At 69.1% G+C, this 47,508-nt stretch carries 37 protein-coding genes and 1 pseudogene; 20 read left to right on the top strand and 18 right to left on the bottom strand.

Translation table 11 applies throughout. The features are described 5' to 3' along the window. The 5 genes from QZ607_RS20785 to QZ607_RS20765 form a co-directional block, all read right to left on the bottom strand. Positions 1-2,614, bottom strand: a 2,614-nt coding sequence (locus QZ607_RS20785) for a hypothetical protein (RefSeq protein WP_295886646.1), incomplete at its 3' end; no start/stop codon positions are given. Further along, on the bottom strand, positions 2,604-4,838 hold the full coding sequence (locus tag QZ607_RS20780; RefSeq protein ID WP_295886644.1) for a hypothetical protein: 2,235 nt from the start codon (positions 4,836-4,838) through the stop codon (positions 2,604-2,606). The genes QZ607_RS20780 and QZ607_RS20785, both read right to left, overlap by 11 nt. A 62-nt stretch (positions 4,839-4,900) precedes the next feature. After that, positions 4,901-5,335 (bottom strand): PIN domain-containing protein, encoded by a 435-nt coding sequence (locus QZ607_RS20775; RefSeq protein ID WP_295886640.1) that lies wholly within the window; start codon positions 5,333-5,335, stop codon positions 4,901-4,903. Continuing rightward, positions 5,325-5,564 (bottom strand): hypothetical protein, encoded by a 240-nt coding sequence (locus QZ607_RS20770; RefSeq protein WP_295886635.1) that lies wholly within the window; start codon positions 5,562-5,564, stop codon positions 5,325-5,327. The genes QZ607_RS20775 and QZ607_RS20770 overlap by 11 nt, the downstream gene beginning before the upstream one ends. Before the next feature lie 47 nt (positions 5,565-5,611). Beyond that, a complete protein-coding gene (locus QZ607_RS20765) occupies positions 5,612-9,493 on the bottom strand; it encodes an NERD domain-containing protein kinase family protein (RefSeq protein WP_295886632.1) in 3,882 nt (1,293 codons plus the stop codon). Between the two features lie 500 nt (positions 9,494-9,993). Between QZ607_RS20765 and QZ607_RS20760 the strand changes: the two genes are divergently transcribed. The 6 genes from QZ607_RS20760 (at position 9,994) to QZ607_RS20740 (ending at position 14,236) form a co-directional block, all read left to right on the top strand. Continuing rightward, the gene (locus tag QZ607_RS20760) at positions 9,994-10,977 is read left to right on the top strand and encodes an Rpn family recombination-promoting nuclease/putative transposase (RefSeq protein ID WP_295886629.1); all 984 of its coding nucleotides are present in this window, start codon (positions 9,994-9,996) and stop codon (positions 10,975-10,977) included. 102 nt (positions 10,978-11,079) lie between these two features. Then, positions 11,080-12,207, top strand: a complete 1,128-nt coding sequence (locus tag QZ607_RS20755) for an AAA family ATPase (protein ID WP_295886627.1) — start codon at positions 11,080-11,082, stop codon at positions 12,205-12,207. 207 nt (positions 12,208-12,414) lie between these two features. After that, positions 12,415-12,879, top strand: coding sequence for a DUF6883 domain-containing protein (locus QZ607_RS25980; protein WP_367268233.1), 465 nt, complete (start codon positions 12,415-12,417; stop codon positions 12,877-12,879). After that, complete coding sequence (locus tag QZ607_RS25975; protein WP_367268232.1) at positions 12,762-13,049, top strand: DUF6883 domain-containing protein; 288 nt, start codon at positions 12,762-12,764, stop codon at positions 13,047-13,049. Before QZ607_RS25980 ends, QZ607_RS25975 begins: the two co-directional genes overlap by 118 nt. 24 nt (positions 13,050-13,073) lie before the next feature. Further along, positions 13,074-13,295, top strand: a complete 222-nt coding sequence (locus tag QZ607_RS20745) for a DUF4926 domain-containing protein (RefSeq protein WP_295886621.1) — start codon at positions 13,074-13,076, stop codon at positions 13,293-13,295. Positions 13,296-13,789: 494 nt separating this feature from the next. Then, positions 13,790-14,236 carry a hypothetical protein gene (locus QZ607_RS20740; RefSeq protein WP_295886617.1) on the top strand — a complete coding sequence of 149 codons (447 nt, stop codon included), beginning with the start codon at positions 13,790-13,792 and terminating at the stop codon, positions 14,234-14,236. Between the two features lie 523 nt (positions 14,237-14,759). Here the strand turns inward: QZ607_RS20740 and QZ607_RS20735 are convergent. The 6 genes from QZ607_RS20735 to QZ607_RS20710 form a co-directional block, all read right to left on the bottom strand. Further along, the gene (locus QZ607_RS20735) at positions 14,760-15,116 is read right to left on the bottom strand and encodes a hypothetical protein (RefSeq protein ID WP_295886615.1); all 357 of its coding nucleotides are present in this window, start codon (positions 15,114-15,116) and stop codon (positions 14,760-14,762) included. Between the two features lie 132 nt (positions 15,117-15,248). Continuing rightward, positions 15,249-15,899 carry a CDGSH iron-sulfur domain-containing protein gene (locus tag QZ607_RS20730; protein WP_295886612.1) on the bottom strand — a complete coding sequence of 217 codons (651 nt, stop codon included), beginning with the start codon at positions 15,897-15,899 and terminating at the stop codon, positions 15,249-15,251. A 227-nt stretch (positions 15,900-16,126) separates the two neighbouring features. Next, positions 16,127-18,058, bottom strand: coding sequence for an exodeoxyribonuclease V subunit alpha (gene recD / locus QZ607_RS20725; RefSeq protein ID WP_295886609.1), 1,932 nt, complete (start codon positions 18,056-18,058; stop codon positions 16,127-16,129). Continuing rightward, positions 18,055-21,831 (bottom strand): exodeoxyribonuclease V subunit beta, encoded by a 3,777-nt coding sequence (recB, locus tag QZ607_RS20720; protein WP_295886604.1) that lies wholly within the window; start codon positions 21,829-21,831, stop codon positions 18,055-18,057. Before recB ends, recD begins: the two co-directional genes overlap by 4 nt. Then, the gene (gene recC, locus QZ607_RS20715; protein ID WP_295886601.1) at positions 21,828-25,154 is read right to left on the bottom strand and encodes an exodeoxyribonuclease V subunit gamma; all 3,327 of its coding nucleotides are present in this window, start codon (positions 25,152-25,154) and stop codon (positions 21,828-21,830) included. The genes recB and recC overlap by 4 nt, the downstream gene beginning before the upstream one ends. 50 nt (positions 25,155-25,204) lie before the next feature. Then, a complete protein-coding gene (locus tag QZ607_RS20710) occupies positions 25,205-26,245 on the bottom strand; it encodes a M20/M25/M40 family metallo-hydrolase (protein ID WP_295886598.1) in 1,041 nt (346 codons plus the stop codon). A gap of 331 nt (positions 26,246-26,576) precedes the next feature. On the opposite strand from QZ607_RS20710, the gene QZ607_RS20705 reads away from it, so the two are divergent. The 7 genes from QZ607_RS20705 (at position 26,577) to QZ607_RS20675 (ending at position 33,071) form a co-directional block, all read left to right on the top strand. Continuing rightward, positions 26,577-27,059: a Uma2 family endonuclease gene (locus QZ607_RS20705; RefSeq protein WP_295886595.1), complete on the top strand. Its 483-nt coding sequence runs from the start codon at positions 26,577-26,579 to the stop codon at positions 27,057-27,059. Positions 27,060-27,121: 62 nt separating this feature from the next. Beyond that, positions 27,122-27,976, top strand: a complete 855-nt coding sequence (purU, locus tag QZ607_RS20700) for a formyltetrahydrofolate deformylase (RefSeq protein ID WP_295886593.1) — start codon at positions 27,122-27,124, stop codon at positions 27,974-27,976. Further along, positions 27,973-28,479: a gluconokinase gene (locus QZ607_RS20695; RefSeq protein WP_295886591.1), complete on the top strand. Its 507-nt coding sequence runs from the start codon at positions 27,973-27,975 to the stop codon at positions 28,477-28,479. Before purU ends, QZ607_RS20695 begins: the two co-directional genes overlap by 4 nt. A gap of 74 nt (positions 28,480-28,553) precedes the next feature. Continuing rightward, positions 28,554-29,402 (top strand): SMP-30/gluconolactonase/LRE family protein, encoded by an 849-nt coding sequence (locus QZ607_RS20690; RefSeq protein WP_295886588.1) that lies wholly within the window; start codon positions 28,554-28,556, stop codon positions 29,400-29,402. A 108-nt stretch (positions 29,403-29,510) separates the two neighbouring features. Continuing rightward, positions 29,511-30,326 (top strand): SDR family oxidoreductase, encoded by an 816-nt coding sequence (locus tag QZ607_RS20685; RefSeq protein ID WP_295886585.1) that lies wholly within the window; start codon positions 29,511-29,513, stop codon positions 30,324-30,326. A gap of 616 nt (positions 30,327-30,942) precedes the next feature. Then, entirely contained in the window at positions 30,943-31,455 is a 513-nt protein-coding gene (locus QZ607_RS20680; protein ID WP_295886583.1) for an SCP2 sterol-binding domain-containing protein, read from the top strand. A gap of 266 nt (positions 31,456-31,721) precedes the next feature. Then, positions 31,722-33,071: a hemolysin family protein gene (locus tag QZ607_RS20675; RefSeq protein ID WP_295886580.1), complete on the top strand. Its 1,350-nt coding sequence runs from the start codon at positions 31,722-31,724 to the stop codon at positions 33,069-33,071. A gap of 236 nt (positions 33,072-33,307) precedes the next feature. On the opposite strand, the gene QZ607_RS20670 is transcribed toward QZ607_RS20675, so the two are convergent. The 4 genes from QZ607_RS20670 to QZ607_RS20655 all read right to left on the bottom strand — a co-directional run bounded on the left by QZ607_RS20670 (position 33,308) and on the right by QZ607_RS20655 (position 37,539). Continuing rightward, positions 33,308-33,748, bottom strand: a complete 441-nt coding sequence (locus tag QZ607_RS20670; RefSeq protein ID WP_295886577.1) for a DUF29 domain-containing protein — start codon at positions 33,746-33,748, stop codon at positions 33,308-33,310. A gap of 127 nt (positions 33,749-33,875) precedes the next feature. Beyond that, on the bottom strand, positions 33,876-34,892 hold the full coding sequence (gene ilvC, locus QZ607_RS20665; RefSeq protein WP_295886649.1) for a ketol-acid reductoisomerase: 1,017 nt from the start codon (positions 34,890-34,892) through the stop codon (positions 33,876-33,878). A gap of 138 nt (positions 34,893-35,030) precedes the next feature. Beyond that, on the bottom strand, positions 35,031-35,522 hold the full coding sequence (gene ilvN / locus QZ607_RS20660) for an acetolactate synthase small subunit (RefSeq protein WP_295886574.1): 492 nt from the start codon (positions 35,520-35,522) through the stop codon (positions 35,031-35,033). Between the two features lie 211 nt (positions 35,523-35,733). Beyond that, complete coding sequence (locus tag QZ607_RS20655; protein ID WP_295886571.1) at positions 35,734-37,539, bottom strand: acetolactate synthase 3 large subunit; 1,806 nt, start codon at positions 37,537-37,539, stop codon at positions 35,734-35,736. 753 nt (positions 37,540-38,292) lie between these two features. On the opposite strand from QZ607_RS20655, the gene QZ607_RS20650 reads away from it, so the two are divergent. Both QZ607_RS20650 and QZ607_RS20645 read left to right on the top strand, forming a co-directional pair. Continuing rightward, the gene (locus tag QZ607_RS20650; RefSeq protein WP_295886569.1) at positions 38,293-38,754 is read left to right on the top strand and encodes a DUF4124 domain-containing protein; all 462 of its coding nucleotides are present in this window, start codon (positions 38,293-38,295) and stop codon (positions 38,752-38,754) included. Between the two features lie 70 nt (positions 38,755-38,824). Further along, positions 38,825-39,172, top strand: coding sequence for a phenylpyruvate tautomerase MIF-related protein (locus QZ607_RS20645; protein WP_295886567.1), 348 nt, complete (start codon positions 38,825-38,827; stop codon positions 39,170-39,172). A 132-nt stretch (positions 39,173-39,304) separates the two neighbouring features. On the opposite strand, the gene QZ607_RS20640 is transcribed toward QZ607_RS20645, so the two are convergent. Further along, entirely contained in the window at positions 39,305-39,529 is a 225-nt protein-coding gene (locus QZ607_RS20640) for a hypothetical protein (protein WP_295886565.1), read from the bottom strand. 204 nt (positions 39,530-39,733) lie between these two features. Continuing rightward, positions 39,734-40,378, bottom strand: a complete 645-nt coding sequence (locus tag QZ607_RS20635; RefSeq protein WP_295886562.1) for a hypothetical protein — start codon at positions 40,376-40,378, stop codon at positions 39,734-39,736. A 233-nt stretch (positions 40,379-40,611) separates the two neighbouring features. Between QZ607_RS20635 and QZ607_RS20630 the strand changes: the two genes are divergently transcribed. The 3 genes from QZ607_RS20630 (at position 40,612) to QZ607_RS20620 (ending at position 44,545) form a co-directional block, all read left to right on the top strand. Continuing rightward, positions 40,612-42,339: a proline--tRNA ligase gene (locus tag QZ607_RS20630; RefSeq protein WP_295886558.1), complete on the top strand. Its 1,728-nt coding sequence runs from the start codon at positions 40,612-40,614 to the stop codon at positions 42,337-42,339. Positions 42,340-42,421: 82 nt separating this feature from the next. After that, positions 42,422-42,937, top strand: a complete 516-nt coding sequence (fabA, locus tag QZ607_RS20625) for a 3-hydroxyacyl-[acyl-carrier-protein] dehydratase FabA (RefSeq protein ID WP_295886555.1) — start codon at positions 42,422-42,424, stop codon at positions 42,935-42,937. 15 nt (positions 42,938-42,952) lie between these two features. Then, positions 42,953-44,545 (top strand): alpha/beta fold hydrolase, encoded by a 1,593-nt coding sequence (locus QZ607_RS20620; protein WP_295886552.1) that lies wholly within the window; start codon positions 42,953-42,955, stop codon positions 44,543-44,545. 125 nt (positions 44,546-44,670) lie between these two features. Here QZ607_RS20620 and QZ607_RS20615 read toward each other — a convergent pair whose 3' ends face one another. Next, on the bottom strand, positions 44,671-45,447 hold the full coding sequence (locus QZ607_RS20615; protein ID WP_295886549.1) for a tetratricopeptide repeat protein: 777 nt from the start codon (positions 45,445-45,447) through the stop codon (positions 44,671-44,673). A 293-nt stretch (positions 45,448-45,740) separates the two neighbouring features. Here QZ607_RS20615 and QZ607_RS20610 point away from each other — a divergent pair. Then, positions 45,741-45,866 (top strand): annotated as a pseudogene (locus tag QZ607_RS20610) (type II toxin-antitoxin system Phd/YefM family antitoxin); the annotation flags it as partial. Positions 45,867-46,541: 675 nt separating this feature from the next. Further along, entirely contained in the window at positions 46,542-47,453 is a 912-nt protein-coding gene (locus QZ607_RS20605) for an AAA-like domain-containing protein (RefSeq protein WP_295886546.1), read from the top strand. Positions 47,454-47,508 lie beyond the last annotated feature (55 nt).

Raw genomic sequence — 47,508 nt, 5'->3', positions numbered from 1 at the left:
CGAACGAGAGCCAATGCGGGGTACCCCCGGCGTGGAAGTCCCGCGACGGCACCAGCATCAGCCCGTGCGCCTCCAGGGTGCCGTCCGGGGGCAGCTCAGCGGCGGGGCGCGTCTCGACCCGCGACGTAAACACATCGAAGGCAATTGCCACGTGCGCCGGCGTGTCCGGCTTGTGGGCATCGCGGCGTGCCCACCGCAGCCGTGGCAGGGTGACGCCGCCGGGCCGCGTGACGCTCTGCAACAGCCAGCGATCCTCCTCCGGCACGGCGCCGGCACCGCTGCGCCGGCGCTCCGCGGTGGCGGCGAGAAAGCGCCCGCTCTGGGCGGTGGACCGTCCGCTGCCGGGGAACAGTTCCAGCTCGAAGCTGTGCAGATCTTCGCTGTCGTCGCCGTCCGCGGCGTCGGTCGCCAGGTTCTGAGCGCGGCCCAGCGCGCGGGCCACCGGCCGCGCATCACCCGCACGCAGCGCATGCACCCGGATGCGTCGATAGAGGGGATGCAGTTGCAGGTAGCGCCCCAGCTCGCCGGCCAACGCATCGGCGGCGCCTTCGCCCACCGACGGCGCCGTTGCCTCGTCACCGCCCAGCAGCCGGCCAAGCAGCGCCAGCGTCGCCTTGGGCTCAGGGTCATCGGCGGTCACCATGGCCACCGCGTGCAGGCCGAGGGTGTCGCCGAAGACGAAGGTCTGCTCCGGCGTCAGGCCGGGCAGAAAGGCCGGATAGTGGGCGCCGTTCACCGGCCGCAGCACCTCCGCGAGACGCCTGGCGTTCAGCTTGCCGGCGTTGTCTCCCCGATACCGATGGTAGGCAACCATCAAATCGAAGCCCTGCTGCCAGGCCACCCGCAACGGATGGGTGGGCAGCACGATCAGCCCGAGGCAGGCGCCGGACAGGGACTGCACCTCCAGGGTCTGGATCAGGGTCGCGGCTGGGTCTGCCTGCTCCCAGAGCTTGCCGGCAGCGCTCACATAGCGATCGACGGGCTTGACCTCGTCCACCAGATACAGCACGCCGAGCGGCCCCTGGGTCGGGCTCAGCCAGGCCGCGAAGTCAGCCGACGCCCGCGCGAGCTGCCCGGAAGCATCGACGCCGGCCAGCGGGACGAACTCCGGCGTGCCGACGGGCTTGCCGTCCTCGCGCACGCGCAGCCGCCAGCGCCCGACCGCCCCCTCGCGCTCGATCCAGTCGTTGCAGAGATTACGGAACAGGGGCGGCGAGAAGACCTTCGCCACGCGATCCTTGTGCTTGCAGAGGACGAAGCCCTTCTTGTCGGTCTCGAACAGGCTCGGGTCCTGCGGGTTCTTGCCCAGATGCTTGAAGCTCTCCCAGTCGTCCGCGACCTGCGCCGCGGCGAGCGCCAAGCTCGGCGCCGTCCTGCCCGCGCTGCTGGTGGTCGGCCCTGCGGCAGGCTCGCCGAAGCAGAGCACGAAGACCTCGCTCTCCGCCGGCTCACAGTCGTCGCCGAGGGCCGCGACGCGCACCTGGGCCTGAAACCGGGCGTCCTCGTCCAGCTCGTCGAAGTCGTCCTGGCTGAAGATCACCTTCTGTTCGCGGCGACCCTTGTGATCCAGGGTCCGCTCCGCGAGGACATCCCCGCCCGCATGGACGGTGACCTGGTAGCTCGCCGCACCAGCCGGCAGCATCTCCGGCTGCACCGTCCAGCGTACATCCAGCTTGGCCGATCCGGCCCCGTCGGCGTCGGGTAACGGCAGGCGCAGCTCCAGATCGCCCTCGGTGGTCGTTGACAGTCCGGACCAGGCGTAGGGCTTGCCGTTTCGCTGGCGCCAGGAGCGGATGTCGATGCCCTGCAGGCGGCGCTGATCGAAGATGCCCGGCCGCAATCGATTCAGCCAGAGCTCAGGCTCTGCGCCGATGGCTCCGAGCGCATCCAGGCGCGGCGCGCCCTCCATGCGGCGCAGGGTCTGCACCAACAGCTCCGCCCGTTCCTGCTGGTCATCGTCGAGACTTAAGCCCTCGACCCGTTGCTCGGGCGGTGTACGGGAACCGTGAACCGGCAGCAATCGCTCCACCAGCAGCGCGCTGTGCTCGAGGTCGGCATCATCCGGGCTGCCCTCGACGGCGACGGGCCACAACCCGATGCTCCACAAGGCGCCGCCGAGCGCGGCATCGTCGTCCCAGGCGCGGCATAGGTAGTCCAGCGCGGACCACGGCGCCAGCGGACGCCGGCGCTTCTGCCAACCGGCCTTCTGCAGCGCCTTCAGCGCAAAGCCCTTGCGTCCATGTGGCAGCCGCTGGCGGGCAAGCTCGACGGCTTGCCGAAACAGCTCTGACTCGCCGATCTCCCGCGCCGCGCTGTAGATGCCGTCCATGCCCGGTCCGGCGCCCTGAGGGTCCACGAGCAGCAGCGCCGGATCGGCCTTGTCCTCCCGCCACTCCACCGCCTGTCCGGCGGTGATGCGCCGGCCCTGCGGGTCGTGGTCGCTGGTGACCGCCGCGATCTGCCAGCCGTCCAGGTGAAATCCGGCGTCGGCGGCCAATGCGTGCACCACCCGCTCCGGCAGGCAGCGCACGAAGGCCATGGTCCCCGGCTGCGCCGGTCCCAGGAGCCCGCGAAAGGTCGCGCGCAGCACATCGCGAACACCCTCAGTCAACATGCGCGACGCCTCCTTGGTACCGGGGGCGCAACTGCTTCATGGATTCGGCGTCGTTAACGCCGATCAGCAGTCCCAGGTCCCGCAGTCGCCGTTCCAGCCAGGCCTTGTTCTGCCGCAGCAGGTCGCTCGGGATGGCCTGCCCCGGCGGCTCGCGGTCCACATACAGCCCATACTCTTCGCGCAGCAGGGCGAGAAATTGCTGAAACGACAGCGCCCGCGGCGCTGTTGCATCGGGAGACTCATAAAGGTGCCGGTGGACCAGGAAATCGAGTACTGCCGAAGACAGGACGACCGAGCGGACGTCGATCGAGCGGCGTCGGCCGTCGATGGTTCTGCTGACTCGGCGACGTACGGCGAGGCCGTTCGGCTTGTCCGTCATTAGCATGCTTTCCATGCTTCTCAAAAACTGGGTCATCTGCAGCTTTCGGCCCATCAACTCGCAAATGGACTCCGCCATGTCCCACGGCGATCCCTGCCGCAAGCGCTTAGCAATCTCTGGGTCCTCTTCGTCAATCTCTTCGGCGAGCCGGCGCGCTTCTTCGAACACCTTATCAAGAATTGCCTCGGAACGGGCGTGCTGCTCCTTGTAAACCTTGCCGAGCAGGTCTAGAAAGTCACGCGGATCAGGTACGATTGGCGGCACCTGATCGGCCAGACGCCGATCAGTCCGAACTCGGTCGTCCAGAAGTCGCAGCAGCATCATAATGATCGGAACCCGCTCGAATCGCCGTAGACATTCGCTCAGCGATGCCTCGGAGAATTCTCGCAGCGTAGGGTCTTGCCCTTGCGACGCATCGACGAAGAGCGGCCAAGCGACCTGAGTATCATTTACTGCCAAATGCCCCGTCTTTTCCCAATCAATAAGTATGCCAGCCGTGGAGAGAGTCAAGTTGAGGATACTCAAGCCAATTCCCGCTTCAAGCATTTGCAGGAAGGCTTGGCGGGGAACGACCGGTCCAAGCTTTCGGATTAACACGGCAAGATCCTCGCGGGTCTGGGCAGATGCCCGACTTGCGAGAGGGATACGATTTACAATGCCGCTGTCGCCACGCGCTTTGTCAGGGGCGTGACCACACGCTCGGGCGACGCGCACCGCCAACAACTCGTCGATACCAATGTCAATCGCCGTCGATTCGGAGAAATAGTCAGATGCGTAGTCGGCTGCGTGGGCGCCACGTATCTCGCAATGACGACTGAACAACGCAAGTAGGGGGCTTCTTGAGTGGTCATCGACACCCGCCGGAAACTCGTCGTCCGCGTTGGGCTGCAGCCACTCTTCGCCCGATTGGGCGGCAAGGATAGCAGTTAGCAATTCCGGGATTGCGCGCAAATTACCTACCTTATCCGGCAGATCGACCCAACTGGATAAGTAGTGAGTCGGCAGCACGCGCTGAACCTGCCGATCTTGGCCTTCTTCGTGCTTCTTGTTCTCCAGGCACCAGGAGAGCAGAAGATCACCCAGCATGATTTGGCCGACTTCATCATCGAAGCCTTCAAGACCAGCCTCATCGTTGGCAGCAAGCACGCGGGCGATGCTGGCAATGGTCGGCGGGCCTTTTCCCTCAATTTGGCTTTCGCCGAAGGTCTCTGCAAACCGCCCCTTGCCGCGCCGATGCCCGAACCGCGCCATGTAGAGCATTGCGGGGAGCACAGCGCCGACTTCAAAGTCCTGAGGCGTAAAAGGCAGCGCGGGATAGTAGTTCGCGGTCCAGAGCGCTCGCGTACGAGCGGGCCCCAGGACATCCTCGACGATCTTCTTGGCTGGACGCGTTGACATGGTCGCTGTGGGTAGTCTGTCGTGATCGGAAGGCGGCGGGCGGACAGAGGACTGGATGCGTGCGCCGTCGGGTGTTGAGGCTTTTGGCCGACCCCGACGCCGCTTCTGCGCCTTGCTCCCGTAAGCCGCCTCTGCCGCGGCCAGATGACCCGCGAGTGCAATGAACGGGCGGCTCGCGACGGACTCGATGACGCCCTCGCGACAGAGCCGCGCCGTCATCCAGTGCAGGCGGTTGATGTAGACCTCGCGCAGCTTGCCGCCGACGGTGCGCTCCAGCTCCGTCAGGTCCGCCGGCCAGCCGTAATCCGCCTTGAAGCTCGCGACGACCGCATCGTAGGCGGCGGCCTTGTCGACGAACCGGCCCTCCGCCGCGGCGAGCTGCTCGCAGATGTGGCGCATGCCGAAGGCTTTGAATTCGCGGACGATTGGGGGGTCTTGATTCGCCATGCGTTCCTTGTCCGACCGTGCGCTCGGTTCCCCGATGGTGCTTCCGCGGCAATCCTGAACGGTCAGCCTGTCGGCTCTGCCGGTGCGAATGGATTGACGATGCGCAGACGATCGTCGATCTGCAGGCCGTGCTGCATATCCTCGCTGTAGAACACGGAGCAACCGGCCTCGCGGGCAGCCGCCAGGACAAGGCTGTCCCAGAAGCTGAGGGCGAATCGGCTGCGCAGATCGCTGGCCCGTCGGTGGCAACCCAGGCCCGTATCCTGCACCCGATGGCTGGCGTAGAAGTCCTCGACGATCTCGATCAGGTCGGGCTCCCGCATGCCGGCCTTCTTCAGCAGGTTGACGCTGACCTCCGCGATGACCTGCGTACTGACGGTGCACCTGCCCAGGCCGGCGATGAGCTGCTTTGCACAATCGTGCTTGGCCTCTTCGCCCGGTTCGAGGACGAGCGCATAGAGCCAGACATTGGTATCGACGAAGACATCACCGCGCATGGGCCTCGTCCCGAGACAGGGGCGCGAAACCGGGTACCAGCAGCGGGTTCTGCATCAGGCGGGCGATGGGGCCGGTTTGTGCCTTTTCCGCGGCAGCGGACACCTTGGCCTGTTCGGCACGTTCGAACAGGATGACCACACGCACCTGCTGGCCGTCTGCCACCTGTGCATCCGCAGGAAGGCTGACGCTGCCGTGGCTCACGTGGGTTTCGAACTCGATGGCTTGCATGGTCTCGCCTCGTGTCAACGCGACTTGCTCATCACAGCATCCTGCGCTCACAGCGGCTCCCGCAGCAACACCTGCCGGCCGTCGCGGGCCTCCACACGCACCCGATAGAGCCGGTCCTCGTCGCTGGGATGCCAGGCATGCAGCAGACGCGCATCCTCGCTGGCCAGGCGCTGGGTGAAAATCTCCAGGTTGGCGAAGATGCCCTCCTCGCCGACGCCGGAGAGCTGCATCCCCGCCCTGAGCTCCAGCAGCAGGTGGAACAGCTCCAGACCCAGGATCAGGGTCTCTGCATCGCCCGTCGCGTAGCGGTAGGTCAGGTGCAGATGGGTGTGCAGCCGCTCCAGGCCGTCGGCGGCGGCCGGCAGCGCCGGGCTCAGGCTGAACCGGTCCCAGGGCTTCACCACCCAGAAGGCGCTTTCCGTCGGCGTGCGGGGCGTGATACGCAGCGGGACGCCATGGTCGACCTGCGCGGGCGCGAAGGCCTTGGGCGGCAGGTCTTCGAGCCGGGCGATGCCGAGGCAGAGGTCGCGCAGCAAGGCGTCCAGCTCGCCGGCTGACATGGCGGGCACGGCGCGGAAGCGTGCGATGTGCTGCCCGTGCATCAGCCGCACCCGGCCGTTGGCACCGTCGCCGAGCAGCCAGGCACGCCGGCGCGCATCGGCGAGCCGATGGCCGCCGGCGTCCGATGCGACGGTCCGCAGCAGGCCCCGGTCGATGATGGGATCGGACTCCAGCGCCGGGTCGAATCGGGCCATCTCGGCCAGCAATTCGCCCTGGCGCCGCTCGGAGGCGGCATCGAACAGGCGATGCCAGAGCGGTTCCGGGCGCGCGTCCGGCGCCGCATGCAGGTCCTCGCAGTGGTCGATGCCGAACAGGCAGTAGGACAAGGCGGCGCGCAGCTCGCGGGCGGTGATGTGAATCTCGCCGCGCTGGTGGCAGGCCTGAAGCAGGTCGGTGAGCCGCGCGCGCAGGCGTGCGCCTTGCTCGGGGTCGCGCAGCAGCCGCACCGACGCGAAGGCGGTGCAACGGTCTTGGGCCGTGCAGGCAGCACAAGGCCGCCAGGGATCAGTATCGCCGCCGAGTAGGCGGTCGATGAGTGCGTTGAGGAAATCCGCCCGCGGTTCCGGTGCATCTTTGACGAGCCCGCCGACCAGGGAGCGGCGGTTCAGGTCGATGAGCCGGAAGCGGGGCTCGGCCGGCGGCTTGTCGAACAGCAGCAGGTCCCGCAACGCCGCCGTGAGCCAGGTGTCCTGCGGCTGGGTCTCGACCCATTCCAGCAGCTTGCCGTTGTTGACGGCGACCACGTGCACCCGGTCGGTGGGGAAATCGCGCCGGTGGAAGGGCGCGAACAGGTCGTCCAGCAGCTCGTTCGCGTCCCGCCCCTGCCAGGCGGCGGCGCCGTCGAGATTCACCATGAGCCGGCGGCCATTGCCCAAATCGGTCTCCCAGACGCGTCGGGACGACTGGATGTCTTCAACGCCCAGCTTGCGCACCAGGTGCTGCAGGAACGCCGTTTTGCCGTCGCCGGCGTTGCCGAACAGGATGACCAGGTTCACCCGCCCGGCCCGGAGGTCCTCCAGCAGGATGCTGTCGAGCGGGGTCTCGACATAGGTTTGCAGCGCGAAGTCGGAGTCCAGGCCGCGGGTCTCGGCATTGCCGCGACGGGCGCCGGGGTAGGTGCTCAGCACCTCCTGCAGCCAGGGCACGACGTTGTCGCTCAGCGTGATGCGCTCGGCGTCATCGGCGGGCGCGGCGGCGTCCGGCGCCTGCGTCAGCTCGCTCAGGAACGCACGCGCCTCTGCACCGTCGCGGAAGCGTGCCGTCGGGTCCGGATGCGTCGCACGGTCCAGGAAGGGGCGCAGTTGCGCCAAGCCGTCGATGCCGTCCCAACACAGTCCAAGGTCTTTGCGCCGCTCGGCGCCGTGCAGGAAGGGCTCGCGGTCCGTCAACACGTGGAACAGCGTGGCGGCAAGGGCGTAGAGGTCGTCCGCGGGCTCAATGCGCACGCGCTCCTGCACCGCGGGGCTCGCATAGACGGCGGTGCTGCGGCTCGGCGTGTCGCCGCTGCGGAGCACGGTGTCGTAGTCGGTGAGGGTGGTGCTGCCGCCCTGCACGATGACGTTGCGCGGGCTGACATCGCCGTGCACCAGCCCAGCGCGGTGCAGTTGGCCCAGGGCGTCGCAAAGCTCCTTGAGCCAATGCAGCGCGAGGGCTTCCGCCGAGTCTTCACCGATGTCCTCGGCATGGATGGGGAGCACACCGGTCAGGTCGGACAGCGGGATGCCCTCGACCCACTTGAGTAAAGCCACGAAGCGGTCCGCCTGCCACTCCGCGGCGATCTCATGGATCACCGAGAGATTCGGATGGTCCGTCTGGGCGCGGGCGAGCCTGTAGGCCCGGATGACGGCCCTGGCGTCGTCCTCGTGGTTGATGAGCTTGGCGACATAGGTGCCGAAGCGCTCCTCGGAATCCGTGTCCAGCTCCACGACCTTGAAGGTCTGCCCGACACCACCGCCGCCGAGACGGCCGATGACCTTGAACTGGGACTGCTGGAAGGGGACCACGGTGTCTTCATCCCAGAACTCGGCGGCGGGGAGCGAGTTGGTGACCGTGGGCTCGGCGGCGTCCATGCTACCGACTGCGGCGAGGGCCTTGGCGATGTCGGCGAGCGGCACGCGCTGCTCCGGCGCGGCGGCACAGCCGGCGGCCAAGGCGGCGTCGGCCGCACGGGAGACGGCATCCTCGCCGTCGAACAGGACGCGCAGGGAGGCGCACAGGCTGAAGACATCCGAGCGAGGGTCAGCGACGGCGAGACCGCCCTGGCGGACCTCCGGCGCGTAATACTCGGCAAGCTCGCCGAAATCCGTGGCGGCCGGCGCCAAGGTGACGGCATCGCCGAGCCGGCTCAGGTTCAGCTCCGTGAACAGCGGCTGGTTGTTGTGCCGCACCCGCAGGCTGCGCGGCGTGATCTGCCGATGCAGGGTCGGGGCGGCGTCGCTGCCCGGCTCCGGCTGGTGCAGCTCGGCGAGCGCGTCGATGGCCGCCCGGGCAAAATCCAGCCTTGCGCCCGGTGTCCACTGAGGGTCATCACGGCGATCCTGCAAGGCCGGCGCGGCCGGGTCCACCAGTGAGAAGAAATGCAGCTCGCCGGGGTAGCCTTCCGCCTCCTGGAAAGAATCCAGCAGTGTCGGCATGAAGCGCGCCTTCTGCCAGCGCTGGATGGTGTCGAGCTCGCGACGGGCCAGTTCCAGGGCATTGTCCGCATCACTGGCGGAGAGGTCGTAGAGATGCAGGATGACCCTGTCACGCCGGGTCGGATGCTGACCGCGGTAGATGCGGTGGAAGGCGTCGGCGCGGTCCGACAGGCGCTCCAGGTTGATCAGCCCGGCAAAGGCGCGCAGGTCGCCGCGCAGCGCAACCTTGGTGCGCGGCTCCAGCAGCTGCGCGGCCAGCTCGATCTGGTCCGCGCTCAGGCGCACAGGACCATCCACATCCAGCAGCGTCTTCCATTCCGGGAGACCAAACACCCCCACACCACGCGGGCGCGGGCGGCGCTCGTCACCGAAACGGACGTTGCTCCTGGTCAGCAGCAGCCTGCCGGAGACGAAGCCCGGGTCGAGCCGGGGCCGCAAGGCACCGGCAACGCGCTTGGCCTTGCCGTCGATGCGGTCCGCCTCGGCGTCCACGACGGCACCGTGCCGCTTCAGGTATCCGGCATCCCAGTGCTTGACTTCGACGGCACAGACTCCGGGCGGCCCGATGGCGACGATGTCGATCTCGTCCGCGCGACGGGCGGTGTGCTGGGCGTGGCTCAGGTTCGACAGCAGCACCCAGGGCCCGCGCGCGGCCTGGAGCTTGGCCTTCAGCTGCTCGACCGCCCGGCGCTCGCTCTCGTTGACGAAGTCTCCACAGGGGATATGGCGCACCATCATGTTCGATCCCTTGGTCTGGATGGCCCCAGACAGAGCACGTTTCGGGCACGATAGCGAAACTGACGGTCGGCGTCGATCCCGGACGAGCGGTATGTTCGGGGCCGCAAGGTGCTCCCGAGGCCGTTGCAGTTGGCGCTTCGGGCGAGTGGGAGCGAGGGCTTCGCTGTTGAATGGTCGGCGCTGCGGATCGGCCGCGGCATGGTTGGACTGATGATCAAAGCTGCGCGCGCGTGAAGCGCTGATTGCCGAATTGCGTTGCCGCTGACCCGCCTGATCCAACCGACCCGCCCAATCCAGACCTGGACCGCGGTCTGCGACTCTGTCGCCAGTGTCCGCCCCGGGCGGCAGCGCCGCCGAACCGGGATGCCGAGGCAGGGCCTCGGCAAGAGAGCAGCAGCACCGCCAGGAGCCCTGCCGCCGCCGGTGCCGCTGCTGGCCGCCGCATCCGCGCGCAATCGGGTTGCCCTGTACACGTAGCGACGCTAGGCTCGCCTCCCATGGACGAGATCGCCACCCCCCACGACGCCTTCTTCCGCGAGAGCTTCGGCCGGCGCGAGGTCGCCGTGGATTTCCTGCGCTGCCAGCTCCCGCCCGGGCTGCTCGCCGAGATCGACCTGGCCAGCCTCGACATCGCCAAGGACACCTACGTCGCCGCCGATCTGCGCTCGGCCTACTCCGACCTTGTCTACCGGGTGCGCCACCGCGACGGCCCGCTGTCCATCTATCTGCTGTTCGAGCACAAGAGCAGCCCCGAGCACTGGACGCTCCTGCAGCTGCTGCGTTATGTCGTGGCCGAGGGCGACGCCTTCCGCAAGCAGCACCCCGAGGCCGACCATCTGCCGCCCGTCTACCCACTGGTCATCTACCACGGCAGGGGACCCTGGCGGGTGCCGCGCAGCTTCCACCAGCTCGTCAACCCACTGCCGGCGGCCCTGGCGCCCTTCGTCCCGCAGCTCACCTACGCCCTGATGGACCTGTCCGAGCGCACCGACGCGGAGATCAAGGGCGAGGTCCTCACCCGCCTGGTGCAACTGGCCCTGCGCTGGATCTTCAGCGACCAGCCGCTCGAGCGCCTGCGCGAGCTCCTGACGCTGATCGAGCAGGTGCAGGACCGCAACACGGCGGTGGCGATCCTGGAATCCCTGCTGCGCTACTATGTTCAGGGCACGCAACGGGTCGAGGAGCAAGAGATCCGCGCCCTGTTGCGGGAGACATTCACCGGAGAGCCGATCATGCAGACCTTCATCGACCGCTACATCGAGCAGGGCCGGCAACAGGGCCGCCAGGAGGGCCGCCAAGAGGGCCGCCAAGAGGGCCGCCAAGAGGGTGAAGCCGCGGTGCTGCTGTCCCTGATCGAGGACAAGTTCGGCCCGCCGAGCGAGTCCACGCGGCAGCGCATCGCGGCGGCGGACGCGGAGACGCTGCTGCGCTGGTCCAGGCGCATCCTGACCGCCGACGACCTGGACACCGTGCTGCATTGAGCCGCCCGCGCCTGCGCGAGCGCCCATCGCCGGACGCAGGACCCGCCCTCGCCGCGACCTGGCCACTTCCCGGCGGCGCAGACGTCACGGAGGACCCACCCAATGGACAAGACCCAGCCGCCCCCCACCACCCCCTTCGTCGGCCGCACAGAGGAGCTGGCCCTGCTGCAACAGACCTGGGACGAGGTCGCTGCCGGCGAGCCCCGATTCCTGGTCTGGACCGCCGACACCGGCCTCGGCAAGACCCGGCTGGTGCAGGCCTTCTACGAATGGCTCAGCACGGAGCGCCACGCCCGCGACCCGCACGGCTACTGGCCGGACGCCTTGAGCATCAGCGGGCGCACGCTGGCCGTGAACCCGGCGTTCCCGGCCAGCGACGGCCCGCGGCCGGACATCCCCTGGCTTTGGTGGGGCCTGCGCTTCACCGACAGCAAGTATGAGCGCGGCATCGCCGCATCCACCTGCGGCCTGTCCAACGCCCGCGAGCACCTGGAGCCGCACCTGGAGCCGGTGATCCGCGCCCGCTACGGCCGCGAGCTGGCGGCCAGCCTGGCCAAGGCCAACGCCGGCATCTGGGGCGGCCTGCTCACCGGGGGCTTGAGCGGTGCGCTCTTCGACGGCCTCGGCATCTTCGAGCTGAACCGCAAGCGCCGACGCCTGGACGCCCCACTGCCCGGCATCGCCACCCAGCAGGCCGAGCACTGGCGCGACACGGTGGAGGAGATGCTCGCCCTGTTCCGCGCCGCCCTCGGCAGCGGCATCCCGCTCGCCGGCGCCGCCGGGCAGACCGGCAAACGCCCCATCCCCTGCGCGCTGATCCTGGACGACGCCCAGTGGGCGGACGTGGACACGCTTCGCTTCATCGAGCCCCTGTTCGTCGACGCCCTGCGCCAACCGCTGGCCATGGCGAGCTACCAGGGCAGCCGCTTCCTGGACGACCTGCTGCTGGAGACCGCCCGCCGCCTGGACGAGCCCTGTAGCGAGCAGGACCTGGCCCGAGCCCGCGACCCCCACGCCATCGTCGAGCGCGTGATCCCGCCGGCCCTGCCCCCGGCAGCGAGTTCGTCCAGCGCGCCTGGTACGAGGTCGCGGCCGAAGAGCTGGCGGCGCAGCACGAGAACCTTGATGAGGCCGACGCCTTCCGCGCAGCCCTGCGTGCAATCCTCTCCGACTGGCGCACCAAGGGCCGCATGGCCACACTTGACCCCCGCGACCGCATCCTCGCGCTGACCCTGCTCGCCCGAGAGCTGAAACGCGCCCTGGACGGCGCCGGAGACACCCGCGACCCCGCCACCCTGCCCCTGCTCGGCGCGACCCTCGGCGACCTGGTGCAAGCGCACCGCGCCGCCGGCGAGCCGCGCCAGGCCGCCAACGCCGCCGGAGAGCTGGCCCGGCGCATGCCGGCCGGCGGCTGGCGAACGGAGCAGGTGGACCTCGATGCCCAATGGGATGCGGCGTTCGCGGCCGCCGAGCACAGCGCTCATGCCAACGCCCGGGCGCTCAACGACTCCGTCATCGCCGGCTTCGAGGCGGCGGGCTATGCCAACGGTACCCCGGAGCAGCGCAACCTGCTCGCAAGCGGCTACACAAACCACGGCAATGCCCATCGGGGCCGCCGCGATCTCGCTGCCGCCATCGACGACTCCGCGGTCGCCATCGAACACATGGAGGCCCTGCGCTCTGCCCTCGGCGAGCAGTGGCCGCCGCAGATGCGAAACGACGCAGGCGACGCGGTTGCCCAACGCCGATCAAGCCGCCGTGGATCTCGACAAGCTGCGCGGCTATTGCCTGAATCCAGCCCACCCACGCGGGCGCCACAAGGCACGCGTGTTCGCGGCGGCGCTTGGCAGATCGGTCCCATCAGGGCCCGGGAGGCGGCCTGGCTGTGCACCGCGTGCTTGAGGGCCGCTCGGGAGCAACCCGCGGTGGCGGGGCTGGCGGACGCGCACGGTCGGCGCTATCACGTAGGCTTGGAGGTTATCGGGCCGAGGGGTACTGCACCGGTTCGAACCACCTGGATCATTCGTACCGGCGAGACGGCGCCGCGGCTGACGAGCTGTTTCGTCCTCTGATCAACATTCTCGAACTGAGCGGCCATGCACACAGCCATCTCACCCCATGCCGTCGTCGCCCTGACCCCGGACCTGCCCGAGCACGGTCTGCTGGCTGGACAGGTGGGCACGGTGATGGACACCCTCGGCGAGGACACCTTCGAGGTGGAATTCAGCGACGATGAGGGCCGCGCTTACGCCATGGCGGCGGTCCCCGCCGAGCGGCTGCTGCAGCTGCGGTATACGCCGACGGCGGTTGCGGACTGATCCGCAGTTGCGACCGAGGGCGCATGATGCGCACGGCGCGCTCGCACGCGGCACCAAGCGGAAGACGATTCTTCGCGTCCCTTGCGCAGGGATAAGCTGAGAGGGTTCGATCCGTCTTCGAGTGATCGCCGGCAATCGAGCCGGCGTCCACTGCGGGTGCGCGCGCCGGTCCTGTAAGGCGGGTGCCGCGGGGGCCACGACGCAGAACAAGTACAGCTCGCCTCGCTGGCTTCCCCTTCCTGGAAAGAATGCCGGAGCGTCGGCATGAAGCGCGCCTTTTGCCAGCGGAAAGCCCGCCGTGCTGCCCACGGTTCGATTACGATATACGTGCCGTTCGTCGGCGTTGCCCCCCCGACGAAGGGACTCTGCGACGCGGTGCCGGAGCGCCGTGCCGCCGGCGGCCTAAGCCCGGTCGGCACAGGCAGCGAGCGGATTCCGACACGGCGGGCGAGCATCACTCCGCATCACGCGCCCCACAGGAGGACGAAAGAGCCATGAGCGACACCCTGCAACGCATCAAGGCACGCAAAGAGGCCGCCGTTGCCACCAGGCAGACGGCGGCGGAGCGGCGGGCCGAGTCGGTTCGGCGGCGGGCGCAGGCGGCGGCGCCGCTGTTCGCGGCGCTGAAGGACGTGGAAGGCGAGCTGGTGAAGGTGACGGTGCTGCGGCAGATCTGGCCGGAGGACTTCCATGCCCGCGACGATCAAGCGCGGGTGCTGGTGGAGGCCTTCACCGGCGATCCGGCGCAGCCCTGCGGCGTGCGTCTGCATGTGCCGGGCGGGCACAAACGCTTCGAGGTGGAGGAGCTGGACGACGGCACCCTGAGCTACGTCGTGGCGCGGGAGACGCTCGGCGGGCGACCACACGTGGCGTCGTACACGCATCAGGAGCAGTGGCTGGACGCCTTCTACGAGGCAATGGCCTCGCTGCTGGAGATCTGATGCCTGCTGTATCGCGAATGACGCGGCTTGGCGAGTCTCGGCGGGTGCGAAGCACTCGGCGCTTTGGCACCACGAGCCATGCGGGGGCGGGAGTGAGAGCGATTGGCGCGACGGCAGCTCCAGCGGGTAGGCTGCTTCCTGGCTGTTCAGTATACCGTCCCCGAATCTTGTCCCCGAAGCTCGGCTGTGCCGTCGCTGTATCCGGTGCGTCCACTCTTCGAAGCCCGCTGCAGCACGCGACCCTGCCAGGCTGCACCGCTCCCGTTATCCGGGCGGAAGACGGACCAGCTCGAACCACCTGCCGTGCCTCCCGCGCATTGGACGTCGCCGCTTCCAGCTCCTCGCGGGTGCGCTTCAGCTCCGGGTCGTCGAGGGCGTCACTTTTGCCCATAGCGGCGAATGCGACCGATGCGCTGCTCCGGCCGCTCGCCGCCGGGGAAGAAGGCCTGGACCTGGCCGTCGGCGAGCAAGCGGACGACCACGCCCTCGCCGAGCTGCGGATGCTCGACTCGCTGGCCGGGTGTCAGCGACAGCGAAGCCGTGTCAGCGGACCTGAGTCGAGTGCGCATCTGTCCTCCTCCCGCCGATGCATGACCAGGGTCCGCCCGCACCAGCCGTGGTTGAAGCGGGTGCGCGCCAGAAGGTCCGCCTCCGGCAGTCCCTCCTGCTGGTGGTGCTCCAGCAGCGCTTGCAGGTCCCGCACGTCGTGCAGCACCTGCCGGCGGAGCTTGGCCCAGGAGATGCGCTTGGGCACCTCGTGGTGTTTGCGGCAGACGTGGATGATGTCGTATTCGCTCTTGCGGGAGCCGAGCTCGCCCTCGCGAGAGGCAGCTCGCGGAGACCCCAACGACGCCCGCCCGATGGACGCCGCCGTGGCCATGCTGGACGCACGTCGCGAACGGGAGCGCGGTTGCACCCTGTAGGCTGGGCATCCCACTGAGCCGGAAGCCGCGGCAAGGCGGCTTTGCTATTGGCGCTTACGCTGTCCTTACCGCTGATCCGATAAGCACAGCTAGCTGTCTGTAAAACCTGCGTCTTTGTGGCTGCCGTCGCAAAAGGGCTTGTTCTTCGAGGCGCCGCAGCGACACAGGAACGCCTTCTCCCCCTGCCAGGCGACGCGACCGCTCGCGGCGCGGATGTTGAGGTTGCCCTCCACCATCAGCGGCCCGTTCGGGATGCGCTTGACCTTCACCGGGCCGCCCTGGCTGCTGACTCCCGGGCCGGTCTCGCCGACGGCGCCGAAGTCCTGGAAGCCGGCACCGAGGTGGCTGTTGTCGCAGAAGGGCTTGTTGGCGGACGCCCCGCACCGGCACAGCGCCGCCCGGAAGCGGGTGCCCGCCATGTCGTCCGCGGCGTCGTCGATCTGAAGCTCGCCGGTCAGGTACAGGGGGCCGTTGTAGACGACGCTCAGGGTGTTCTCCGCCGGCGCCTGCTCGGGCTCGCCGGACTTGTCCGTGTAGCTCAGCGCGCCGCTCGGGCAGCGCTCGCAGACCTCGCGCACCTCCTGCCGGCTCACCTCGTCCGGCACGCACCAGGGCTTGCGGTCGCCGACGAAGAGGCTGTTGGCGGCGCTGCCGCACTCGCCGATGTGGATGCACAGGCGCTCGTCCCAGTGGACGTCGATCTCGGTGCCCGGAAAGTCGTAAACCGGCTTGTCACTCATGCTGCTCTCCCAGGATGTGGCGGGTTGGCTTGAAGGGCGGGGGCCGGGATGGCGCAGGCGCAGGTCCCGGCCTGTGCCGCACCCAAGATGGGGCCGATTGTGCGGAGTCCGCCGTCCGGGACCGCCCGCGTCGCCGGCGGCGCCTGGCCGACTGTCCGTCGGCGTCGAGTGGGCCGAGGGCCGTGCAGCTTCGGCGGCCGCGTAGGCAACGCGGCTCCCGGCGGCCGTCACCGCCAGCCCAACCGCTCCGCAAGGCCGGAGCTGCGCTGCACCCGGGCGGCGCAGGCTTGGCGCAGCGCGGCCTCGCCCGCATGCACCGTCACCTGCCGGCGGGCGCGGGTCACGGCGGTGTAGAGCAGCTCGCGACTCGCCAGTGGGTGCGGCTCCGGCGGCAGCACCAGCAGCACCTCGTCGAGCTCGGAGCCCTGGCTCTTGTGCACCGTGAGTGCATAGGCGCAGACGTGCGGCGGCAGCTGGCGCACGGACAGGGTGCGCAGGCTGCCGTCCGGGCCGCGGAAGTGCGCGCGCAGGCGGCCGGCGGCATCCCGCCAGAGCAGACCGACGTCGCCGTTGTACAGGCCGACCTCGTAGTCATTGGCGGTGACCATCACCGGCATGCCATGGTGGAGGCCGTCACCCACGGCACCGGCTTGCCCGAGCGAGGGGCTCGCCGGAGGGACCGCCGGGGGCTGCGTATGCAGGCGCTGGGCGATGCGCGCGTTCAGGGTCTCGACGCCGTAGGGGCCGCGCTGCAGCGCCGCCAGCACCCGGGCACGGTCCAGGAGGTCCAGCGCGGTCTCCGGGTCGGGGGCATTCAGCACCGGTGCGAAACGTGCCGCCGCCCAGTCGATGCACACCGGATGCAGGCTGTCCGCGGGCGGCACCAGCCGGGCGATGTCCGGCTGCCCGTCATCATCCAGCAGCCGGAGGGCCGTCTCGCCGTCGCCGGCGTTGACGGCCCGGGCCAGGGCGCCGATGCCGCTGTCGGCGCCGAAGCGCCAGCTCCTGCGCAGCAGGGCCACCGCCGCCGCCGGCGCTGGTTCTTGGGGTCTGTCACCATCGGCCACAGGGTCGGCAGCTTCAGACCCCGCAGCCGCCGCCAGCAGCGGCGCGGGCGCGGCGCCCACCTGCGCCAGCAGCTCGAGCTGCTCGGGCGCATAGCGGATCGGCTGGCCGCGGCCGGTGATGTCGCCCAGCACATTGCCCGCCTCCACCGAGGCGAGCTGGTCGCGATCACCGAGCAGCACCAACCGGGCCGATGCCGGCAGTGCCGCCAGCAGCCGGGCCATGAGCGGCAGGTCGATCATGGACGCCTCGTCCACCACCAGGCAGTCCACCGGCAGGGGGTTGTCCGCATCCCGACGGAACAGGCCGTCGGCACCGTAGCCGAGGAGCCGGTGGATGGTCTGGGCCTGCTCCGGGATACGCGCCACCTGGTCCGGGGCGATGCCGCCGGTGGCGCCGATGCGCTGCTTGCCGCCGGCGATGGACTCCGTGAGCCGGGCTGCCGCCTTGCCGGTGGGCGCCGCAAGCCCAATGCGCAGGTCCGGCGCCTGCTCCAGCAGCAGCGCCAGCACCTTGACCACGGTGGTGGTCTTGCCCGTACCCGGACCACCGGAGATCACCGCGAAGCGGCGGGTGACCGCGACCGCGGCGGCGACCCGCTGCCAGTCCGGCTCGCCCGCGCCGGCCGCATCCGCCGGCGCCGGAAAGAGCCGCTCAAGCCCCTGCGCCAGCCGCTCGGGGTCCAGGTCCGCCACCGGCGCCGAGCGCGCCCGCAGCGCCGCCGCCGCGCTTGCCTCGAAGTGCCAGTACTTGCCCAGGTAGAGCCGCTCCCCATCGAGGATCAGCGGCGCCTGCGCGCCCGGGTCGCCCACCCAGGGGCAGGCAGCTAGGGCCGCGAGCCAGTCCGCCAGCGCGGGCGCGAGCGGACCCTGTGCATCTGCGGCGACGTCCGCCGGGAACAGCTCCCGCTGCGCATGCTCGGCCAGGTCCACACAGACATCGCCGTCCAGGTTGCGCGCGCTCACCAGGGCCGCGCTCAGCGCCACGATGCCGTCCGACGCAAGCCCACAGCCGCGGGCAACGAAGGCCGCGAAGTAATGGGCCAGCGGCGGCAGCCGGCCGGCCTCCATCAGGGTATGCAGAGACAGTCTCATGCGGCGCCCTCCCGGGCATCGCCCGCTGCGCGCTGCACTGCATGGCCCCAAGGCAGCACTTGCGTGTCCAGGGCATGGATGAGCCCGGGCTCGGGCTGGGTGAAGAACACACCGCGCGCAGGCCCCGTCTGCGGGCGCATGCCGCGCAGGAAGAGGTAGTAGACGCCGCCCAGGTGACGCGCCGGGTCATAGTCCGGCAGCCGGGTGGCCAGGTAGCGGTGCAGCGCCAGGGTGTAGAGCAGATACTGCAGGTCGTAGCGGCGCGCGAGGACGGCCTCGCGCAGCGCAGCCGGGGCATAGTCGTCGAAGCGCGACCCGAGCAGGTTGCTCTTGTAGTCTGCGACGTAATAGCGCCCGGCGTGCTCGAACACCAGGTCGATGACGCCGGTCACCATGCCGGCGAAGTCCGCGGCGGTGAGCGCCGGCACGGGCTGACCCGCATGCTCGGCCAGCAGCCGCTGCAGGGCGCCGAGATCCGCGCGGTCCGTGGCGAGGTCGAAGGCCAGCTCGTTGAGGCGGCGCTCTGCCGGCAGGTCCGCGAGCCGAAAGCCGTCGGCGTCGAGCGGTGTAGCCACCGCGCGCTGCGTCAGCAGACGCGTGTCCGGCCCATGGCGGCGGTGGTCGAGCCCGAAGCGCGCGGCGTGGCGGGCGCTCAGCTGCTCGGTTTGGGCGGCGATGTCGCCGGTGAAGTCGAGATGCTCCAGCAGCAGATGCAGGAAGGTGCCCACGTCGCTGCCCGCAGGGAAGCGCAGCGCCGGATCGTCGTCGGGCGGTGCCGCCGGCGCCTCGTGCACCTCTGCTGCGGGGTCTGTCGGCGCCGCCGCGGACTCGTCATCGATGCGCTCGCCGAGCCCGGGGGGCACCGCGTGCAGGTCGCGGGTCAGGGCAGAGAAGCTGGTGATGCGCCAGCGGGTGTCGATGCGGCCGCTGAAGGTGCGGGCGGCGGGCGCCTCGCTGCCCGCGGTGGCCGGCAGTCGGCCGGCCACCGGCGCCTGCGGCAGCTCGGCCAGGGTGATGGCGCCGTTCGCGGCCGCCGCCAGCGCCTGCAGGTCCGGCTCCAGCGCATCGAGACCGGCGAAGGCATCCGGCGGCTCCCCGGTGAGGGCGGCGGCGTCCTGGTGCGGATGCAGCAGCCAGCCGAGCGCCGCCCGGCTCGCATCGGCGCCGTGACTCGCGCTGCCGGCGCGACCCCAGACCACATAGACGGCCGACTCGGCCCGGGTCAGCGCCACATAGGCCAGGCGCACATCCTCGGCCAGGCGCTCGCGCTCGGCGAGGTGCAGGTGGGCATCACGGTCGTCGGAGCCGATATCCAGGCAGAGCGCAGCATCGCCCTGCCGGTGGAAGCGCAGCGGCCTGTCGGTCTTGGTGACCTTGCAGTTCCAGAGATCCGGCAGGAAGACCACCGGGTATTGCAGGCCCTTGGCGGCATGCATGGTGACGATCTGCACCAGGTCCGCATCGCTTTCCAGGCGCAGCTGCAGCTCGTCGCCGGCCTGCTCCGTCTGCTGCTCCCGGCGTTGGTTGCGAAACCAGCCGAGCAGCGCGTCCATGCCGGCCTCGGCGCGGGCCGCCTGCTGCAGCAGCTCGCCCAGGTGCAGCAGGTTGGTGAGGCGGCGCTCGGCATCGTCGCCGGCGGCAAGGCGCTCGGCGATGCCGGCGGGCGCCTCGCTGCCGGCGACGATGCCGTCGGCCGGGGCGACACCCGTGCGCCAGAGCAGCTGCTGGAACATGGCCATGAAGCCGTGGCGCTGCCAGGACTGGTGCAGGGCGAGCAGGCGGTCCACCCAGTCCGCCCAGGCGCGCTCGTCGGCGGCGATGCGCCCGATCTCCGCATAGCCGAGCCCCAACAGCGGCGAGGCCAGGGCCTGGCGGGCGAGCCGGCGCTCGCGCGGGTCCAGGGCCGCCGCCAGCAGCGGTTCCAGGGCCGCGGCCTCGTCGCTCGCATAGACGCTGTCGCGGGCCACGGAGACGGCGTTGATGCCACGCTCCAGCAAGACCTGGCGCAGCCTGGTGCCGTCGTGGCGGGTGCGAACCAGTACGGCGATATCCTTTGGTTGCAGCGCACGTGCTTCGTGCTCCTTGCCGTCGGCATCCCGTTTGACCAGGCGGACGCTCCCGGCGCGGGCACCCGCCAGCAGCCGCACGATCTCGTCGGCGACGGCGGCGTGGGCCATCGCCGTGGCGTCGTCCTTGCTCGGGGGCTTCGGCTCGCCCTTCTTGTCCGGCACCGGCGGCACGGTCCAGAGCGTGAGCGCCGAGCGGTCTGCGCCGCCGTCCACCAGCCAGCGATGCGCCTTGTCCGCCGCCTCGCTGGGCGCGAAGCCGATGGTGTCGCCGAAGACGAAGGCGTCCTGCTCGCGGCGCGAGAAGACGGCGTTCACCGCCTGCACCACCGCCGGCGTGGAGCGCCAGTTCTGGCGCAGGGTCCAGCGGGCCTCGCCATCCAGGCGCTGCTGCGCGGCCATGTAGGTGAAGATGTCGCCGCCGCGGAAGCTGTAGATGGCCTGTTTGGGGTCGCCGATAAGCAACAGACCTTCGCCCGGCCCATCCAGGTAGAGCCGCTCGAAGATGCCCCACTGCAGCGGGTCCGTATCCTGGAACTCGTCGATCATGGCCACCGGGAAGCGCTCGGTGACGGCGGCGGCGAGCGCCTGACCGCCCTCGCCTCTTAGCGCCTCGCGCAGATGCGTCAACATGTCGTCGTATGACAGGAGTCCGCCGTCCGTCTTGGCCTGCTGCACCTGCCGCCGGGCGAAGACGGCGGCGTCGGCGAGGGCCGCGGCGCGGAGGTCGCGGCGGAGATCCTGCAACGCGGCACGGACCTCGGCACAGCGGGTGAAGAAGGGGTCGTCCAGGGCCGGGTCGGTCTTGTTCTTCTTGAGCTGGGCCTGGATGACGGTGGCGTCCAGGGCCTCGAAGCACGGCGGCGGTGGTCGCACCGGGTCGCCCGCCAGGTATTCGTCGAGCTCGGCAAAGGTCGCTGCGAGCACATCCAGGTGGAAGGGTGTCTTCTGGGCGCGCTTCAGGGCCTTGCTGTCGATCAGGGCCTTAAAGAGCCGGTTGCGGTCCGCGCGCCACGTGGCTGCTATCTCCGCCAGCTCCGCCAGAAGCGCGTCGAAGCGGGCGAGCGCGCCGGCCACCTCACCCGCCGCCGGCAGCAGCTTGGGCTCCGGGTTGGCGAGCAGCGGCTTCAGTTGCCGGCGGAAAGCCTCCAGGTTCCCCACCGCGGACTCGAACAGCTCGGCCCTGGCGGCGCTCAGCGAATAGGCCGTGCGCCGCCACCAGTCCTGCACGGCGGTGCGCCAGAGGCCACTGTCGTCGGTGAGGACTTCGAGCCCGAAGCCCTGCCCGCTGTTGAAGGCAAACTCCGTCAGGGCACGCTGGCAGAAGCCGTGGATGCTGAGCACGGCGGCCTCGTCCATGGCACGCACGGCGAGCCGCAGCCGGCGGATGGCGACCGCAAGCTCCGGTCCGGCGCGCAGCTGTTCCGCCAGCCGCTGCAGGAATTCGTCCTCGCTCGTGCCGCCGTGCTCCAGCAGCGACAGGGCCTCGAAGAGCCGCGCCCGCAGGCGCCCGCGCAGCTCATCCGTGGCCGCGTTGGTGAAGGTGACCACCAGCACCTCGCCCACGTCGCGCCCGTCCAGGATCTGGCGCAGATAGAGGTTGGCGATGCTGTAGGTCTTGCCGGTGCCGGCGCTGGCCTCGATGAGGTGCGCGCCGGTGAGCGGGAAGGCGAGCATGGCCGCATTGTCCAGGGCGTTTTGGCTCATGCATCCGCTCCTGCCGCCAGTACGGGGCCGTAGAGGGCCAGCGCCAGGCGGGCAAACTCGGGGTGGGCCAGCGGGTCGCCGGTCACGTCCCGGAGCACCAGCTGGACATAGCCATCGTCGCGGTCGCCGGGGATGTCATTGAAGCTGTTGCCCTCCCAGGCGGTCATCGCCGCGCTGTGGGCGCGGTTCTGTGCGTTTTCGTCGTCATCATCCCAGCGCTCCGCAAAGGCGAAGCTGGCCTTGCGGAAGATGGGCAGCGGGCGCTGCACGCCCTGCCGGTACAGCGACACCAGCTCACAGAGCCGGGCGCGGGCCTCGGCCTGCGGCAGGGGATCGGCGACCAGGAAGCGGCCTGTCTCGCCAAACAGTAGGGAGGGCTCAGGCTCGCTCACCAGGTTCGCATCCGCCTCGGCCCAGCGCGCCAGGTGCGCAAGCCAGAGCCTGAGCCGGTCCTCGCCGCGCAGCTTGCCCGCGCGCCAGCGCATGAGACCGAGCTCCGGATACAGCCCGTCCACCTGTCCGGTGAGCCGCCAGGGGCCGGCGGGGCCGTCGGCACAGGTCAGGTCCAGGGCCAGCCGGGCGGCGGTCTGGCCGCAGTAAGGCGCCAGGTCTTCGGCAAGCCCGGCAAGGCCCTGCTGCTCCTGCTCCAGCGTCAGGGCACCCAAGGCGCCGTGGGGCAGGACGCCCTCGGCGGCCAGTCGGTCGAACGTGGCAGCCCGGCCCGCGAGCCGGTCTTCCACGAGCCGCGTCTTGAGCTGCCAGCCGGCGAGACGGTCCAGCGCAAAGGGCTCGTCGTCGGGCTCGGGCTCTGTCTCGAACAGGTGGACGCCGAGGCGGGTCTGCACGAAGTGCTTCACCGGGTGCACGAGGAAGCGCTCGAGCTGCGTCAGAGTGACTTCCCGCATGGCCTCGGGCGGCGCGGGCAGCGGCTCGGTGGGCCAGTCCACAGGGGCCGGCGCCTCGCGCACGGCGTCGCCCTGCTGCACCTGCCGGGCGACCCGACACCAGTCCGCGTCGAAGCTCCGGTGCTCGGGCGCGAACCGGGCCGGGCTGAAGGGTTGGAGCGGGTGGACGCGGGTGACGGCTTGACTCAGCGGCTGCTCGCCCTCGGCGGCGACGAAGTATTGGTCCAGGTGGTCCATGAGCTCCCGCAGCAGCACCGACGGCTGGCGCGGCTGGTTGCTGCGGATATCCTGGCCGACACAGCTCAGGTACAGCCGCCGGCGGGCGCCGAGCAGCGTCTCCAGGAACAGGTACCGGTCCTCGTCCGCCTTGCGTGGGTCACCCGGGCGCCAGGCGCGGCGCAGGGGGTCGAATTCAACCGGGCGGTCCCGGCGCGGGAAGGCATCGTCGTTCAGGCCGAGCACGCAGATGACCTCAAACGGCAGGCTGCGCAGCGGGCGCATGCCGCAGAAGGTCACGCCACCCGAGAACCAGCGGCCGCCGCGGCGCTCGGTGGCGGTGCCGCCGGCGCGCTCGGTGAGCCAGGTGCGCACCAGGGCCGGGCTCAGGCGCTCACCGACGTCGGCGGCCTGCTCGGCGAGCTCGGCGACGGCATCGCGGATGCGCTGGAGCCGGCCGTCCGGGTCGTCCCGCTCGCCGAAGAAGTCCGCGATGAGCCGACCCAGCTCGCGCTGCCAGTCCCGGGCGCTGCGGGGCTCGGCGAGACGGCGGGCGGCATCGCGCAGGCAGTCGAAGAGCCGCCAGAAGCCGCCGAGCGCCGCCGCGCCCGCTCCTTCCACGCCGGCCACCGGCGCGATGCCGGCGAAGCCCTCGCTGCCGCCCAGGGCATAGCCGGCGAACAGCCGCGCCTCGGCCTGGGCCCAGGTGTTCTGCTCGGTCTCCGGCAGCTGGAGCCCGGCCTTGTGGGCGCCGTCCAGGCCCCAGCGCAGGTTGGACGCCGCGAGCCAGTCCCGCACCCGGGCCACGGCGTCGTCATCGAGGCCGAACTGCGCCGCCAGCTCCGGCACGTCCAGGTAGGACAGCACCTCGGACTGGGTGAAGCGGCTCTCCGGCAGCGCCAGCAGGCGCAGGAACACGCGCACCAGCGGGTGCTCGTCGGCAACCGCAATGTCGGAGAGATTCCAGGGGATGCAGGGCGCGCCGGTGTCGGCCTCCGCGTCGCCGACCCCAGCATCCCCAGGGTGTTGATCGAAGACGGCAGCGATGTCCGGGGCGTAGCGGGCGATGTCCGGCACCATCACGAGGACATCTTCCGGGCGCAGGTCCGGCTTCGCCTCGAACAGGGCCAGCAGGCTGTCGTGCAGCACCTGACACTCGCGCGCCGGGCTGTGGCAGAGGTGGACCTGCACGGAGTCATCGGCCACTGCGGCTGTACGCTGGTGCGGCACCGGCACCGCCGTCAGCCCGAACAGGTCCCGTTGTATCCGGCCCAGCAGGGTGTCGGGCCACTCGCTGACATAGGCATCCCGGTCCTCCAGCGGCGCTTCGTCCTGCAACAGCAGATCCTGCAGCGCCTGGCCCTGGCGGCCCCAGGAGCCGAGCAGGGGGTTGCCCGCCTCCCACAGATCGGCCTCGTCCGGTCGCAGCAGGCGCTTGCGGGCGAGGCTCTTCTGCGACACCAGGTCGGACCAGAACTCCGCCGTCGGCGTGTGCAGGTAGACATCCACATCGCTGTGACGGGCAAGGGCCTGGAACACCTGCACCAGCACCGGCGGCAGGCTGGAGACGGCGAAGACCGCCACCCGCTCCGGCAGGCTGACTGGGGCCTGCGGCTGCGCAAGCGCCTCCAGGAGCCGGTCCAGCACCGCGACCCGCTGCTGCCGCTCGCGATCCGCCACCAGCCGCCGCCAGAGCGCCCCTTGCCAGGGCTCGGCATTGGCCGCGTCAGGCTCGTCGGCCTCGCGGCCCTGGGTCCAGGCGCGGATCAGCGCCGGGCGATAGAGCTGGCAGCGGTCGAAGACATCGGCGATGCGCGCCGCGAGCTGCCAGCGCTTGCGCCCGTCCGTGTCGCCTTGCAGATAGCGTTGCAGGGGGGCAAACGCCGGCTCCGACAGCAGCGCCGGCAGCTCGGCGAAGACCTGCCAGGCCATGGCGTCCAGCGTCAGCGGATCGGTGTCCGGCAGGTCGTTCAGCAGCCCGCGGGCCAGGCGCCAGACGAAGCTGGCCGGCAGCGGATAGTCCAGATTCGCCGCGACGCCGCACACCTCGGCGAGCCTGAGATTCACCCAGCGCGCCATGGCGGGGCTCGCGGCCACCACGGTGGCCGGTGTGAGCACGGACGCAGGCGGCGCAGCCACCAGTTGCCGGGCCAGCTCGGCGAGCAGCTGCTCGACGCGGTTGGAGCGGATGACGGTGAGCATGCGGGGGCGCGGCGGCTCGGGCAGTCGCTGTTGGTGGAGCTGCGGGGAGTCTAGCGCGGGCGGTGGCTCAAGCGCTGAGCCTGTGGATCGAGCGTCCAAGCCCAACGCCCCGCCCCAAGGCCCAACAACCCCAGCCCCACCAGTAACCAGGTGCCCGGCACCGGCACAGAGCTCGGGTCGAGCACCGCGAGCGACAGCATGGTCGCGGCGGCGGCGCGGGTGACTTCCAGTGCGAAGTCGTAGTCGAGCAGATCGGAGGTGTCGTTGACGGTGTGGTAATAGGGGTTGCTGCTCCAGATCCTGCCCGGCTCGGCGTCGATGGCGAGCATGGAGGCGGAGCCTGGGTAGCGGGAGGCGGCAAAGGGCTCGTGGTCGCTGTAGCGCGGGTCGGTGTAGTGCGCCGTGCCGGTAAGCCCAGTGAAGGCATCGACGTTGGCGAGGAAGGCGTCCACGATCCAGCGGTCGCCGAGCAGGTCCAGGTCGTTGGCCGGATCGATGTCCGGATAGCCGATCATGTCCAGGCTGATCATGCCGCGGATGCGCTCGCCCGCGGCCTTGGCGTCGGCGGCATAGGCATAGCTGCCCCGCATGCCCTGCTCTTCGGCATTGAAGCCGATGAAGCGGATGGTGGCGTCGAAGGCGTAGGGGCTCAGCACACGGGCCACCTCCAGCAGGCCTGCGGTGCCGCTGGCGTTGTCGTCCGCGCCGGGGGCATCGGTCATGGACGGGTTGCCCGCGCTGCGCGAGGCGATGGAGTCGAAGTGCGCACCGATGATGAAGATGTCATCGGGCCGGGTCAGGCCGGGCAGCGTCGCCTCGACATTGGCCAGATCGTGCCCGTTGTACCTGAAGGCGTGCTCGGCGACCTGGAGCCCGAAGCCGGCGAAGGCGTCGAACAGGTAGTCGGTGGCGACCGCGTTCTCTGGTGCCGCGTAGTAGCGGGTGCCGAGGCCCTCGAGCGCTTCCACGTGCTCCTGAAAGCGGTCGTGGGAGAGCCCGTCCAGAATCGAGGCGACCATGGGTGCGCCCTGGGACGGTGCGGCGAGCAGCGCGAGCGCCAGCGCGGCGCCCGGTAACAGCAGTCTGTGCATGAAGCTGGCGTCCTCGTGTGCGGTGTGGTTGACGGCGCCCGTGGCCGGCTGCCGGCGGCGACCGCCCGCGTGGGGCCACGGCCGGTGTGCGTACAAGGTAACCGCGACGACGGGATGCGAGCGCGCTGGCGGCGGCTTTTCTTGAGCCCGCGCAATGGCGCCGGGGAGAGTCGGCAGGCATTGCGAACCGGATCGGACCTTGTGCCCTGTCCGCCCGGCGCCTGCCCCACTGCACACCAACGGCCTCGGATCGCAGCGGGCCGACCAGGGTGCCAAGCACTCAAGCGCCCGCTATGATGGGTATCGGCTGCACGCTTGCGGAGCATGGGCAATGAACTGGCACGAGATCTGCTCACACCCGGCACTGAAGGATCTCCCCTTCAAGCTGGAGACCGACCGTTGGGGACATATCGTGATGAGTCCGGCGTCCAATCGACATTCGCTGTTGCAGGGGGAGATCCAGACGCTGCTGGGTCGCCATGCGCGCGGCGGCACCGCGTTTCCGGAATGCAGCATCGACACCAGCGCGGGCATCAAGGTCGCGGACGTCGCCTGGACAAGCCGGGACTTCCTGGCCCGCCACGGCGCCGCGAACCCTTACCCGGAGGCGCCGGAGATCGTCTTCGAGGTGCTGTCCGATTCCAACACCCGCGCCGAGATGGACGAGAAGAAGGAGCTCTACTTCGCCCGCGGCGCGCAGGAGTTCTGGCTCTGCGACACCGACGGTGCCATGACTTTCCACAACAACCACGCGGTGCTGGCGCGAAGCGCGCTGGTGCCGGACTTCCCGGACCGGGTCACCCTGCCCTTCTGACCGGTCTCCCGGCTGGAAGAGCAGGTCGTCTGACCGATCATCGGCAACCGCGAGCCGAGCCCATGGAACGCGCCTACCGCCTCATCATTTCCTGTCCGGACCGGGTGGGCATCGTCGCCGCGGTCAGCGACTTCATCGCCGTGCACGGCGGCTGGATCACCGAGGCCCATCACTACACGGACCCGGCGAGCCAATGGTTTTTCATGCGCTACGTGGTGCGGGCGTCATCCCTGCCGTTCGGGCTGGAGGGGCTCAAGGCGCACTTCGCGCCGGTGGCCGGGCGCTTCGACATGCAGTGGTGCGTGTATGACACCGGCATCAACAAGCGCGTGGTGCTGCTCGCCAGCAAGCAGGCACATTGCCTGTCGGACCTGCTGTATCGCTGGCGCAGTGGCGAGATGGCCTTCGACATCCCCTGTGTGATCTCCAACCACGATGAGCTGCGCAGCTATGTCGAGTGGCATGGCCTCGACTATCGCCACCTTCCAGTGGACGCGGCGGACAAGGCGACTCACTTTGCGGCCGTGGAGCAGGCGCTGGCCGCAGCGCGGCCGGATGTCATCGTGCTCGCCCGCTACATGCAGATCCTTCCGGAGCAGATCTGCGCCCAGTATCCGGCGCGCATCATCAACATCCACCACAGCTTCCTGCCCAGCTTCGTCGGCGCCCGGCCCTACCACCAGGCGGCAGCCCGCGGCGTGAAGCTCATCGGCGCCACCTGCCACTATGTGACCACGGAGCTGGACGCGGGGCCGATCATCGAGCAGGACGTGGTGCGCGTGGGCCACCACAACACAGTCGAAGACATGATCCGCCTCGGCAAGGATGTCGAGAAGCAGGTGCTGGCCCGGGGGCTTCGCTTCCACCTCGAAGACCGGGTGCTGGTGCACGGCAACAAGACCATCGTGTTCGGATGATTCTGGTCGTCATGGGCGTGAGCGGCGCCGGCAAGAGCACCCTGGGCCGGGCCTTGTCGGAAGCCCTCGGCTGCAGCTTCATCGACGCCGATGACCACCACCCGCCGCAGAACATCGCCAAGATGCGCCGCGGCGAGCCCCTCACCGACGCCGACCGCGGGCCCTGGCTCGACCGGCTGCACGGGCTGTTGCGGGAGCAGGACACCGCCGGCAAGGACAGGGTGCTCGCCTGCTCGGCGCTCAAGGACAGCTACCGCACCCGGCTCACGGCCGGGCTGCGGGATGTCCGGTTCGTGCTGCTGGTGGGGACTCCCGCGCAGCTGCGGCAGCGACTCGCAGCGCGCCGGGACCATTTCATGCCGCCGGCACTGCTGCAGAGCCAGATCGAGGCCCTGAGCGTGCCGGAGGACGCCATCGAGGTGCCCATCACCCTGCCGACGGCGGCCCAGGTGGCGTTGGTGCAGGACGCACTCACGGGCGACGAGCAACCGCCCGACGCTTGAGCCGTCGTGACGGTCTCTGCCACGCGCCCGCGCAGGTCTAAGCCAATCCCTTCAAAGTCTGTCAGGAGATCGCCATGGAGCTCTACCAAGCACAGGTCATCGCCGACGGTCTTGCCTTTCCGGAAGGCCCCCGCTGGCACGACGGGCGCTTTTGGTTTACCGACCAGCACGCCCATCGGGTGCTGGCGATGGCGGCCGACGGCGGCCTGACGACCATCGCCACCACCGAAGACCGACCCGGCGGGCTCGGTTGGCTGCCGAACGGGGAGCTGCTCTGTGTGCTGATGACGACGCGACAGATTGTCCGCGTCGTCGACGGCGGGCTGCGGCCCTACGCGGACCTGTCGCAGCACGCCCCCTGGCACTGCAATGACATGGTGGTGGACAGCGCGGGCCGGGTCTACGCCGGCAACTTCGGCTACGACGTGGATGGCGGTGCGCCCAAGACACCGACGGAGCTCCTGCTGGTGGAGACCGACGGCAGCATCACGCCCTTCGCCGATGGGCTCATCTTCCCCAACGGCTCCGCCATCACGCCGGACGGCCGCAACCTGTTGGTGGGCGAGACCTTCGCCAACCGCGTGAGCTGGTTTGAGCTTGGTCCGGACGGGCGCATGACGGACCGCGGCCTCTGGGCGGGGCTTGGCGAAGCCACGCCGGACGGCATCTGTCTGGACGCCGACGGCGCGCTGTGGATCGCCTCCCCCGGCACGCACGAGACCCTGCGCGTCGCCCGCGGCGGCGAGATCCTCGCCCGCTGCGAGACCACCGGAACCCCTTACGCCTGCATGCTCGGCGGCCCGGAGCGGCGCACGCTGCATGTCTGCACTGCCGAGACCTGCGACCCGGAACAGGCCGCACAGCTCAAGAGCGGGCGTATCGAGGCGGTGGAGGTCGCCGTGCCCGGCGCGGGACTGCCCTGAGCTGCGGGGGCCGCCGCCGGCGAAGACAGCGTCTCGCCCGTCGCTGCGCCGATCGGTAAGCTCCTCTGACGCATTCACCATGTGCCGCTACCACGCAGGAGCCGCTCCATGCCCCCCATCCACCCTGACACCCTCCGCGGCCAGCGCGCGCTGGTCACCGGCGCCAACTCCGGCATCGGCGCCGCCGTGGCGCGGGCGCTGGCACAGGCCGGCGCGCGCGTCGTCATCAACTACGTGGTGAATCCGGAAGCCGCCGCGGCGCTGGTTGAGGACATCCGCACGGAGGGCGGCGAGGCCATGGCGCTCGAGGCCGATGTCAGCGACGAGGGCCAGGTACAGCGGATGTTCAGGGACATGCTCGACGCCTGGGGCGGGATCGAGATCCTGGTGGCGAACGCCGGGCTGCAGCGCGATGCCCCCTTCCACGAGATGACGCTCGCGCAATGGAACAAGGTGCTGGAGGTGAACCTGACGGGGCAGTTCCTGTGTGCGCGGGAGGCGGTGCGGGCCTTCCTGCGCCAGGGCATCGACGCGAAGCTGTCCTGTGCCGCGGGCAAGATCATCTGCATGTCGTCGGTGCACGACATCGTGCCCTGGGCCGGGCACGTGAACTACGCCACCTCCAAGGGCGGCGTGCTCATGTTCCTGAAGAGCCTGGCCCAGGAGGTGGCCGAGCACCGCATCCGGGTCAACGGCATCTCACCGGGGGCCATTCGCACCCCCATCAACCGCTCCGCGTGGGAAACCGCGGAGGCGGAAGCAGACCTGCTGACGCTGATCCCTTACGGGCGCATCGGCGAGCCCAGCGACATCGGCCGCGCCGCCGTCTGGCTGGCGTCGGACGACTCGGACTATGTCACCGGCACGACGCTCTATGTGGACGGCGGGATGACGCTCTATCCCGGGTTCCGGGAGGGTGGCTGAGCGCGCCCGTCAATCCGGCCCGGTGCGCACTGGCTTCAGCAGGCGCAGGTCCGGTCGCCGCACCGGCCGCGCGCGGCTCAGCCGGCTCGCGCCGCCGTCGCCGAGCAGCGTGGCGTGATCGGTCACAGTACCTGCGGCGCAGTGCAGGTGCTCTATGTGATCGGATCGGCGCTCGCCACATAAGGGTGTGCCGCATCACACCGCGGCAGGTGCGTCCTGACCAGCTCAAGACCAATCACAGGGCGCCGCACGCCTCGTGCGCCTATCCGCTCCGCTTGCTTGAGGCTATCAGGAATACCTTCGAATTGGGCGACAGTGAATTCGCTGTGCAACACCCCGAAAAGCAGCATCAGGCATTCCCTGCTGCATGCTCGCTCCAACACGGCCGGAAGCAGCGGATTCGGCGGCAAACGCTCGCCAATACAGCGATAAGGTGCAATGATCGGCCGGCGCATCACCGCATTGCCGGCATGGGATGAGTGGCGTAGCATCCCGGCTGCGGCTGCCGGCGTACCATACGATAACCGCGCTTGACCAGCCACCCGGAGCCCACCGAGATCCAGCCGGCACCGTGGCCGCAGGGCGCCGCCGTGGCCTCACCAGAGGAGAAAGCACCATGAGATTCATCCGCAACCTGGCCATTACGGCACTGCTCGCCGGCATCGGTTCTGCTGCACACGCAGAGGTCTTCATGAGCTCACAATGGGCGAAACAGGCCTGCAACGCCTGGAACAGCAATGCGACTTTGACGAGCAAGCTTGCCAAGTGGGCGCAGAATGATGATGGCCGCGGCTTCAAGACCATTCATCTGTATCGGGACAAGTGCGGGCTCGGCACTAAGGTTGAGCTCAAGATCACGAACAAGGACGGGAAGGCTGTCTGCACTTATGGCGGCGCAGTGACCAATAACTCACCGGATTACGGCGTCGATTATTTGATGCATGCGAGCGACGAAGATTGGACCTGCATGGGTGAGGGCAAGTCCGGCTGCGGCGCCATGGGTGCCATGACCACCGGCAAGCTCAAATTCAGCGGTCCGAAGATGGAGGCCATGGGCGTGATGGGGCCGTTCAACCAGTTCCTGCAGCTCACCGGCAGCGTCGGCGGCGACAAGAGCGCCTGCCCCTAGTGGCGCAAGCAGGCCGGTTTCCCGGCCCGCCGCGAAGGGCCCGGGCACCCCGAGGTGGCCGGGTCCTTGCGCGTATGCATCCGTCATATCAAAACGGCGTGCCACGGCCTCCCGTACCGGCCTTGCTGAAGGCGCACTTGGCTCGGCACAACGACGCCGCGGGATGACCCGCTCACTGGGCGACGCGGGTCGCGGTGCGCGGCTCCGGTGGTGCGAGCGCCGTTATGTCATGCTGCGCACCGGCATGAGCAACGACGGCGTAAGCGATGGAAGTCCTGTTGATTCTGGTGCTGGTCCTCACGAACGGCGTCTTCGCCTTATCGGAGATCGCGGTGGTGTCGGCCCGGCCCGCGCGGCTCGGGGAGCTTGCGGAGCGGGGCCGGCGCGGTGCTCGCCGCGCGCTGGCACTGAAAAGCGATCCGGGTGCCTTTCTATCCACCATTCAGGTGGGCATCACGCTGGTGGGGGTGCTCATGGGGGCGCTCGGCGAAGCCGCGCTGGCCGAGCCGGTGCGAGAGACGCTGTCCAGCATCCCGGTGCTCGCAGCCTATGCAGATGCGCTGGCGCTGGTGCTGGTGGTGGGCGCGATCACTTACCTCTCAGTGGTCGTCGGTGAGCTGGTACCCAAGCAGCTGGCGCTGCTGGCGCCGGAAGCCCTGGCGGCGCTGGTTGCGACCCCGCTGGGCTGGCTGTCGCGGGCCGCGCTGCCGGTGGTCTGGCTGCTGTCGGCCTCCAGTGCCCTGCTCATGCGCCTTATCGGCGCCCGCCGCGATGGCGAGCCACCGGTGAGTGACGAGGAGATCCGTGTGCTGATGGCGCAGGGAGCGGAGGCCGGGGTCTTCCACGCGAGCGAGGGGCCCATGGTCGCCAATGTGCTGCGCCTGGACGAGCAGCGCATCGACGCCATCATGACGCCCCGCAACGAGATCGAGGCGCTGGACCTGGAGCAGGAGCCGGAAGCGCTGAGGCTGTCGCTCGCCGCCCTCACCCACACCCTGGTGCCGGTCCATCGCGGCGGGCTGGACCAGCAGTTGCTCGGCATCATCAAGATGACGGAGCTGCTGCCGCGTTGCCTCACCGCGGCAGATCTGTCGGCGGAAGCGCTGGCAGCGCAGGTGCAGCCGCCGTTGTTCGTGCCCCAAAGCCTGAACGGCGCGCAGTTGCTGGAGACCTTCCGCGACCACCGGATCAATCTGGCGCTGATCGTGGACGAATACGGCAGCCTCGAGGGGGTGGTGACCCTCGCCGATGTGCTGGCTGCCATCGTCGGGACGCCCCTGGGCGAGGATGTCGCGAACGCCGACGAAATCACGCAGCGTGCCGACGGCTCATGGCTCGTGGACGGCAGTATGGCGCTCGAGCGCCTGCGCGCGGAGCTCGGCGCCGCAGCACCACTACCGGGTGAGGCAGAGGCCGGGTTCCACACCGTCGGCGGCTTCGTGATGCATGCGCTGGGGCGGGTGCCGCGGGCATCGGAGCACTTCGAGGCGGCCGGGCTGCGCTTCGAGGTGGTGGACATGGACCAGCAGCGCGTGGATAAGGTGCTGGTGGAGCGCGTCGCTGATGGGGGCACAGCGGCGGATGCTGGTGCCGACACTGGAGCGAGTCCGTCCTGACGCCGGAAGGCCGCCACACAAGCCCACGCAGCTCACCGTCTACGCACTTGAACCCAGCGGAGAGAGCGCGATACAGCCCTTTAAGCTCAAACAGGGACCGGTTCCGGCAGCGTCGGCGCTAAGGAGCATGCCGCCCCGTTTTCTCGGCACGCGATGGAATCAAGAGGGCGTGCATGCAACGCAGTTTTGTATAGCGTCCCCATATCATGCGAGCGTAGGCGCTCGCTCCGCGACTCTCAGTCGGGTAGGAAGTCTGGGTCCAGCACCTGAGCCTCCGCGAAGGGGCACCGCTCAGGGAAGCGGTCAGGTGCAAGCCCGGTCTCGAGCGCCGCAGCTCGGCGCGCCTTGGGGTAGGCGTAGCCCGTATAGTCCGGTAGAAGATGCCGCAGAGAGGGGCTCTGTCGCAGCAGGGAGTCGAGCTGGTCCCGCTGCTCGGCGATGGTGCCGGCCCAACCCGACGAGCGCTTCGCGGGTTGGTACCGCCACTGCAAAAGGTGCTGCAACAGCACCTTGAGCCGACTTTCCAGCTCCCGCCGCTCGCTCGCACCCAAGGCCTCGATCTGTTCGGCGATATGGGACAGGTCGGCCTCGGCGATCAGCCCGGCACGCAACAGCCGGGCCTGCTCCTCGGCCCAGGCGTGGAAGTCCCGCTCATAAAGGCTCGGCTGGTGGCTCATGGCAGCAGCCGTTGCAGCCTCTGCCCGAACCGCGGCGTCAGCATCCGCCGGCAGGCGTCCACGCAGACCGCAAGCCTGACGGGCGCCGATAACGGCACGGCGGGCAGTCGCAAGGCTGTTGCGGCCCTCAGTTCTTGGACTTGTCCACCAGCTGCTTCTCGCGGATCCAAGGCATCATTTCCCGCAGGCGCTCCCCCACCTGCTCGATCTGGTGCTCCTGGCCCAGGCGGCGCATGGCCTTCATGGACGGGGCGCCAGACTGGTTCTCCAGGATGAACTCCTTGGCGAAGCTGCCGGATTGGATCTCGCCGAGGATGCGCTTCATCTCGGCCTTGGTCTGGTCGGTGATGACCCGCGGGCCGCGGGTCAGGTCGCCATACTCCGCCGTGTTGCTGATGGAGTAGCGCATGTTGGCGATACCGCCCTCATAGATGAGGTCGACAATCAGCTTGACCTCGTGCAGGCACTCGAAGTAGGCCATCTCCGGCTCGTAGCCCGCCTCCACCAGGGTCTCGAAGCCGGCCTGGATGAGTGCCGTCAGACCACCGCAGAGCACCGCCTGCTCGCCGAAGAGGTCGGTCTCGCATTCTTCGCGGAAGCTGGTCTCGATGATGCCTGCGCGACCACCGCCATTGGCACTGGCGTAGGCCATGGCGATGTCACGGGCACTGCCGGTGGCGTCCTGCTGCACGGCGATGAGACTCGGCACGCCGCCGCCCTGGGTGTAGGTGCTGCGCACGAGGTGGCCCGGACCCTTGGGCGCAATCATGATCACGTCCAGATCCGCCCGCGGCTCGATGGCGCCGAAGTGGATGTTGAAGCCGTGGGCGAAGGCCAGGGCCGCGCCCTCTTTGATGTTGGGCTCGATCTGGTCCTTGTAGAGCTTGGCCTGGTGCTCGTCCGGCGCCAGGACCATGACCACATCGGCGCCGTCCACGGCCGCCGGGATGTCGCGCACCTCAAGCCCGGCATTGGTGGCCTTGGCGGCGGAGGCACTGCCCGGGCGAAGCCCGACGACGACGGACACGCCGCTGTCCTTCAGGTTGTTGGCATGGGCATGGCCCTGGGAGCCGTAGCCGATAATGGCCACCTTGCGGCCCTGAATCAGCGAAGGGTCGGCGTCTTTGTCGTAGTAGACGTTGATGGGCATGGTGGGTCCTTGGTTGTAGAAGAAAATCTTGGAGATGCGCAGGGCGATGTGTTGCTGAGTAACGAGGCTTGAGGAAGACGCAGGCGCGCCCGAGATGCGGCGCCTCGGTCCTGATTACTCGTCACTCGCTACTCACAGCGTCAACCCTTTCTCGCCGCGAGAAATGCCGGTAGGCCCGGAGCGGACGACCTCGGTGATGAGCCCCTCCGGCACGGCCTCGATGAAGGCGTCGAGCTTCTTCGACGCGCCCGTCAGCTCGACGACATAACTCACGTCGGTCACGTCGATGACCTTGGCGCGAAAGATCTCCGTCAGGCGCTTCAGCTCTTCGCGGTCCGGGCGGGCGGCCTTAAGCTTGATGAGCATCATCTCGCGCTCGATGTGCTCGCCCTCGGACAGATCCTGGAGCTTGACCACGTCGATGAGCTTGTTCAGCTGCTTTTTGATCTGCTCGACGATGTCGTCGTTGCCGCTGGTCACCAGCGTCATGCGCGAGAGCGTCGGCTCATCCGTCGGCGCGACGGTCAGTGACTCGATGTTGTAGCCGCGGGCGGAGAACAGCCCGGCGATGCGCGAGAGCGCGCCGGATTCGTTTTCCACCAGCATGGAGAGGATGTGTCTCATTCGGATTCGCTTCCGGACGGGCAGGAGTTTCTATGTTCGGCAACTGGGCCAGGTACGGTCATACGTGGTGCAGGCAGCAGAGCAGTGCAGACGTGCAGGGGGCCATCCGCGCCGGCTGTGCCCTTCCGCACCCGTGCACGCCTGCACCGGTCTGCGCCCTGTGCTTCTGCGTCATTCAGTCGCCGGCATGGGGCTTGTCTTCGCACCCGCCTCAGGCGAGCTCCCGCTCCGACATCGTCGGCGGCAGCTCCATCTCGTGGTGGCCCTTGCCGGCGGCGATCATGGGATAGACGTTCTCGGCCGGATCGACGATGACGTCCAGGAAGACGAAGCGATCTTTCATCCCGAAGGCCTCGCTCATCGCCGCCTCCAGCTCATCCGGCTTCTCCACCCGCATGCCGACGTGGCCGAAGCTCTCGGCGAGCTTCACGAAGTCCGGCAGCGCGTCCACATAGGAATGCGCATAGCGGCTCTCGTAGAAGAACTCCTGCCACTGCCGGACCATGCCCATGTAGCCGTTGTTGAGCAGGACCACCTTCACCGGCAGATCGTACTGCTTGCAGGTGGCCATCTCCTGAATGCACATGAGGATGCTCGCCTCGCCGGAGATGCAGGCGACGGGCGCGTCCGGATAAGCGAGCTGCACGCCCATGGCCGCCGGCAGGCCGAAGCCCATGGTGCCGAGGCCGCCCGAGTTGATCCAGCGCCGCGGCTTGTCGAACGGGTAGAACTGGGCCGCGAACATTTGATGCTGGCCCACGTCGGAGGTGAGGAACAGCTCGCCGTTGGTGACCTTGTACAGGGTTTCCACCGCGAACTGCGGCTTGATGACAGGGCTGGTGCGGTCGTAGCGCAGGCAGTCCATGCGCTTCCAATCGTCGATCTGCTGCCACCAGGCGGTGAGCGCATCGCGATCCGGCCGCCCGCCCGTGTCCTTCAGCACCGCCAGCATATCCTTCAGCACCGTCTGCACCGGGCCGACGATGGGCACATGCACTTTGACGGTTTTGGAGATGGAGGACGGGTCCACGTCCACGTGGATGATCTCGGCATGTGGACAGAAGTGCTCGATCTTGCCCGTCACCCGGTCGTCGAAACGGGCGCCGATGGCGATGAGGCAGTCCGTCTCGTGCATGGCCATGTTGGCCTCGTAGGTGCCGTGCATGCCGAGCATGCCGAGGAACTGCTGGTCGGTCATGGGATAGGCGCCAAGGCCCATCAGCGTGCTGGTGATGGGGAAGCCGAGCTCCCGCACCAAGGCCGTCAGCGCCTCCGCGGCATCGCCCAGCACCACGCCGCCGCCGGTGTAGACCACCGGCCGCTTCGCCGCCAGCATCTTCTCCACGGCCTTCTTCATCTGTCCCTGGTGCCCGCGCTGCGCCGGGTTGTAGGAGCGCATGGCGATCTCGGCGGGATACCTGTATGGGATCTTGATGTTCGGATCGGTCACGTCCTTGGGGATGTCCACCACCACCGGGCCGGGCCGGCCCGAGCCGGCGATGAAAAAGGCCTTCTTGATGGTCTCGGCGAGGTCCTCCACCCGCTTCACCAGGAAGTTGTGCTTGACGCAGGGCCGGGTGATGCCGACCGTGTCCACCTCCTGGAAGGCGTCGCTGCCGATGACGGGCGTCGGCACCTGGCCCGTGATGATGACCATGGGGATGGAGTCCATGTGCGCAGTGGCAATGCCGGTGACAGCATTGGTGGCGCCGGGACCGGAGGTGACGAGGCAGACGCCCACTTTGCCGGTGGCACGGGCATAGCCGTCCGCGGCATGGGTGGCGCCCTGCTCGTGGCGCACCAGGATGTGCTTGATCTCGTCGCGCTTGAACAGCGCGTCGTAGATGTGGAGCACCGCACCGCCTGGGTAGCCGAAGACGAATTCAACCCCCTCGTCGATCAGCGCCTGTACCGTGATCTCGGCACCGCTGAGCTCGGTGACCGCGGCGCCCGGGCTGGCACCTGTGCCGCGCGTGCGCTGCTCCGGCTGAAGTTGATCCGGCTTGACTGGATCCATCGGGTTGACCTCTCGGGGGGCTGACCGCTCTCTTGGAGGGACTCACTCTAGGGGGATTCACTCTGGGGGGACTCACTCTGGAGGGCTCACAATGCCTGCAAGCCCGCCAGCAAAGCGACCTCATTGCGAATGTGCTGGTCTCAAGCGGCCCAACGCCGCGCCGGGATACCAACCCACTGCGGGCGTGGTCAGTTCCGACCCGCCCGCGCGGATGCCAAACTCTCACCGCGAGTGGGCGTCGGCTGACCCAGCGACCTCAAGCCGTATCGAGGCTCAAGGGTCGTCGGCAAGCGCGACGATGCGCCTGCGACGCGGGACGGGCATGGCATCCAGCGCCGGCGGCACACACGGCGTGAGGCGCCGGAGAACGCTCGAAAATACGTGATTCATACGATCTTGGTCAAGGCTGCATCGTCTGGGCAGATTGCCGGGCGTCCGGGAAGATTGCCGAGCGTCCGGCCTCCCCGTGTCAGGCTGGTCGTCGCCGCGCCCCTGCTGCGATTGCTGCCCGACTGGGATCGTCGCCCGGTTGCATGCGTCTGCACCGGGAGTCCACGCCGGCTCGTCTGTCTCACGATGTTGACCTTCGGGCGACGGCCTTTCGATACTCAGCACCGATGTCCGGACCATGCCCGGATCAACCCCGGCGCAGCGTCCGCCGCTGCGGAGCGCCCCTCCATGTCCTGCACCCATACCACTGCCCCTACAACCCGGCCTGCCACGGGCGTTCGCGGCGCCGCAGCGCCGGTAAGCTTGCCGACGCACGCGCGGCTCGGCGCAATGCTCGCCTGCTTCACCTTGCTGTGGTCCGTGGCCGCGCTCGGCGAGGTCTACCGCTACGTGGACGAGAATGGTGTCACCGTGTACTCGCAGACCCCACCGCCCAGCGGCGAGGCCGCCAGCATGACACCGGACCCGGGTCCGAGCGCCACGGAGACCGCCGCGGCGCTGGAGCGTCTGCGCCGGCAGCTGGAGACGGATTTCGATCGCCGCTATACCCGCGAGAAACAGGCCGAGCATGCAGCGGAGGAAGCCGCCCGCGCCGAGCAGCGCGCCGCCGCCTGTACCGCCGCGCGCACGAACCTGCGCACGCTCACGAACCTGGGTGCCGCCTATCTGGAGCTGCCGGACGGCACGCTGGTGGGACCTACGCGCGAGCAGCGCCAGCGCCTGATGGAGCAGACCCGCAGCCAGATCCGTGCCCTCTGCGACTGACCTGCCCACAACCCGCCACCAGCCCGCGACGCCCCGCCGCCCGCAACCGACACGAACGGGAGCCCAACCCATGCCGACACTCATCATCAAGACCAACGCCGACCTGCCCCCGTATCCGCGGGACGACCTGCTCAAGGCTGCCTCCGGTGCCGTCGCCCAGCTGCTCGGCAAGCCGGAGGGCTATGTCATGGTGCTGCTGGAGCCCGTCGCGGATATGAGCTTCGGCGCCGACACGGCGCCCTGCGCCTACCTGGAGCTGAAGAGTCTGGGCCTGCCGGAAGCGCGCACGGCAGAGCTGTCCGCGGCACTCTGCGCGCTCGTCGAGGCGCAGCTGGGCGTGCCCAAGGCGCGCGTTTACATCGAATTCGCGTCACCGCCCCGGCACATGTTCGGCTTCGATGGGCGCACCTTCGGCTGACTTGCATGCGGGTTTCCGGCGCGCTGCACCGACGTCAGCCGGTGCAGCGACCAGACATCGGTTGCCTGGCCAACGAGCCGGCCGGCGCACCACCTGGTGGGGCGTGCTTGGCGCCGCGTTTTCGCGCGTGCGTCACGACCTGGGTGCTCGATCCGATTGCGCACTGCGGACTGCGCGCAACAGCCGCGGCATCGCGAGCCCCGTCGCGGCGAGTCCCAGCGCACCACAGGTGAGGTACAGGGCGGGGTCCGCCAGCGCCTCGATGATGCCCCAGTAGCCCAGGATGCCGAGAACCAAGAGGACAGACCCCACCAGGTCGAGCGACAGGGCCGTGATCAGATCGGGGGTGAGACGCATGACAGAGATCCTGCTTTGAGGTGGCTGGCCAGCGCGTGCCTCTGGGCTTGACCCATGTCTCCGGGGGGCCTGAGCCACGCTGATGAGATCCACGTCGCTCAGCCGATCGGCACGCCGCGGCTCCGCGACGTCCGGAGTCCACGCGTAACAGTCGCTCGTGAGCTTGAGTTATCGGTCCTGCGGTAAGCCCTCGATCCGGCGCGCTCAGGGGTTCAGGAACTTGATCAAGGTAACCACCAGTCCGCCAACACCGAGCGTGGTGCCAAACGACCAGACCATGAATCGGTCCATGCGGCGCTGCAGCTCGCGAATGTCCTGCTGCACGCTTTCGAAACGTTGGTCCACTTGCTCGAAGCGCTTGTCGACCTGCTCGAAGCGCTTGTCGACCTGCTCGAAGCGCTTGTCGACCTGCTCTAAGCGCTTGTCGACCTGCTCTAAGCGCTTGTCGACCTGCTCGAAGCGCTTATCGACCTGCTCTAAGCGCTTGTCGACCTGCTCTAAGCGCTTGTCGACCTGCTCGAAGCGCTTGTCAATCTGTTCGAAGCGCTTGTCAATCTGCTCGAAGCGTTTCTCGACCTGCTCGAAGCGCTTGTCAACCTGCTCGAAGCGCTTGTCGACCTGCTCAAAGCGCGCCGCCATGTCCTGGCGCAGCTCCCGGTGTCGCTGGTCCATTTGCGCGAAACCCTCGCGCATCAGCTCGCGCTGGTGCTTCAGCTCTTCCTCGACGCGCACCATCCGCTCGCGCAGCTCGATCTCATAGACGGCGGGCGGCTTGCCGAGGGACTGCTCCGCCAGCCACTCGCCGAGGTGGTCTTTGATGAACTGGATGTCTTCCTGCGCCAACGCCATGACTGCTCTCGGGAACCTCCCACACACGGTCTATGATGACAGCAACGCGCGGTCGGCGTCAGGTCGCGCTGGGAGCGCGGACAGGCCCCAACAGATCCGGCTCCCGGACGACGGTCGTCCGCGCGCAGCGCACAGAGCCCGCATTGCCTCAAGACTGCGCCCTGCATCGCCTTGCCCCGCCTAGCGCGCACGGCTAGACTCAGCGGCTTTGTGCCAGTCTGCCGTCACCGCTCATGCGCGCCTCCCGGTTTCCGCTCCAAACCGTCAAAGAGACACCGGCCGACGCGGAGATCGCAAGCCACCGCCTGATGTTGCGCGCGGGCATGATCCGCAGGCTCGCCGCCGGGCTCTACACCTGGCTGCCGCTGGGGCTCAAGGTGCTGCGCAAGGTGGAGCGCATCGTCCGCGAGGAGATGGACCGCGCCGGGGCGCTCGAGGTCTCCATGCCCGCCGTGCAGCCGGCGGAGCTGTGGCAGGAGTCCGGGCGCTGGGACCAGTACGGCCCCGAGCTGCTGCGCATCAAGGACCGCCACCAGCGGGATTTCTGCTTCGGCCCCACGCACGAGGAGATCATCACCGACCTCGCCCGCGGTGAGCTCAAGAGCTACAAGCAGCTGCCCGTCAACTACTACCAGATCCAGACCAAGTTTCGCGACGAAGTGCGCCCGCGCTTCGGCGTCATGCGGGCGCGCGAGTTCCTGATGAAGGACGCCTACTCCTTCCATGTGGATCAGACCTCGCTGGCGGAGACCTACAACCTGATGTACGACACCTACAGCCGCATCTTTCGCCGCTGTGGGCTCGACTTCCGCGCCGTGCAGGCGGACACCGGCAGCATCGGCGGCAACGCCTCCCACGAGTTCCACGTGCTGGCCGCCTCCGGCGAGGACGCCATCGCCTTCTCCACAGACAGCGACTACGCCGCCAACGTGGAGCTCGCGGAGGCGCTCGCCCCGGCGGACGGGCCGGCCGCACCTGCCGAGGAAGCGCGCATCGTGGACACCCCGGACGCCAAGACCATCGCCGACCTGGTGGCGGGCTTCGGCCAGCCCATCGAGCGCACCGTCAAGACCCTGGTGGTCGCCTCTGCCGACCCGGACACCGGCGAAGAGAACGGCCTCGTCGCGCTGCTGGTGCGCGGCGACCACGAGCTGAATGCCGTCAAGGCAGAGAAGCTCCCGCGCGTGGCGAGCCCGCTGCGAATGGCCACAGAAGACGAGATCCGCACCGCCGTCGGCGCCGGCCCCGGCTCGCTGGGGCCGAAAGATCTGCCCATCCCCTGCATCGCCGACCGCACGGCGGCCGTCGCCGCGGACTTCAGCGCCGGCGCCAACACCGACGGCAAGCACTGGTTCGGGCTCAACTGGGGCCGGGACCTGCCGCTGCCTGAGGTGGCCGACCTGCGCAACGTGGTGGAGGGCGACCCAAGCCCGGACGGCGCCGGTAACCTCACCATCGCCCGCGGCATCGAGGTGGGCCACATCTTCCAGCTCGGCACCAAGTATTCCGAGGCCATGAAGGCGACGGTGCTGGACGAGGCGGGCAAGGCCGTCACCATGACCATGGGCTGTTACGGCATCGGCGTGTCGCGCGTCGTCGCCGCGGCCATCGAGCAGCACCACGACGACCGCGGCATCCTCTGGCCCGCCGCCATCGCCCCCTTCGAGGTGGCACTCCTCCCGATGAAATATGCCAAGTCGTTCCGCGTGCGAGCGGCCGTGGACGACCTCTACGAGCGGCTGCGGGCGGTGGGCATCGAAGTGCTGCTGGACGACCGCGACGTGCGCCCGGGGTTCATGTTCGCGGACATGGAGCTCATCGGCATCCCGCACCGGGTGGTGGTGGGCGACAAGCACCTGGACAACGGCCAGGTGGAGTACAAGGGCCGCAGCGATGCCGAGATGCAGCTCATCGGCCTCGACGACATCGTCCCCTTCCTGGAGCGCAAGCTCGCCGGCTGAGCGCCCCCCCCGCCCGGGCCGGCGCCTGCCCAGGCAGCCGACGCGGGCCACGCAAGCCAACGCATAGGACCTCCCTCCGCGCATGAGCAGAACCGAATCCTTCGACCGCGAGCAGCTCCTCGCCTGCGGCCACGGTGACATGTTCGGTCCCGGCAACGCCCAGCTGCCGGTGCCCAATATGCTGATGATGGACCGCATCACCCGCATCGCAGACCACGGCGGTGAGTACGGCAAGGGCGAGATCATCGCCGAGCTGGACATCAGGCCGGAGCTCTGGTTCTTCGGCTGCCATTTCCCGGGCGACCCGGTGATGCCAGGCTGTCTGGGTCTGGATGCCATGTGGCAGATCGTCGGCTTCTACCTGGCCTGGATCGGCAACCCGGGGCACGGCCGCGCGCTCGGCGTCGGCGAGGTCAAGTTCACCGGGCAGGTGCTGCCCACGGCCGTGAAGGTGACCTACCACGTGCACATGAAGCGGGTCATCTCGCGCAAGCTGGTGCTCGGCATCGGCGACGGCGTGATGGACGTGGACGGCCGCGAGATCTACACCGCGAAGGACCTGCGGGTGGGCCTGTTCACGTCCACCGAGGGCTTCTGAGCGGGCGCTCGCCCTGTGCTGCAGCGTGTAACGCAACGGCTCGCCCCGCAGGCGGCCCGCTGGCATGTGGTCCATCGTGCGGCCGCCATGCTGGGCGGTCTGCTGATGCTGATCGGGCTCGCCGGCCTCTTCGGCAGCTATGTCGGGCTTGAGATCGAGCGCACCCGGGTCGGCAGCACGCCGGTGGGCCTGTTCCAACCCAAGGCCGCACCACCCGGACCCGTGGTCGTCGTCGCCCACGGCTTTGCCGGCTCGCGACAGCTGATGCACCCCTTCGCCGTCACCCTGGCGCGCAACGGCTACCGGGCGCTTGTTTTCGACTTCCCCGGCCATGGCCGCAACACCCAGCCGCTCGCGGGCGAGATCGGCGACGACGCCCGCGCCGCGGCGCTGCTGGGCGCGCTGGCCGACGTTGTGGACTATGCCCGGGACCTGCCCGACAGCGACGGCCCGCTGGCGCTGCTCGGCCACTCCATGGCCGGCGACATCGCCACGCGCTATGCCAGTGCGCACGAAGACGTACGGGCACTGGTGGCCGTCTCCCCTTACCTGTCGCTGCCGGTGGATGAGCTGCCGGCGGTGAATCTGCTCTTCATCTATGGTGCATGGGAGCCGCAGGTCATCCAGCAACAGGGGCGCGCCGCGGTGGCGGCGGTGGCGGGGCCTGATGCGGCGGCGGTGGAGCCGGGCACCACCTACGGCAACTTCGACGACGGCACCGCCCGCCGGCTCGTCATCGCCGACGGCGTGGAGCACATCGGCGTGCTCTACAGCGCGACGGCGCTGCAAGCGGCGCTGGACTGGCTGAACGCCGCCTTCGAACGGGCCGAAACCGAGTCGGTCACCGCCGGCGGCGTCGACCGCCGCGGCCCCTGGCTCGGGCTCTACTATCTCGGCGTCCTGCTGCTGGCCTGGCCGCTGGCGCTGCGCTTGCCGCAGGTCGCCGCCGAGCGCCTGGGCGCAGGCTCCACCGCCGGCTGGGGCTGGCGACGCTTCTGGCCCATCGCCGTGCTGCCCGCGCTGCTGACACCGGTGCTGCTGTGGCCGGTGCCGACGGACTTCCTGGCCATCGCCATCGGCGACTACATCGCGCTCCACTTCGGGCTCTACGGGCTGCTGACGCTCATCGGCCTGTGGCGGGCCGGCGCGCTGCCCCGCCTCGGCGGTGCCTCCGTCAGCGCCCTGGTGGCCGCCATCGCCATGGTGGCCGTATTCGAGACCCTCGCCCTGGCGCTGCCGACGGACCTGTTCGTCGCAAGCTACCTGCCGGCGCCACACCGCCTGGCGACGGTGGCCGCCCTCTTCGCCGGCACCCTGCTCTGGTTCGTCGCCGATGAATGGCTCACCCGCGGCCCGGGCGCTCCGCGGGCCGCTTACGCCGTCACCAAGGCGCTGTTCCTGGTCTCGCTGATGCTCGCGGTGGCGCTCAACCTGAACGAGCTGTTCTTCCTGGTCATCATCATCCCGGCCATCCTCGTACTCTTTCTGGTCTACGGCCTCTTCAGCGGCTGGATCTACCGCCGCACCGGCCAGCCCCTGGTGGCGGCGGTCACCAACGCCTTCGCCTTCGCCAGCGCCATCGCCGTGAGCTTTCCGCTGCTCGGGTAGATCCGGCATGGCATGGCCGGAACGCAAAGCCTGAAATCGTGCCCCGGTCGGGTCGAGCCGCAGCGCATCCGCGAGCCCGGCGCAGGCGGCGGACAGGTCGCCGGCGGCGGCCTCGAGCTCGACGATCAGCGCCGGGATGCGCCTGTCCGCCGTCGCGCGCCCGCGCGCCTCGCGAGCAGATCCGGCGCCTCCTCGCCGCGCAGCGCCGCGGCCTGGGCCAGGACCAGCAGCGCCTCGACGTCCCCGGGGTCCTGCGCGAGGCGTGCCCGCGCGTCCGCCTCGGCCGCATCCTGATCGCCTGCGACGAAGCGCAGCCGGGTCTCGGCGGCGCGCAGCCGCGCGTCCTCCGGGTGTGCGGCCAGGCTGCGCTGCACCAACGCCAGCGCATCGGCGGCTCGGCCCTGGCGCACCAACGCGTCCTGGGCCAGCAGCAGGAGCTCCACCGGCGGCTGCTCCGCGGCGACCGCGGCGTTGAGCAGCTGCCCGGCACCGACAGCATCGCCCGCGGCCGGCAGCGTCCTGGCCTTCAGCCACAGCAGCCGGGTACTGGCGCCCTCGGCTGCCTCCATCCGGCTCAGATACTCGAGTGCCTGCTTGCGGTTGCCGAGCTGGTTGGCGGCGAAGGCGGCGTAGAACAGGGCGTCGGCGTCACCGGGGATGGCGCCGAGACAGCGCTCGAAGGCGGCCGCGGCCTCGGTGGGGCGCTCACGCAGCAGGTGCACGCGGGCGTTGGCGTAGAGCAGACCGACGAACGCCGGGAACTGCGCCTCGGCCAGCGCGATGTCGGCCTCGGCGCCATCCACGTTGCCCTGGTCCAGGCGCGTGATGGCGCGCCAGTACGCGGCCATCCAGTGGTTCGGCGACCGGTCGAAGTCACCCTCATCGCTGCTCGGCGCCGACACGACGCCCCCCGGTGAGTGCCTGCCGAGCCAAGTCGGAGAGCACCGCACCGGCGGAGCGGCGTTCCCGGCGTGCGCGGGCCTTGATGGCCGAAGCGGACGTCCGGGTCGATATCGAGCGTCGTGCGCATGGGTTGGAATGGAAGACGTTTGGAAAGAACCGTCGGGCAGATGCCCGCGCGGATGATCAGCGGTTCGACGCACTCCGAAGACGGCGGAACCGCGAGCGGGTTCCGCCCTTTGGCGCCTGGCGCATCGTGCTACACCTTGACAACATCCTGTCCAGGTCTGGCTCCATGAAAGTCGTCACCTATTCACACGCCCGCAACACGCTGAAGTCCGTTCTCGACTCCGTCGTCCGCGACTCGGACGTGACCATCATCAGCCGCCGGGACGCGGAGGGCGACGCGGTTGTGATGTCGCACACCGAGTTGGTCATCAGCGCTTGTCGCTTCCATTACGACGGCTGACTTCCTGGTTTCCACGCCGCAGCGCGGCAACCCGGACTCGGCCGCGCGAGCGGTCCGACCCCTCGGGACGCTGGAGCGTCCGCACCAGCTGGCACGCCGGGGCGTGGAAGCCAGAGAAGGCGAAACCCATCCTGCTGCCAGCCCTGCGAGCATCCACCACATCGACCGATCCCCGTGCCATGTCGGATTGAAGTCCGCCAGTCCTGGGATGCCGACTGCAGCGGGCATATCCGGGAGCGGCCGCGCCAACCCCGCCGCGGTGCACTGGCCGTCGGTCGGGCGCCGAGGCGCGCGCGGCCCCCGACGTGGCCGGCTCGGCTTCAGACTCCGGTGTCCGCGGCGGCGCGTCGGGGATGCAAGCGGGGGACGGACGAATGACTGAATGCGGAGGCTACCAGCACGGCGGGACGGTGCGCGCCCTGTCCGGGCAAAAGTTCGGCAGACTGAAGTATCTGTTCTGCCAACCAAACTTCTGGCGGGTTGACAGAGGTCGTGACAGGTGGTGTCGGACCGGGCGCCGGGTCTACCGGACATCCCGCTCCAGGCTCATGGCGCGTAGGATGCGGGAGGGACGCGAGACCCATGCGTCCGCTGGAACCCCATCGAGCCCCGAGCGAGGTCTCTGCCATGCGCTTCTTCAATACAGAAGGCCCGGTGCGGCCCGACATGCACTACTGCCTGCCGCCGCTGTACCGCTGGGACCTCGGGGAGGTGCTGCAGCTGATCGAGCAGCAGAAATACTTCCTGCTCCACGCCCCGCGCCAGACCGGCAAGACCTCCTGCCTGCTGGCGCTGATGGCGCACTTGAACGGTGAGGGGCGGTATCGGGCGGTCTATGCCAACCTCGAAATCGCCCAGACGGCGCGTGAGGATGTGCCCCGCGGCATGCGCGCCGTCTGTGGGGCCATCGCCTCCGCGGCCGATCTCTACCTGAGCGAGGAACGCCTGTTCGACTGGACGGATGCGCTCTGGCCGGGATACGGCGCAGACGGGGTGCTGAACGGCCTGTTGAAGCGCTGGAGCCGCGAGAGCCCGCAACCCCTGGTGCTGCTCTTGGACGAGGTGGACGCCCTGGTGGGCGACACCCTGATCTCACTCCTGCGCCAGTTGCGTGCCGGCTATACCCAGCGGCCGGAGGCCTTTCCATCCACGGTGGTGCTGTGCGGGGTACGGGATCTGCGCGACTACCGCATCCATGCCAGCTCCGAGGCATCGCCCATCACCGGCGGCAGCGCCTTCAACATCAAGGCCAAGTCCCTGCGCTTGGGCGATTTCGATGCCGCCGAGGTGGCGACGCTCTTGGGGCAGCACACGGCCGAGACCGGGCAGGCCTTCGCGCCCGAGGCCCTCGCGCGGGTCTGGGAGCTGACCCGGGGCCAGCCCTGGCTGGTCAACGCCCTGGCCTATGAGGCCTGCTTCGAGATCCGCGAGGGGCGCGAGCGCACCCGCCCCATCGACGTGGGGCTGATCGATCGGGCCAAGTTTAGTGGACCCCATGTCCAGGACAGAATGTCCTCGAGTTTAAGCTGCGCTGGTTAAGTCAGTAGCAGCGCCTTGGCGCTGCCCCGGCTCGGCGGCGGGTCCGTCCGCGGCG

The organism is uncultured Thiohalocapsa sp., from assembly GCF_913063425.1.
GTDB lineage: Bacteria > Pseudomonadota > Gammaproteobacteria > Chromatiales > Chromatiaceae > Thiohalocapsa.
This window is presented reverse-complemented; position numbering and strand designations above follow the sequence as displayed.

What these genes read in the sequence shown, in the direction of transcription:
- QZ607_RS20710 (WP_295886598.1), bottom strand. Translation starts at nt 26,245, where the DNA reads ATGCACAGACTGCTGTTACCGGGCGCCGCGCTGGCGCTCGCGCTGCTC.
- QZ607_RS20680 (WP_295886583.1), top strand. Translation starts at nt 30,943, where the DNA reads ATGAGATTCATCCGCAACCTGGCCATTACGGCACTGCTCGCCGGCATC.
- recC (WP_295886601.1), bottom strand. Translation starts at nt 25,154, where the DNA reads ATGCTCACCGTCATCCGCTCCAACCGCGTCGAGCAGCTGCTCGCCGAG.
- QZ607_RS20770 (WP_295886635.1), bottom strand. Translation starts at nt 5,564, where the DNA reads ATGCAAGCCATCGAGTTCGAAACCCACGTGAGCCACGGCAGCGTCAGC.
- QZ607_RS25980 (WP_367268233.1), top strand. Translation starts at nt 12,415, where the DNA reads ATGCCCAATGGGATGCGGCGTTCGCGGCCGCCGAGCACAGCGCTCATG.
- QZ607_RS20635 (WP_295886562.1), bottom strand. Translation starts at nt 40,378, where the DNA reads ATGGCGTTGGCGCAGGAAGACATCCAGTTCATCAAAGACCACCTCGGC.
- QZ607_RS20670 (WP_295886577.1), bottom strand. Translation starts at nt 33,748, where the DNA reads ATGAGCCACCAGCCGAGCCTTTATGAGCGGGACTTCCACGCCTGGGCC.
- QZ607_RS20690 (WP_295886588.1), top strand. Translation starts at nt 28,554, where the DNA reads ATGGAGCTCTACCAAGCACAGGTCATCGCCGACGGTCTTGCCTTTCCG.
- QZ607_RS20675 (WP_295886580.1), top strand. Translation starts at nt 31,722, where the DNA reads ATGGAAGTCCTGTTGATTCTGGTGCTGGTCCTCACGAACGGCGTCTTC.
- QZ607_RS20745 (WP_295886621.1), top strand. Translation starts at nt 13,074, where the DNA reads ATGCACACAGCCATCTCACCCCATGCCGTCGTCGCCCTGACCCCGGAC.
- QZ607_RS20780 (WP_295886644.1), bottom strand. Translation starts at nt 4,838, where the DNA reads ATGGCGAATCAAGACCCCCCAATCGTCCGCGAATTCAAAGCCTTCGGC.
- QZ607_RS20730 (WP_295886612.1), bottom strand. Translation starts at nt 15,899, where the DNA reads ATGAGTGACAAGCCGGTTTACGACTTTCCGGGCACCGAGATCGACGTC.
- QZ607_RS20755 (WP_295886627.1), top strand. Translation starts at nt 11,080, where the DNA reads ATGGACAAGACCCAGCCGCCCCCCACCACCCCCTTCGTCGGCCGCACA.
- recB (WP_295886604.1), bottom strand. Translation starts at nt 21,831, where the DNA reads ATGAGCCAAAACGCCCTGGACAATGCGGCCATGCTCGCCTTCCCGCTC.
- fabA (WP_295886555.1), top strand. Translation starts at nt 42,422, where the DNA reads ATGAGCAGAACCGAATCCTTCGACCGCGAGCAGCTCCTCGCCTGCGGC.
- QZ607_RS20695 (WP_295886591.1), top strand. Translation starts at nt 27,973, where the DNA reads ATGATTCTGGTCGTCATGGGCGTGAGCGGCGCCGGCAAGAGCACCCTG.
- purU (WP_295886593.1), top strand. Translation starts at nt 27,122, where the DNA reads ATGGAACGCGCCTACCGCCTCATCATTTCCTGTCCGGACCGGGTGGGC.
- QZ607_RS20685 (WP_295886585.1), top strand. Translation starts at nt 29,511, where the DNA reads ATGCCCCCCATCCACCCTGACACCCTCCGCGGCCAGCGCGCGCTGGTC.
- QZ607_RS20765 (WP_295886632.1), bottom strand. Translation starts at nt 9,493, where the DNA reads ATGGTGCGCCATATCCCCTGTGGAGACTTCGTCAACGAGAGCGAGCGC.
- QZ607_RS20775 (WP_295886640.1), bottom strand. Translation starts at nt 5,335, where the DNA reads ATGCGCGGTGATGTCTTCGTCGATACCAATGTCTGGCTCTATGCGCTC.
- recD (WP_295886609.1), bottom strand. Translation starts at nt 18,058, where the DNA reads ATGAGACTGTCTCTGCATACCCTGATGGAGGCCGGCCGGCTGCCGCCG.
- QZ607_RS20705 (WP_295886595.1), top strand. Translation starts at nt 26,577, where the DNA reads ATGAACTGGCACGAGATCTGCTCACACCCGGCACTGAAGGATCTCCCC.
- QZ607_RS20645 (WP_295886567.1), top strand. Translation starts at nt 38,825, where the DNA reads ATGCCGACACTCATCATCAAGACCAACGCCGACCTGCCCCCGTATCCG.
- QZ607_RS20740 (WP_295886617.1), top strand. Translation starts at nt 13,790, where the DNA reads ATGAGCGACACCCTGCAACGCATCAAGGCACGCAAAGAGGCCGCCGTT.
- QZ607_RS20655 (WP_295886571.1), bottom strand. Translation starts at nt 37,539, where the DNA reads ATGGATCCAGTCAAGCCGGATCAACTTCAGCCGGAGCAGCGCACGCGC.
- QZ607_RS20640 (WP_295886565.1), bottom strand. Translation starts at nt 39,529, where the DNA reads ATGCGTCTCACCCCCGATCTGATCACGGCCCTGTCGCTCGACCTGGTG.
- QZ607_RS20630 (WP_295886558.1), top strand. Translation starts at nt 40,612, where the DNA reads ATGCGCGCCTCCCGGTTTCCGCTCCAAACCGTCAAAGAGACACCGGCC.
- QZ607_RS20605 (WP_295886546.1), top strand. Translation starts at nt 46,542, where the DNA reads ATGCGCTTCTTCAATACAGAAGGCCCGGTGCGGCCCGACATGCACTAC.
- ilvN (WP_295886574.1), bottom strand. Translation starts at nt 35,522, where the DNA reads ATGAGACACATCCTCTCCATGCTGGTGGAAAACGAATCCGGCGCGCTC.
- QZ607_RS20735 (WP_295886615.1), bottom strand. Translation starts at nt 15,116, where the DNA reads ATGGCCACGGCGGCGTCCATCGGGCGGGCGTCGTTGGGGTCTCCGCGA.
- QZ607_RS20760 (WP_295886629.1), top strand. Translation starts at nt 9,994, where the DNA reads ATGGACGAGATCGCCACCCCCCACGACGCCTTCTTCCGCGAGAGCTTC.